Annotated in this window: 56 protein-coding genes and 1 tRNA gene (1 of these 57 running past the window's edge); 38 read left to right on the plus strand and 19 right to left on the minus strand. The window is 62.5% G+C overall.

Features of this window, described 5'->3' with window-relative positions; translation table 11 throughout:
- Positions 1–358 carry the 3' portion of a transaldolase gene (gene tal, locus NE850_RS11425; RefSeq protein WP_007175714.1) on the plus strand. Its footprint begins 596 nt before the window's first position, so only the last 358 of its 954 coding nucleotides appear in the window; the start codon falls outside the window, past its left edge; its stop codon occupies positions 356–358.
- A gap of 257 nt (positions 359–615) precedes the next feature.
- On the plus strand, positions 616–1,032 hold the full coding sequence (locus NE850_RS11430; protein ID WP_007175715.1) for a VOC family protein: 417 nt from the start codon (positions 616–618) through the stop codon (positions 1,030–1,032).
- 176 nt (positions 1,033–1,208) lie between these two features.
- Here NE850_RS11430 and NE850_RS11435 read toward each other — a convergent pair whose 3' ends face one another.
- The 8 genes from NE850_RS11435 to NE850_RS11470 all read right to left on the minus strand — a co-directional run bounded on the left by NE850_RS11435 (position 1,209) and on the right by NE850_RS11470 (position 10,621).
- Positions 1,209–2,333, minus strand: coding sequence for an FUSC family protein (locus NE850_RS11435; RefSeq protein ID WP_197740214.1), 1,125 nt, complete (start codon positions 2,331–2,333; stop codon positions 1,209–1,211).
- Positions 2,334–2,482: 149 nt separating this feature from the next.
- Positions 2,483–4,033, minus strand: a complete 1,551-nt coding sequence (gene mctP / locus NE850_RS11440; RefSeq protein ID WP_007175717.1) for a monocarboxylate uptake permease MctP — start codon at positions 4,031–4,033, stop codon at positions 2,483–2,485.
- Positions 4,033–4,272: a DUF3311 domain-containing protein gene (locus tag NE850_RS11445; protein WP_007175718.1), complete on the minus strand. Its 240-nt coding sequence runs from the start codon at positions 4,270–4,272 to the stop codon at positions 4,033–4,035. The genes mctP and NE850_RS11445 overlap by 1 nt, the downstream gene beginning before the upstream one ends.
- A 410-nt stretch (positions 4,273–4,682) precedes the next feature.
- Positions 4,683–5,615, minus strand: coding sequence for a hypothetical protein (locus tag NE850_RS11450; protein ID WP_007175719.1), 933 nt, complete (start codon positions 5,613–5,615; stop codon positions 4,683–4,685).
- Complete coding sequence (locus NE850_RS11455; protein WP_007175720.1) at positions 5,612–6,085, minus strand: DNA-deoxyinosine glycosylase; 474 nt, start codon at positions 6,083–6,085, stop codon at positions 5,612–5,614. The genes NE850_RS11450 and NE850_RS11455 overlap by 4 nt, the downstream gene beginning before the upstream one ends.
- Entirely contained in the window at positions 6,085–6,768 is a 684-nt protein-coding gene (locus NE850_RS11460) for a chorismate lyase (RefSeq protein ID WP_007175721.1), read from the minus strand. The genes NE850_RS11455 and NE850_RS11460 overlap by 1 nt, the downstream gene beginning before the upstream one ends.
- A gap of 172 nt (positions 6,769–6,940) precedes the next feature.
- Positions 6,941–8,764: a tetratricopeptide repeat protein gene (locus tag NE850_RS11465; protein ID WP_007175722.1), complete on the minus strand. Its 1,824-nt coding sequence runs from the start codon at positions 8,762–8,764 to the stop codon at positions 6,941–6,943.
- Positions 8,765–8,812: 48 nt separating this feature from the next.
- A complete protein-coding gene (locus NE850_RS11470; protein ID WP_165185348.1) occupies positions 8,813–10,621 on the minus strand; it encodes a hypothetical protein in 1,809 nt (602 codons plus the stop codon).
- A 259-nt stretch (positions 10,622–10,880) separates the two neighbouring features.
- On the opposite strand from NE850_RS11470, the gene NE850_RS11475 reads away from it, so the two are divergent.
- Positions 10,881–11,162 carry a hypothetical protein gene (locus NE850_RS11475; protein WP_007175724.1) on the plus strand — a complete coding sequence of 94 codons (282 nt, stop codon included), beginning with the start codon at positions 10,881–10,883 and terminating at the stop codon, positions 11,160–11,162.
- Between the two features lie 123 nt (positions 11,163–11,285).
- Here the strand turns inward: NE850_RS11475 and htpG are convergent, their stop codons facing one another.
- Together htpG and NE850_RS11485 are read right to left on the minus strand one after the other, a co-directional pair.
- Positions 11,286–13,190 carry a molecular chaperone HtpG gene (gene htpG, locus NE850_RS11480; RefSeq protein ID WP_007175725.1) on the minus strand — a complete coding sequence of 635 codons (1,905 nt, stop codon included), beginning with the start codon at positions 13,188–13,190 and terminating at the stop codon, positions 11,286–11,288.
- A gap of 191 nt (positions 13,191–13,381) precedes the next feature.
- Complete coding sequence (locus NE850_RS11485) at positions 13,382–14,833, minus strand: PLP-dependent aminotransferase family protein (RefSeq protein WP_007175726.1); 1,452 nt, start codon at positions 14,831–14,833, stop codon at positions 13,382–13,384.
- A 278-nt stretch (positions 14,834–15,111) separates the two neighbouring features.
- Here NE850_RS11485 and NE850_RS11490 point away from each other — a divergent pair, with 278 nt between their 5' ends.
- The 6 genes from NE850_RS11490 to NE850_RS11515 all read left to right on the plus strand — a co-directional run bounded on the left by NE850_RS11490 (position 15,112) and on the right by NE850_RS11515 (position 22,930).
- Positions 15,112–15,795, plus strand: coding sequence for a VOC family protein (locus NE850_RS11490; RefSeq protein ID WP_007175727.1), 684 nt, complete (start codon positions 15,112–15,114; stop codon positions 15,793–15,795).
- Positions 15,796–15,867: 72 nt separating this feature from the next.
- Positions 15,868–17,064, plus strand: a complete 1,197-nt coding sequence (locus NE850_RS11495) for a PLP-dependent aminotransferase family protein (protein WP_007175728.1) — start codon at positions 15,868–15,870, stop codon at positions 17,062–17,064.
- A gap of 66 nt (positions 17,065–17,130) precedes the next feature.
- Positions 17,131–17,595: a RidA family protein gene (locus NE850_RS11500; protein ID WP_007175729.1), complete on the plus strand. Its 465-nt coding sequence runs from the start codon at positions 17,131–17,133 to the stop codon at positions 17,593–17,595.
- A gap of 200 nt (positions 17,596–17,795) precedes the next feature.
- Positions 17,796–18,713, plus strand: a complete 918-nt coding sequence (locus NE850_RS11505) for a PhzF family phenazine biosynthesis protein (RefSeq protein WP_007175730.1) — start codon at positions 17,796–17,798, stop codon at positions 18,711–18,713.
- Between the two features lie 487 nt (positions 18,714–19,200).
- Positions 19,201–21,558, plus strand: a complete 2,358-nt coding sequence (locus NE850_RS11510) for an EAL domain-containing protein (RefSeq protein WP_310698757.1) — start codon at positions 19,201–19,203, stop codon at positions 21,556–21,558.
- Between the two features lie 163 nt (positions 21,559–21,721).
- Entirely contained in the window at positions 21,722–22,930 is a 1,209-nt protein-coding gene (locus NE850_RS11515; protein WP_035516944.1) for a chromate transporter, read from the plus strand.
- A 97-nt stretch (positions 22,931–23,027) separates the two neighbouring features.
- On the opposite strand, the gene NE850_RS11520 is transcribed toward NE850_RS11515, so the two are convergent.
- The 5 genes from NE850_RS11520 to NE850_RS11540 form a co-directional block, all read right to left on the minus strand.
- Positions 23,028–23,486, minus strand: a complete 459-nt coding sequence (locus NE850_RS11520; protein WP_007175733.1) for a CopD family protein — start codon at positions 23,484–23,486, stop codon at positions 23,028–23,030.
- A gap of 283 nt (positions 23,487–23,769) precedes the next feature.
- Entirely contained in the window at positions 23,770–26,094 is a 2,325-nt protein-coding gene (parC, locus tag NE850_RS11525) for a DNA topoisomerase IV subunit A (protein WP_165185341.1), read from the minus strand.
- An 80-nt stretch (positions 26,095–26,174) separates the two neighbouring features.
- Positions 26,175–28,160, minus strand: a complete 1,986-nt coding sequence (locus NE850_RS11530; protein ID WP_007175735.1) for a DNA topoisomerase IV subunit B — start codon at positions 28,158–28,160, stop codon at positions 26,175–26,177.
- A gap of 354 nt (positions 28,161–28,514) precedes the next feature.
- Positions 28,515–30,452 carry an ATP-binding cassette domain-containing protein gene (locus NE850_RS11535; RefSeq protein WP_007175736.1) on the minus strand — a complete coding sequence of 646 codons (1,938 nt, stop codon included), beginning with the start codon at positions 30,450–30,452 and terminating at the stop codon, positions 28,515–28,517.
- Between the two features lie 193 nt (positions 30,453–30,645).
- Positions 30,646–31,047, minus strand: coding sequence for a DUF4399 domain-containing protein (locus tag NE850_RS11540; protein ID WP_310698758.1), 402 nt, complete (start codon positions 31,045–31,047; stop codon positions 30,646–30,648).
- 337 nt (positions 31,048–31,384) lie between these two features.
- Here NE850_RS11540 and NE850_RS11545 point away from each other — a divergent pair, with 337 nt between their 5' ends.
- The 26 genes from NE850_RS11545 to NE850_RS11670 all read left to right on the plus strand — a co-directional run bounded on the left by NE850_RS11545 (position 31,385) and on the right by NE850_RS11670 (position 49,669).
- The gene (locus tag NE850_RS11545; RefSeq protein ID WP_007175738.1) at positions 31,385–31,576 is read left to right on the plus strand and encodes a rubredoxin; all 192 of its coding nucleotides are present in this window, start codon (positions 31,385–31,387) and stop codon (positions 31,574–31,576) included.
- A gap of 254 nt (positions 31,577–31,830) precedes the next feature.
- Positions 31,831–31,905, plus strand: a tRNA-Arg gene (locus NE850_RS11550).
- A gap of 167 nt (positions 31,906–32,072) precedes the next feature.
- A complete protein-coding gene (locus NE850_RS11555) occupies positions 32,073–33,284 on the plus strand; it encodes a phage integrase central domain-containing protein (protein WP_310698759.1) in 1,212 nt (403 codons plus the stop codon).
- Between the two features lie 107 nt (positions 33,285–33,391).
- Complete coding sequence (locus tag NE850_RS11560; protein WP_310698760.1) at positions 33,392–33,964, plus strand: hypothetical protein; 573 nt, start codon at positions 33,392–33,394, stop codon at positions 33,962–33,964.
- 413 nt (positions 33,965–34,377) lie between these two features.
- Positions 34,378–34,605: an AlpA family phage regulatory protein gene (locus NE850_RS11565; protein WP_310698761.1), complete on the plus strand. Its 228-nt coding sequence runs from the start codon at positions 34,378–34,380 to the stop codon at positions 34,603–34,605.
- A 1-nt stretch (position 34,606) separates the two neighbouring features.
- Entirely contained in the window at positions 34,607–34,972 is a 366-nt protein-coding gene (locus NE850_RS11570) for a hypothetical protein (RefSeq protein WP_310698762.1), read from the plus strand.
- On the plus strand, positions 34,972–35,472 hold the full coding sequence (locus tag NE850_RS11575) for a hypothetical protein (protein ID WP_310698763.1): 501 nt from the start codon (positions 34,972–34,974) through the stop codon (positions 35,470–35,472). The genes NE850_RS11570 and NE850_RS11575 overlap by 1 nt, the downstream gene beginning before the upstream one ends.
- A complete protein-coding gene (locus tag NE850_RS11580) occupies positions 35,465–35,728 on the plus strand; it encodes a transcriptional coactivator p15/PC4 family protein (RefSeq protein ID WP_310698764.1) in 264 nt (87 codons plus the stop codon). The genes NE850_RS11575 and NE850_RS11580 overlap by 8 nt, the downstream gene beginning before the upstream one ends.
- Positions 35,721–35,984 (plus strand): hypothetical protein, encoded by a 264-nt coding sequence (locus NE850_RS11585; protein ID WP_310698765.1) that lies wholly within the window; start codon positions 35,721–35,723, stop codon positions 35,982–35,984. The genes NE850_RS11580 and NE850_RS11585 overlap by 8 nt, the downstream gene beginning before the upstream one ends.
- On the plus strand, positions 35,977–36,213 hold the full coding sequence (locus NE850_RS11590; RefSeq protein ID WP_310698766.1) for a hypothetical protein: 237 nt from the start codon (positions 35,977–35,979) through the stop codon (positions 36,211–36,213). The genes NE850_RS11585 and NE850_RS11590 overlap by 8 nt, the downstream gene beginning before the upstream one ends.
- Positions 36,203–36,814, plus strand: coding sequence for a hypothetical protein (locus NE850_RS11595; protein WP_310698767.1), 612 nt, complete (start codon positions 36,203–36,205; stop codon positions 36,812–36,814). Before NE850_RS11590 ends, NE850_RS11595 begins: the two co-directional genes overlap by 11 nt.
- Before the next feature lie 116 nt (positions 36,815–36,930).
- On the plus strand, positions 36,931–37,152 hold the full coding sequence (locus NE850_RS11600) for a hypothetical protein (RefSeq protein ID WP_310698768.1): 222 nt from the start codon (positions 36,931–36,933) through the stop codon (positions 37,150–37,152).
- A gap of 304 nt (positions 37,153–37,456) precedes the next feature.
- On the plus strand, positions 37,457–38,017 hold the full coding sequence (locus tag NE850_RS11605) for a hypothetical protein (RefSeq protein WP_310698769.1): 561 nt from the start codon (positions 37,457–37,459) through the stop codon (positions 38,015–38,017).
- Between the two features lie 627 nt (positions 38,018–38,644).
- Positions 38,645–38,995 carry a hypothetical protein gene (locus NE850_RS11610; protein ID WP_310698770.1) on the plus strand — a complete coding sequence of 117 codons (351 nt, stop codon included), beginning with the start codon at positions 38,645–38,647 and terminating at the stop codon, positions 38,993–38,995.
- 114 nt (positions 38,996–39,109) lie between these two features.
- On the plus strand, positions 39,110–39,397 hold the full coding sequence (locus NE850_RS11615) for an HNH endonuclease (protein ID WP_310698771.1): 288 nt from the start codon (positions 39,110–39,112) through the stop codon (positions 39,395–39,397).
- A gap of 167 nt (positions 39,398–39,564) precedes the next feature.
- On the plus strand, positions 39,565–40,014 hold the full coding sequence (locus NE850_RS11620) for a hypothetical protein (protein ID WP_310698772.1): 450 nt from the start codon (positions 39,565–39,567) through the stop codon (positions 40,012–40,014).
- Positions 39,987–41,507, plus strand: a complete 1,521-nt coding sequence (locus tag NE850_RS11625) for a terminase TerL endonuclease subunit (protein WP_310698773.1) — start codon at positions 39,987–39,989, stop codon at positions 41,505–41,507. Before NE850_RS11620 ends, NE850_RS11625 begins: the two co-directional genes overlap by 28 nt.
- A 56-nt stretch (positions 41,508–41,563) precedes the next feature.
- Positions 41,564–43,453, plus strand: coding sequence for a phage major capsid protein (locus tag NE850_RS11630; protein ID WP_310698774.1), 1,890 nt, complete (start codon positions 41,564–41,566; stop codon positions 43,451–43,453).
- Positions 43,454–43,457: 4 nt separating this feature from the next.
- Positions 43,458–43,643, plus strand: a complete 186-nt coding sequence (locus NE850_RS11635) for a hypothetical protein (protein WP_310698775.1) — start codon at positions 43,458–43,460, stop codon at positions 43,641–43,643.
- Positions 43,643–44,944: a phage portal protein gene (locus NE850_RS11640; protein WP_310698776.1), complete on the plus strand. Its 1,302-nt coding sequence runs from the start codon at positions 43,643–43,645 to the stop codon at positions 44,942–44,944. The genes NE850_RS11635 and NE850_RS11640 overlap by 1 nt, the downstream gene beginning before the upstream one ends.
- Complete coding sequence (locus NE850_RS11645; protein ID WP_310698777.1) at positions 44,934–45,251, plus strand: head-tail connector protein; 318 nt, start codon at positions 44,934–44,936, stop codon at positions 45,249–45,251. The genes NE850_RS11640 and NE850_RS11645 overlap by 11 nt, the downstream gene beginning before the upstream one ends.
- On the plus strand, positions 45,251–45,568 hold the full coding sequence (locus NE850_RS11650; protein ID WP_310698817.1) for a phage head closure protein: 318 nt from the start codon (positions 45,251–45,253) through the stop codon (positions 45,566–45,568). The genes NE850_RS11645 and NE850_RS11650 overlap by 1 nt, the downstream gene beginning before the upstream one ends.
- Positions 45,569–45,789: 221 nt before the next feature.
- A complete protein-coding gene (locus tag NE850_RS11655) occupies positions 45,790–46,110 on the plus strand; it encodes a hypothetical protein (RefSeq protein WP_310698778.1) in 321 nt (106 codons plus the stop codon).
- Between the two features lie 7 nt (positions 46,111–46,117).
- A complete protein-coding gene (locus NE850_RS11660; protein ID WP_310698779.1) occupies positions 46,118–46,555 on the plus strand; it encodes an HK97-gp10 family putative phage morphogenesis protein in 438 nt (145 codons plus the stop codon).
- A complete protein-coding gene (locus NE850_RS11665; RefSeq protein WP_310698780.1) occupies positions 46,545–49,343 on the plus strand; it encodes a phage tail length tape measure family protein in 2,799 nt (932 codons plus the stop codon). The genes NE850_RS11660 and NE850_RS11665 overlap by 11 nt, the downstream gene beginning before the upstream one ends.
- A gap of 65 nt (positions 49,344–49,408) precedes the next feature.
- Positions 49,409–49,669 carry a hypothetical protein gene (locus NE850_RS11670; RefSeq protein WP_310698781.1) on the plus strand — a complete coding sequence of 87 codons (261 nt, stop codon included), beginning with the start codon at positions 49,409–49,411 and terminating at the stop codon, positions 49,667–49,669.
- A 714-nt stretch (positions 49,670–50,383) separates the two neighbouring features.
- Here the strand turns inward: NE850_RS11670 and NE850_RS11675 are convergent.
- On the minus strand, positions 50,384–51,475 hold the full coding sequence (locus NE850_RS11675) for an acyltransferase (RefSeq protein WP_007175788.1): 1,092 nt from the start codon (positions 51,473–51,475) through the stop codon (positions 50,384–50,386).
- A gap of 258 nt (positions 51,476–51,733) precedes the next feature.
- On the opposite strand from NE850_RS11675, the gene NE850_RS39450 reads away from it, so the two are divergent.
- The 3 genes from NE850_RS39450 (at position 51,734) to NE850_RS11690 (ending at position 53,586) form a co-directional block, all read left to right on the plus strand.
- A complete protein-coding gene (locus NE850_RS39450; RefSeq protein WP_157187664.1) occupies positions 51,734–51,904 on the plus strand; it encodes a hypothetical protein in 171 nt (56 codons plus the stop codon).
- A gap of 364 nt (positions 51,905–52,268) precedes the next feature.
- Positions 52,269–53,108 carry a phytanoyl-CoA dioxygenase family protein gene (locus tag NE850_RS11685; RefSeq protein ID WP_310698782.1) on the plus strand — a complete coding sequence of 280 codons (840 nt, stop codon included), beginning with the start codon at positions 52,269–52,271 and terminating at the stop codon, positions 53,106–53,108.
- A 268-nt stretch (positions 53,109–53,376) separates the two neighbouring features.
- The gene (locus NE850_RS11690) at positions 53,377–53,586 is read left to right on the plus strand and encodes a hypothetical protein (RefSeq protein WP_011487374.1); all 210 of its coding nucleotides are present in this window, start codon (positions 53,377–53,379) and stop codon (positions 53,584–53,586) included.
- Positions 53,587–53,678: 92 nt separating this feature from the next.
- Here the strand turns inward: NE850_RS11690 and NE850_RS11695 are convergent, their stop codons facing one another.
- The 3 genes from NE850_RS11695 to NE850_RS11705 all read right to left on the minus strand — a co-directional run bounded on the left by NE850_RS11695 (position 53,679) and on the right by NE850_RS11705 (position 56,065).
- Entirely contained in the window at positions 53,679–54,671 is a 993-nt protein-coding gene (locus NE850_RS11695) for a methyltransferase domain-containing protein (protein WP_007175792.1), read from the minus strand.
- 237 nt (positions 54,672–54,908) lie between these two features.
- Entirely contained in the window at positions 54,909–55,616 is a 708-nt protein-coding gene (locus NE850_RS11700) for a glutathione S-transferase N-terminal domain-containing protein (protein WP_007175793.1), read from the minus strand.
- Between the two features lie 227 nt (positions 55,617–55,843).
- Positions 55,844–56,065 carry a hypothetical protein gene (locus NE850_RS11705; protein WP_007175794.1) on the minus strand — a complete coding sequence of 74 codons (222 nt, stop codon included), beginning with the start codon at positions 56,063–56,065 and terminating at the stop codon, positions 55,844–55,846.
- Positions 56,066–56,203: the final 138 nt, after the last annotated feature.

Here is a 56,203-nt window from a genome sequence, read left to right on the forward strand (position 1 = left end):
GGGCGTCAAATCCGTGCGCCGCATCTACGCGTACTACAAGAAGTTCGGCTACAAAACCGAGGTGATGGGCGCGAGCTTCCGCACGCCGGGCCAGATTCTGGAACTGGCCGGCTGCGATCTGCTGACCATCAGCCCGGATCTGCTGCAAAAGCTGCATGACAGCACCGAGAAGGTGGAGCGCAAGCTGTCGCCGGATATCGCCAAAGAATCGGATATCGAGCGTGTGCCGGTCGACGAGTCGTCGTTCCGTTTCCTCGTCAACGACGAAGCGATGGCAACCGAAAAGCTCGCCGAAGGTATCCGCGCCTTCGCAGCGGACGCAATCAAGCTGGAAAAGCTGATCGACGCGCTGCGCTAAGCCCGCCTCGCGGCGCTCAACGCCCGCGCTCGAAACTCGCGGCCCTGGATCGCACGGTTCAGGGCCGCGCGCCGTTTACTCGCGGTGTTCTGGAGGGTTTGGAGAGCCGCGTCCGGCGGTGAGAACCGTCGCCCGCCTCCATGACACATAGTCACAATTGCCTCCCGACGGGCGCCTACAATCGTTTGCACGAGCGCTCTCCCGCCGCCCTGTTCCGGGGATAGCGCCGCCGCTGACCTTTATTCCGGGAGACGATCATGCAGGTCCAACCTTACGTATTTTTCAACGGGCGTTGCGAAGAAGCGCTCGATTACTACTGCGCGAAGCTCGGCGCCCAGGTAACGTTCAAGATGCGCTACAAGGAGGCGCCGCCCGATCCGCAGAACCAGCCGCGCCCCGGCCTCGAAGAAAAAATCATGCACGCCAACGTGCGGATGGGCTCGACCGACTGGATGGCCTCCGACGGCCATTGCGATCCCGCCGTCGGCCCGATGAGCGGTTTCAGCCTGTCGCTGACAGCCGACGACACGGCCTGCGCCGAAAAGTACTTCAATGCCCTCGCCGACGGCGGCCAGGTGATGATGCCGTTTCAGCCGACCTTCTGGAGCAAGGGCTTCGGGATGGTGGTGGACCGCTTCAATCTCATGTGGATGGTGACGCTGCCGGAAGGTTGAGCGCGCGGCGGCGGGCGCTCTCGCGCCGCGAGGGCCGAGGCTTGTCGTGGTTGATCAGTTGGTGCGACTGGTGCAGTTCATCGCAATCGGTGCGGTCTGGGCGAGGTTGGCCAATCGCGCCCGGTCCGGCTCCCACTATCGCGCCTGGTCCAGCCACCTCGCCAGCGCCGGTCAGCCTAAACCTTCGCCAAAACCCGCGAATGCCGTTCGATGTTCCAGTTCGGCTCCGTTTCCAGCAACAACTCGCGCAACCGGTCAACCTGTTCGGCAAGCCGCTGCCCGAGCCAATACGGTCCCTGAAACTCGGCCGGCAGCTTGAGCGCCGCGTCGGCGTGCCTCTGCGCGAGCGGCAACGCGGCCGGAATGCTGAAGTGCGTCGCCCGGCCAAAACGCAGGGCGCGCGCCATCGCCAGCAAAATCGCGCGCACGGTGCTCACCTCCGCGCCGCATTGCCCGGCATACGCCGCCCGCGCCACCGCGTCGGCGTGCATCAGCGGACCGGTGGCCAGCAACTCCAGCGAACTGAGCACCGAGCGGTGCAGCCGCTGAATCTCTTCGAGCTTCGCTTGCGGCACATCGATTTCCTTCGCCACCGATGGCATCAGCGAACGCAATTGCACGAGCCCCTTGTTGATTGCGAGAAAACGCTTGACCTGCTCTTCCTCGCTGATCGTCTCGCCCTCCAGCAGGCGCGTGTAGATGCGTGCGCATTCGCGCAGATTGGCCGCGATGCCATAGCGCCACGAATAGGTGGCATGCAGCGGCAGCGCGAACGAAAACGCCAACGCGATCACAATGCCGATCAGCACGTTCAGCGTGCGCCACAGGCCGACGTCGATCAGGTTGTCGCCGTGGCCCGCGACGATACACATGGTAATGGCCGTCAACAGCCCGATATAACCCGACGAGCCGATCGCAAACCACGCGCAGATGGCGGCGACGATCGACATTAGCAGATAGGTGAGCGGCAGCGAACCGGTCAGGTTTTGCAGGAGAATCAGCGCAAGCCCGATCGATGCCCCAAGCAGCGTGCCCGCCGCCCGTTCGGCCGCCTTCTTGCGGATGTTGCCGTGATGCTGCAAGCCGCCGATCACCACCAGCAAGGTGACCGAAGACCAGATGCCATGCGGAATATCGATACCCGTGGTCGCCAGAATCGAAACCAGCATGGCCAGGCCGACACGCAGACTGTGCAGCACCTTGGCGTGGCGATAGCGGTAGTAAGGCGAGGTAATCGCGCGAACCATCCGGCTGAGCGCCGAGCGGCGTGGAATCAAGGTGTGGGAATCGGCAGAAGCCATACGGACGCGCTCGAAGCTGTAAAGGACGGTTTCGCTATCCTGCCCTGGAGTACGCTATCAAGACAAACGCCCGCAGACCTTCGTCTGCGGGCGCTGTAGTTTTCAGGCTCCCGAACCCGTTGAGGCGGGACGACGCAAGTCGCGCGCACCTAGCTTTCCACCACGTCCAGATAGTCTTCCGGGCGGGTGCGGTCTTCGGCGCGCTGCATGCCGGCCGCGCGCACCAGCAGGCTCACCACCACCGCCACCACCAGATTCACGATCAGCGACCATACCGCCGCATAGCCCGGAATCGCCATGCCGAACAGGTGGATCGTAAAGATCGAGCCGGCCAGCTTCAGCGAAATCGCCATCCACGTGCCGGTTGCGATGCCGACCGCCCAGCCGATCAGCAGGCCGCGATAGTCGAGCACGCGCGTGTACAGACCCAGCACGATGGCCGGCAGCGTCTGGATGATCCAGATACCGCCGAGCAGTTGCAACTGAATCGCGTACGTGAGCGGCAGGCCGAGAATGAACGCCACCGCGCCGACCTTGACGATCAGCGAGACCAGCTTCGCGACATTGGTCTCCTGCTCATGCGTCATGTTGCGGTTGACGAACTCCTTGTGGATGTTGCGCGTGTACAGGTTCGCGGCCGCGATCGACATGATCGCCGCCGGCACCAGCGCGCCGATGCCGATTGCCGCGAACGCCACGCCGACGAACCACGACGGGAAGTAATGCAGGAACAGCGCCGGCACCGCGAAGTTCGGGCCGAACGCCTTGAAGTACGGTGCGAACTCCGGCATGTCCTTCACGCCCGAGGCAAGCGCCATGAAGCCGAGCAGCGCAAGCAGGCCGAGCACCAGCGAGTAAGCCGGCAGCATCGCCATATTGCGGCGAATCGTGTTACCCGACTTCGACGAGAGCACCGCCGTGATCGAGTGCGGATACAGGAACAGCGCGAGCGCCGAGCCCACCGCGAGCGTTGCGTACGCGCTGTAGCCGTTCAGGCTCGACACGTCCGGCGCCTTCAGCAACAGCTTGGCCGGCGGCACCACGCTGAAGATATGCCCGAAGCCGCCCAACTGCGGCGGAATCACAATGATCGCGGCGAAGATCGTGATGTAGATCAGGATGTCTTTGACCACCGCGATCATGGCCGGCGCGCGCAAACCCGAGGTGTACGTGTACGCCGCGAGAATCGCGAACGCGATGATCAGCGGCAGGTCGCCGACAAAGCCCTTGGTGTCGAAACCAAGCGCGCCGATCACCACTTCGATACCGACCAGTTGCAACGCGATGTACGGCATGGTCGCGACGATGCCGGTCACGGCGATCGCCAGAGCGAGCATGCGGCTGCCATAGCGCGCCGACACGAAGTCCGCCGATGTCACGTAGCCCTGACGTTTGGCGATGCTCCACAGTTTCGGGAACACGACGAACGCAAACGGATAGATCAGGATCGTGTACGGCAGCGCGAAGAAACCGGTTGCGCCCGCACCGAATACCAACGCCGGCACGGCGATGAAGGTGTACGCGGTGTACAGGTCGCCGCCCAGCAGGAACCAGGTGACGATGGTGCCGAAGCGCCGGCCGCCGAGACCCCACTCTTCCAGATGCGCGAGATCGCCGCGCCGCCAGTGGGCCGCGATAAAGCCGAGAATCGTGACGCCGACGAAAAACAGCACGAAGACGAAGGTAGCTGTGGCGTTCATTATCGTGCGCCCCCCTGCGGACGGCCATTGGAGCGCGTCTTGGTCTTGAAGTACACGAGCGCCGTGATGACCGCGCTGATCAGCACCCACAGGAGCTGATACCAGTAGAAGAACGGAAAGTCGAACAGCACCGGTTCGACCTTGTTATATGACGGCACCCAGATCATCGCGATCCAGGGCAACAGCAGCAACCAGAGCCAGTGCTTGCTGGCTTTGTTCGCGTCGGCGTCGTGAGCCATGACGTCTCCTCTTCCCTATTATTGAAATGTTGGCCCGTGTTTGACGGGTGGTGGACCCACGGCGGATGGCCACGGGCGCCCCGAAAGCTCCGAAAGAGTATAGGAGCCGCGAACGCGCGGTCAAGCAGGGACGACCCGAGCACGAGCGTGCTTTCGGGGTCGGCGGGATGGTGTCCGAACGGGCGTGTTCGAAGCAATGGGACGGCGCACGTGAGAGGCCGCGCGGCCTGGTTGAGAGGCCGGCCTGTGTCGCATGGACGCGGACCGGCTGCTCGATGCGCGATGAATGGCGGCGCGCGCAAGCGTCGCGCGGGCGCAACGACGCCCGGCGCCGAGGCGGGGCTATCGAGCCTGCGCGCTGCCTTGGGCCGCACCGGCGTACGCGAGCCCAACCACCTTCGGCGCCGGAATCAGATCGAGAACGAGGCGCCGGTCTGTCCGGTCGATTCCTGCAAACCCTTGATCCACTTGCGCGCGGGCAGACCGAGTTCGGTTTCGATCAGCTTCGCGCGCGTTTGCAGCGCCGTGAACGGCACCTCGAGCGGCGGCCCCGAAAACGCGATCGCGATGCGGTTGCCGTCATGCACTTCCGGCAGCGCGACCACGCGGCCGTTGAAGGCTTCGTTCAAGCGCTTCATGTTGCGCACGAAGCTCGGATGATCGCCGAACAGGTTCACCGTCACCACGCCCGCGTCGGTCAGACACGCGCGCACCGCGCGATAAAAGCCCACGCTGTCGAGCACCGGGCCGCGCGCGGTCGCGTCATAGACGTCGATCTGCAGCGCGCCGATCGTGCCGTGGTTGGCGCGGTCGTTGACGAAGTCCCATGCATCGGCTTCATGCACGGTCAGCCGCGCGTCGTCGTGCGGCAGTTCGAACATCGTGCGCGCGGCCACTACGACCGCCGGGTTCACTTCCACCGCCTCGACCTTCGCGCGCTTGAGGAAGCGGTACGCGAACTTGGTCAGCGCCGCGGCGCCCAGACCGAGCTGGACGATACGCTTCGGTGTTTCGATGAACAGCAGCCAGGCCATCATCTGCTCCGCGTATTCCAGTTCGATGTGATCCGGCTTGCGCAGACGCATGGCGCCTTGCACCCACTCCGTGCCGAAATGCAGAAAGCGCACGCCGCCCTCTTCCGAGAATGTCACCGGCGCGAAACGAGGCTTGCGCGGCGCTTCGATTTGCGGCGCGTCGTGCAGATCGTCGCCGAGCGAGGCGCGCTTTTTATTGCGCATGGCGTGGTGCTCTTTCTGTGTTTTCTGTTTTCCGCCGGCGGCATCAGCGTCACGGTTGCGGAAGGCGCGCGCTTCAGCCGAAGCGCGCTTGATCAATTTCGTCATGTAAGGATGTCGCGCCAAAGACGCAATTTTTGGTCGAAGGAGAGCATAGCATTCGCCGGACTCGACGAAGGCAATACCAGGGTGACGTAGCCCGCCGCACCGATCACCGGCGCGAAGCGGCCCGCCGTCTTGCCGTTGAAGCAGACTTTCGCGAGCTTCGGCGCGTGCTCGCGCAATGAAGCGAAATCGTTGGGGCTGGCATTGCGGATCGCCGCGTCGAGACTGCCTTCGCGCGTGCAGGCGGCGAGCACGTCCCACACACCGATGCCGTGAGCCAGCACGCGCCGCAGACGCTCTGTGTAGCCGAGTTCGGCGAGCGGCTCGTCGAGCACGGTGCCGAGAAGCCGCCAGAACTGGTTGCGCGGATGCGCGTAATACTGCGTCGCGGCCAGCGACGCCTCGCCGGGAAAGCTGCCGAGAATCAGCGTATGCGTATCCGCGGCGACGACGGGAGGAAAGCCGCGCAGCATCAGCGGCGCTGCTCGTCGGACGCGCGCGTGGCGGGATGCGCGCGCGAGGCGGTGTGTTCGAGCGGACGGCCGTGTTCGCGCACGCGCGGATGCGCAGACCAGTCGCCTGATATGCCAGCCCCGGACACAGTGGCCAGATGCGCCCACAGCGCCGGCAGCATGCATTCGGTCACCATCAAGGGCGCGCCGTGGCGCTCGAACACCGAGCGGCGCGCGACCAGCGCGTGCGGCGGCAGGCTCTCGATCGCGCACGCCGCGAGGCGATAGAGCGGATGCCGCGCGGTCAGCCTGCGGCTCACCAGCGACGAACGCGCCACGCTGCTGTCGCTATACAGCAGTTCAGCCAGCGGCCGCGTGCGCAAGCGCCGCATGGCCTGCCACACGCCGGCACTCGCGGCGAGCGGCGCGACGCTATGCGCCGCCACGAACGGCACGCCGTCGACCGCGAGCACGACTTCGCGCACCCAGACCGGCACACGCGGCGCGAGGCCGAGCGCGGCGTGCTCGTCGGCCCACGGCAGCGCGACGCCTTCGCGCGTCACGCGAACCGCGACCGCGCCGAGCGCGCGCAGATGCGCGGTCAGTGAACCACCACGGGTCAGCCAGTCTTTCTGCGCGGCGCTCAGGCCGGGCAAGGGAGCGACGCGCCAGTGGGCGTCGGCGGCAACGAAACGGATAGACATGGTGTCGGATTATAACGGCGCGGACGTCGGACCATTCCGCACCGGGCACGCTCTATCCTTCAGCAAAATCCGTCCACTACGCCGCGGGTCGCGAAGCACCTCGACTGGACTGCCGCTCCCGGTTAGTTCCGCTTCTCCGCCGCTCAGCTCGCGCCTGAGCGCGCCTTCATTTTCAGCCGGCGACAAACTCGCGCAACGCTTGTGCGACTTCTTCGAGCACCGGATCCCACCGCCCCAGCTCGCGCTGCCTGAACAGACGCGCCGACGGATACCACGGACTATCGTCACGCTCCGTCATCCAGCGCCAGTCCGTAAACGTGGGTACCAGCACCCAGACCGGCGTGCCGCACGCGCCAGCCAGATGGGCAATCGCGGTATCCACCGTAATGACCAGATCGAGCGACTGCACGATCGCCAGCGTATCGGCGAACGTGCCGATCTCCGGCCCAAACCTGTGCATGTCGATATCCGCGCGCCACGCCGCCGCCTCGTTCTGCGCGTCGCCCTTTTGCAGCGAAAACCATCTCACGCCGGTCTGCTCCAGAACCGGCAGCCATTGGGGCAACGGAATGGACCGGTAGCGATCGAGCCCGTAAGCCGGATTGCCGGCCCAGACAATGCCGACGCGCTTTCTGAACGGACCGCGCGCATCTACCGGACCGATTGCGGCGAGACGGCGGCGCCAACGCTGCATCTGGGCCGGGGCCGCACGCAGATAGGACGTGGCGAGCGGCAACATCGGCAGATCCAGCTTCATGGGCTCCGGCATTCTGAGCATCCGGCACCAGTAGTCGTACGGTCCGGGCGGCGCGGTGGTCCACGCGGCATGCACACCGGCCGCGAGACGCGCCACGTCGCCCAGCGGCACCTCGACCCAGACGTCGACCCGCGCGCCATGCCGATGCAGCCAGTCGGCCATGCCCAGAAACTGCAATTGATCGCCAAGCCCCTGCTCGCCGACGAGCAGAAAGCGGCGCCCCGCCACCGGCTCGCCCCGCCACTCCGGATAAGCGGGGCGAGCCAGATCGCGATTTTCCGGCAATGCCTCATGCCACCGGTATTGCTTCCAGCCGCTTCGGAAATCGCCCGCGCGCAGTTGGGCGGCAGCCAGATTGAATTGCATCAGCGGATGATCGGGCATCAGCCGCGCGGCTTCCACGGCATGGGCATGCATGGCGCGGAACTCGCCCAGCATGTTGAACGCAAACGACGCGTTGTGATGCAGCCAGCCGTTGTGCGGATCGACGCCGAGGCCCTCAAGAGCGACACTCACCGCGTCCTTGAAACGCTCCACGCCGTTCAGGGCATAAGCCACCTGTTGCAACGCGGACGCGTCGGCGGCGAAACGGCTGCGCAGCCCGGCGAGCAGGTCGTCGATCTCCGCATCACGCTGCGCCGCGGACAGCGCCGCGATCAGTTCGAGCGCGTCCGGCAGATGCGTCGAGTCGAGTGTCCACGCGCGTAGCCAGCAGTCCGCTGCGTCCTCGCGGCGATCGAGTTCCGTACTGATTCGCGCAAGCGCGCGCACGGCATGATGCAATGCCGGCTCGAGTTCGAGCGCATCGAGATAGTGCCGGCATGCCTCGGCAAGGCGCATCGACAGCTTCAGACAGTCGCCCAGATTGCGATGCAGGCTCGCAGTGCCGCCACCCAGGCTCATGGCGCGATGGTAGAACGCTTCGGCGGCGATCAGCTCGCCGCCCAGCGCGGCAATCAGGCCGCGATGCTCCCAGATATCCGCGCGCTCGGGCGCAATGTTCAAGGCCCGATCCAGATACTCGCGCGACCGTTCGGGCCGATCGACGCGAAATGACGCGAGGCCGAGACGGTGGAGCGCGTGTACGTTTTGCGATTGTTCCGCGAGGACTCGCTCGTAAGCGGCAATCGCTTCATGATGGCGCCCTGCGGCGAAGCAGACGTCGGCGTGCGCGGTGATCGTGACGACGTCGTTGGACAAGGAAGTGCGCAATGGTGAATCTGTTTCGTGCATCAACATCAATCAATCGGTTACGTGGGTTGCTCAATCTGCAATCGCCTGCGCCGCTCAGGCGGTTCGGTCCGACACCAGCATCGCCGTGAGACGGGCGGCCACCCGCTCGACGACCGGCGTCCACTGCGCGGGCTGCGGCTGCCGGAACAGATCGACGGAGTCATACCAGGGCTGCGTCTCTTCGGTGCCCCAGGACCAGTGCGAGACGTGATCGAGCACCGCCAGCACGCGATGCCCCAGCGCGCCGCCGAGATGCAACGGTGCGCTGTCGATCGTCACCAGCGCATCCAGTGCGGCAAGATGGGCCGCTACGTCGTCGAAACCGTGCTCGTATTCGCCGCTCAGATCGCACACGCGATAACCCTGCGCGGCGAGCGCGGTCACATCGGCGCGGCGGCCGGGCGTGAGCGGATGGAATACGACATCCGGGAGCGCCAGCAGCGGCGCCAGTGCGGCAAGCGGTATCGACCGTTTGGCGTCGCGCCGGTGCGTGGCGCTGCCGGACCACACGAGGCCGATTCGCCACTTCGCTTCGGGCACGCTTGCGTCGACCCGTTCGCGCCACGCCGCCGCCTTCGTTGCATCGGCCCGCAGGTAAGGCGTGCCGCGAACCTGCTGCGGCTGGAGGCCGAGCACGAGCGGCAGGCTCATGATCGGCAAAGCATAGTCGGGCAAGCCGAGCGGGCCGTCTTCGATCGACACGCAATCCGCGTAGAACCGCGCAAACAGCGGTTGCAACGCGCGACGCACGGCGAGCACCAGACGGCCGCCCTCGTCGCGCACGCGCGCTGCCAGTTGCGGAACGAAGCGGACCATCTGGATGTCGTCGCCGCTGCCCTGCTCACTGTGCACCACCAGCGTCCTGCCGCCGAGCGCTTCGCCATGCCAGCGCGGGCACAAGCGCGCCATCAGGCTGACGACGTTGTTCTGTTCGCGGTCTTCGCGCGCAAGACGCGCCTCGAAACGCGGCCATGCGCTCGACCAGGCGCCGCACCTAAGCCCGAGGTCGGCGAGATCGACCGCGGCCTGTATGCCTGACGGATCGATCGCGAGCGACGCCACCAGCGCCGCTTCGCTGTCCTCATAGCGCGCCTGCTCGCCGAGATACATGCCGATTGCCGCCAGCACGTCGGCATTGCCGGGCGCGGCGGCATCCACGGCGCGCATGGTGACTTCCGCGGCGGCCGCGTCGCCGCACTGCCACTGCGCGTGACTGAGTTGCCACGCCATTTCCGCGTCGGCGGGATTGCGGGCAAGGCTCTCGCGACAGATGCGCTCCACCGTCGGCCAGTCGCGAATCTCGCGGAACGCCAACGCGAGTTGCAACGGCAAAGCCGGGTCGATCGCGGGGTCGAGCGCATACGCCCGCAGCAGCGCCGCGCGACGCTCCGCACGCGCGTTCATCCCGGTGAGCGCCGCCAGCGCGATCGACAAGCACCACGGCGCGCGCGCGTCCCACGGCGCCCGACGCTCATAGGCGCGCAGCATATGCGCGGCCGCCGACTGCGCACCGCAGCCGTCGATCAGCCAGATCACCCAGTCGATCGTCGACTCCAGCGGCTGAGCGGCCACCGCCAGTTCGCTGTTGCGCTGCGCGGCGTCGGCGCGGCCGAGCGCGTCGGCGAAGAGCGCCACCCGCGCATGGCGCGCTCCGTTCGAGCACGCTAGTGCCTGGGACGCGCTGTGATAGGCCTCCTCGAAACGCTCCGCGCTCGCGCACAGGTCGGCGTGCAACTGCGACGTCACACCTGTCGCGGCGAACTCGACGGCGCGGCGCGCGGCGGCATCGAAACCCTGCTCGCGCAGAATCGACCACAGGAGATGAACGGAATCGGGAGTTACAGCGAGAGCGGAATCGGACATGGGAGTCGGGAGCGTGGTGGTTACGCGCGAACGCGTAATCGTAAAAATAAGATCCTGTGCTTACGATGCTTAAAGATTGCAAACAATCCTTCAAGCCTCCGAATAAAAAACGCGCGATCATAAGATAAAGCCGCGCGTTTGCATCTCACAAACCAATCTCAATTTAATGCCGTTGATTCTATTTAGTTAGTTAACCATAATTAATTTCAGTCGACGAAGGGCACGGCCCTGCCGGTCGACCAGATCAACCCGTCACCGTATGGAGCAACGCTTGAATACTGAAAAATTGAAGGAAACGTCCGACCGCATCGCTCATCTGGCCGCTGTGGTGTTGCGGCGCACGGGCATCGCGCAACTGGAGAAGGAACTGGCAGGATCGGCACTGGCGCAACATCACACGTCGAAACAGACCAGCAAGGCGATCGGCAGTCTCGCGGCGAAAGTGCTGGCCGATCATGTTTCGTGTCACGAGGCAAAGGAACTGGCCGGTTGTGTGCTCTCGCAAGTGCGTCATGTGGAGGGATCGGCGCCCGCGCGTTGAGCGCGCCACCTGAGACCACCCAAGTGGCCTCGGCTCCGCCGCGTCGGACAAAAAAATGCGCTGCCGGAGCAGCGCATTTCCCAACCACAAGCGTCAGCGCGACGCAGCAGAATCAGGTGCGATTCATGCCTCGTTTGCGCGCGCCAGCAGCAGCGCATTGGTGCGCTTCACGAAGCTCGCCGGGTCTTCCAGCGCGCCACCTTCGGCGAGCAAGGCCTGGTCGAACAGCAAATGGCACCAGTCGTCGAAGTTCGCGCTGTCCGCATGCAGCCCCTTCACCAGCGCGTGCTCCGGATTCACCTCGAGAATCGGATGAAACGACGGCGCCTGCTGACCCGCAGCCTTCAGCATGCGTTGCAGATAGCCGCTCATTTCGCCGTCGTCGGCAACGAGACAGGACGGCGAATCGGTCAGGCGGAACGTGAGGCGCACGTCCTTGGCCTTGTCCTTCAGCGCTTCCTTCATCTTCTCGACGAGCGGCTTGAACTCTTCGCCGACCTTTTCCTGCGCTTCTTTTTCTTCGTCGTTCAGCGCGCCCAGATCGAGATCGCCGCGCGCCACGCTTTGCAGCGGCTTGCCTTCGAACTCGTTCAGGAACGACAGGATCCACTCGTCCACGCGGTCGGTCAGCAGCAGCACTTCCACGCCCTTCTTGCGGAACACTTCGAGGTGCGGGCTGTGGGTCGCGGCCTGCCAGGTGTCGGCGGTGACGTAGTAGATCTTGGTCTGCTCGGGCTTCATACGCGCCACGTAATCGGCGAGCGATACGGTCTGCTCAGGCGTGTCCGTATGCGTCGACGCAAAGCGCACGAGTTTGGCGATCCGCTCGCGGTTGGCGAAGTCTTCGCCGATGCCTTCCTTCAGCACCTGGCCGAATTCCTTCCAGAAACCGGCGTACTTTTCCTTGTCCGCCTCGTTATCCGAATTGGCCAGATCTTCGAGCATCGACAACACGCGCTTGGTCACGCCTTCGCGGATCGCCTTCACGTCGCGGCTTTCCTGGAGGATTTCGCGCGACACGTTCAGCGGCAGATCGGCCGAATCGACCACGCCCTTCACGAAACGCAGATACGCGGGCAGCAGCTGCTCGGCGTCGTCCATGATGAACACGCGTTTCACGTACAGCTTCAGGCCGCCGCGATGATCGCGGTTGAACATGTCGAACGGCGCGTGGGTCGGCACGTACAGCAATTGCGTGTACTCGCTGCGGCCTTCGACGCGGTTATGCGTCCATGTGAGCGGATCCTGATGATCGTGCGAAAGGTGCTGATAGAACTGCTTGTACTGCTCGTCGGTGATGTCGTTCTTCGAACGCGTCCACAGCGCGCTGGCCTGGTTGACGGTCTCGTCTTCGTCTTTCGTGACCATCGCGCTCTTTTCCGCGTCCCACTCTTCCTTCTGCATCAGGATGGGCAGCGCGACGTGGTCCGAGTACTTCTGAATGATCGATTTCAGACGATGCGACGACAGCAGTTCGTCCTCATCGGCACGCAGATGCAGTGTGATGGTCGTGCCGCGTGCGGCGCGCTCGATCTGCTCGACCGCGAAATCGCCCTCGCCCGCGCTTTCCCAGCGCACGCCTTCAGAGGCCGGCAGACCGGCACGGCGCGTTTCCACGGTGATCCTGTCCGCGACGATGAAGCCCGAATAAAAGCCCACGCCGAACTGGCCGATCAGCGCCGCGTCTTTCTGCTGGTCGCCGGAGAGCTTGCCGAAGAATTCCTTGGTGCCCGAACGCGCGATCGTGCCGAGGTTGGCGATCGCTTCGTCGCGGCTCATGCCGATGCCGTTGTCGTCGATCGTGATGGTGCGCGCGTCCTTGTCGTACGACACGCGAATCCGCAGGTTCGGATCGTTCTCGTACAACGCGCTGTTTTCGATCGCTTCGAAGCGCAGCTTGTCGGCCGCGTCGGACGCATTCGAAATCAGCTCGCGCAGGAAAATTTCCTTGTTGCTGTACAGCGAATGGATCATCAGATGCAGAAGCTGTTTCACTTCTGCCTGAAAGCTCATGGTTTCTTGTGCCATGGTCGGACTTCCTCTCTGTTGCGAATGGGGTTCAAGTCAAGGCGCGGCGCCGTTCGTTGCGGCCTGAGCGCTGGCGTGTCGGCTGGCGGTGGGCCGGCCGCCGCCAGCCGTAGCCGTAGCCGTAGCCGTAGCCGTAGCCGTAGCCGTAGCCGCCGGATCGTCCGCCTAATTGGGGGCAAGCCGGCGCGGTTTCAAGAGGCGCGCCGCGCCACGCCGTCGAGATAACGGCACAGAAACGTTGCCAGCTCCGGATCACCGCAATTGGCGATATTGAAGCGCATCCAGGTGGTCGGCGACTGCTGCGGCGAGAACAGGCTGCCGGGCGTGAGCAGAAAACCGGCTTCGTGGCCGGCGGCCGCCAGCGCGTCGGCATCGACGCCAGTGTCGGCCCACAGGAACATGCCGGCCATCGGTGTCAGGAACAGCTTCAGGCCGGTCTTCTCCAGCATCCGCACGGATTTCTCGCGCACGCCGTCGAGCCTCACGCGCAGCCGTTCGACGTGCCGCCGGTAGTGGCCCTCGGTCAGGATCTTGTACAGCACGCGCTCGTTCAATTCCGGGCTCGTCATGCCGACCAGCATCTTCTGGTCGCTGACCGCCGTCGCCACGTCAGGCGCGCAGGCAATGAAACCGACCCGCAGATTCGGCGCGAGCGTCTTCGAAAAACTGCCCAGGTAAATCACGCGCTTCAACTGGTCGAGGCTCGCGAGCCGCGTGCCCGGATAGCTCGGCGGGCACAGATCGCCGTAAATATCGTCCTCGACGACGATGAAATCGTACGCTTCGGCCAGACGCAGAATGCGGAACGCCTGGGCCGCCGTGAGCGACGTGCCCGTGGGGTTCTGCAGCACCGAGTTGATCACCAGCATTTTCGGCCGCCACGTTTGCACGAGCGACTCCAGTGCGTCGAGATCCGGGCCGTCCGGCGTGTACGGCATGCCCACCAGCCGCGCGCCCTGCGAGGCGAACCGCCCGAACATCTGAAACCACGCCGGATCGCCGACGATCACGGCATCGCCCGGTTTCACGTAGATGCGCGAGATCAGGTCGATCGCCTGCGTGATGCCGGACACCATTACGATCTGATCCGGCGAAGCGCCGATCTCCAGTTCTTCGAGCCGCGTCTGCAACTGCTGGCGCAACGGCAAAAAGCCCTGCGGCGTGCCGATGCCGAGCATCTGCGCGCCGCTTTGCCGGCCGAGGGTGCGCAGCGCGTTGGTGATCAGGTCGCCGTCGAGCCAGCGTGCCGGCAGATAACCGAGGCCGGGACTGCGCTCCGGACGCGCGCCGGTGTGCAGCATGTTGCGCAGCAGCCAGACCACGTCGATGGTGGCGGGCGCCGCCGCCTGGGTAGGCGGATGAATCTCGGCGGTGGCCGCGGCGGCCAGCCGTTCGCGCACATAGAATCCGGAACCGCGCCGCGACTCCAGAAAACCCTGCGCCACCAGCCGTTCGTACGCCTCGACCACCGTAAAGCGCGACACGCCCTTGTCGAGCGCGAGCTTGCGGATCGACGGCATGCGCATGCCGGGGCGGAACACGCGCTCCTCGATACGGCGGCGCGCCCACTGGACGAGCTGCTCCACCAGCGTCAGCGACGCCGTGTCGTGCGGGGCGGGAATCTGGGCAAGCGGGACGGACATAACGGAGGCTCCAACTGTACCGAATAGTATCGAACCGATTGTATCGTTACTGTGCAGGTCGGCGCCGCTACATTTGAGATAAGCAAAGGATGGGACGCAGTGCGGCAGGTCTTCTGACATCTATGCCGATACTTTCGCGTCATCCGGCAAAACCCTGCCGAAACGCCATCCGCATGGCCCGCCGATCCGGCAAACGGTTATGCTTACGGCCCCGGCAACGTTGCCGCCACACCCGGCACGTACCGGTTTACCGCAGAGAACCGTTTCCCCGATCCGTCATGACTGCTCACCCGCTTCGCCTTGATCACCTCGTGATTTCCGCCCGCACCCTCGACGAGGGCACGCAGTACGTCGCCGACACGCTCGGCGTCGCGCCGGCCGGCGGCGGCGCGCATCCGCTGATGCGCACGCACAACCGCCTCCTGAACCTGTGGGGCGGCGTGTATCTGGAAGTGATCGCGGTCGATCCGCTGGCGGCGTCGACAGACAACGCGCCGCGCGCCCGCCTGTTCGCGCTCGACGACCCGGCCACGCAAGCGCGGCTCGAAAACGGCCCGTATCTGTCGCACTGGGTCGCGCGGGTCGAGCGGCCGAAACATCTCCCCACGTGGCAGGCGCAGTATCCGCAGCGCATTCCCCCGGCGGTTCCAATGACGCGCGGCGATTTCACCTGGAGCCTGACCGTGCCCGACGACGGCGCGTTCCCCGCCTGGCAGGGCGGCGGCGACGGTGTGCTGCCGTCGCTGATTCAATGGGACACGGTGCGGCATCCGTCGACGGTGTTGCCGGAAACGGGCATTTCGCTGACGGCCCTGAAGGGCGTGCACCCGCAGGCAGACACGTTGGCGGCGCAACTGCGCTGGCTCGGCGCGGCGCATCTGATCGAGTTGCAGGCCACGGATGGCGCGCCGGCCCTCGTCGCCGAGTTTGAAACGCCCGACGGTCTACGGACCCTTAAATAAGCAGCGCGCGCGGGTCGCCGACTCGCGCGATAATTGAAGTTTTGACCGGTTCCAGTACCAGCAGAGGAGACCATGGACCAAAGCGACTTGAAAGCCCCCATGTGGCAATTGTCCGAACGCGCACGCAAGCTCACGAGCTCGGCGATCCGCGAGATTCTGAAGGTCACGGAGCGGCCCGAAGTCATTTCGTTCGCGGGCGGCCTGCCCTCGCCGGCCACCTTCCCGGCCGAACGCATGCGCGCGGCGGCCGACCGCATTCTGCGCGACGAACCGGCCGCCGCCCTGCAATACAGTGCGACCGAAGGCTTTGCGCCGCTGCGGGAATGGATCGCGAAGCGCTACTCGGTCAACGGCGCGCAGATTCGCGCAAGCCAGGTGCTGATCACCACCGGCTCGCAACAGGCGCTCGACCTCCTCGGTAAAGTGCTGGTGTGCCCGGACAGCCCGGTGCTAGTCGAAACGCCGACCTACCTCGGCGCGCTGCAATCGTTTTCGATGTACGAGCCGCGCTACGTGCAAGTGCCGACCGACGAACACGGCCTCATTCCCGAAGCGCTCACGCCCGAACTGACGGCCGGCGCGCGCCTGCTGTACGCACAGCCCAATTTCCAGAATCCGACCGGCCGCCGCCTGCCGATCGAACGCCGCCGCGCGCTCGCCCAGTTCGCGAAAACCGCGCCGTTCCCGGTGATCGAAGACGATCCGTACGGCGCGCTGGACTACGCGGGCGAACCGCTGCCCACCATGCTATCGATGGCGCCGGACCATATCGTCCATCTCGGTTCGTTCTCGAAGGTGCTGGCGCCGGGTCTGCGGGTCGGCTACATCATCGCGCCCGAAGAGCTGATCTTCAAACTCGTGCAAGCCAAACAGGCCACCGATCTGCACACGCCGAGCTTCACCCAGCGCATCGTGTACGAAGTGATCAAGGACGGCTTTCTCGACACGCACGTGCCGACCATTCGCGAGCTGTATCGCAACCAGTGCGCGGCGATGCTCGCCGCGCTCGAACGCTACATGCCGGAAGGCGTAAGCTGGAACCGTCCGGAAGGCGGCATGTTCGTGTGGGTGAATCTGCCCGCGCAGATCGACAGCATGAAACTGCTCGAAGAAGCGGTCGCGCAGAACGTCGCGTTCGTGCCGGGCGGCCCCTTCTTCGCGAATGAAGCGCAACACAACACGCTGCGTCTGTCGTTCGTCACAGTGCCGCCGGCCAGGATCGACGAAGGCGTGTCGCGTCTCGCCGCGCTGATCCGCGCGAAAATCTGAGCGTTTTCTGCATGATCTTCGCCCGCCCCGCGTCTACCGAACTCCACTACTGACCAAGGAATCAACATGGCTCAATCGAACGTGTACGACAAGCTGAAGGAACTGGGCATCGAATTGCCGAGCGCAGGCGCGCCGGCCGCCGCTTATGTCATGAGCGCGCAAAGCGGCAACACGGTGTACCTGTCCGGGCACATCGCGAAGAAGGACGGCAAGGTATGGGCCGGCAAGCTCGGCGCCACCCTCACCACCGAGGAAGGCAAAGCTGCCGCGCGCTCCATCGCCATCGACCTGCTTGCCACGCTGCATGCGCATGTGGGCGATCTGAACCGCGTCACGCGCATCGTCAAGCTGATGAGTCTCGTCAACTCGACGCTCGAATTCACCGAACAGCATCTGGTCACCAACGGCGCGTCGGAATTGATTGCCGATGTGTTCGGTGAACGCGGCAAGCATGCGCGCTCGGCATTCGGCGTCGCGCAGATTCCGCTCGGCGCGTGTGTCGAGATCGAGCTGATCGCTGAAGTCGGCTAATGTACCGAAGTCTGCACGCCGTATCACCGGGGCAGCCTGCAACGGCTGCCAGTTAGTCAGGCGTGGTGCGCTCAGAACGCGTCGCGAGGTGTCGACCACCCGCGGCGCGTTTTGCATTTGTGGCGAGGTAGCTCGTTCCGTCGTCAACGGATAGAATCCGCCAACACTATCCATCCGTTTGATTCGCTGGACCGCGCCCCATGCCCGCCCATACTGTCCGTTTCAAACAGGTCGACGTATTCACGTCGGTGCCGTTCAAGGGCAATCCGCTTGCCGTCGTGTTCGATGCCGATGCCCTCGATACCGATCAGATGCGGGCCATCGCCCATTGGACCAATCTGTCGGAAACCACCTTCCTGTTGAAGCCCAGCGATCCGGCCGCCGACTACCGCGTGCGCATCTTCACCACGCGTGGCGAATTGCCGTTCGCCGGTCATCCGACGCTCGGCACCGCGCATGCGCTGCTCGAAAGCGGCTATCAGCCGAAGCAGGCCGGCAAGCTCGTGCAGCAGTGCGGCGTGGGGCTCGTCAAGCTCGAGGCACTGCCTGAAGCGGACGGCGCGTGGGCCTTCGCCGCGCCGCCCGCGCGCGTCACGCCGCTTGCCGAGGATCGCTACGCGGCGCTGTCTACGGCTTTGCGTAGCGAATCGATCGATTTCAGCGCGACGCCCTGCGCGGTCGACAATGGTGCGCCGTGGCTCGTGGTGCGCGTCGATTCGGCGCGTGAGTGCCTCGCGCTCGAACCCGATGCTGCCGCCCTCGCCGACATGGTGAGTTCGGTGAATACCCACGGACTTGCCGTCTATGGCCCGCATGATGCGGGTGGCCCAGCCACCTTCGAGGTGCGCTGCCTGATGGCCGGGGGCAGCTTCGGCATTGGTGAAGATCCTGTGACCGGCAGCGCCAATGCGGCGCTCGCGGGCCTGTTGAGCGCACAGCAGTTGCGCCCTGGCGCGCGCTATTCAGTGCGTCAAGGCACCGCGCTGGGCCGCGCCGGCCAGGTTCGCGTGCACTACGACGATGCACGTCCCGAAGGAGATCCGCTTCGGGCACGCGGCAAGACGTGGATTGGCGGTCCGTCGGTGACGATCATCGACGGCACGTTCCGCCTGCCCTGACCGGCGCGCGCCCGGCCTCGCCCGAGCATGAGCCCAGGCCCGCCACCGTAGGCAGAACAGGGTTAGCCCCGCCTCGCCACGCTCGACCACAAAACGCCGCATCGCTTGCTTCATTCAATGCGCGGCGCATTGGGAAAGGCCTGGCACACCTGAATGCCAGCACGCCGGAGCGCCAATTGCCGATGAAATGCCCGAATACGACCGCGAGGCAACCCCCTGAAGACCGGCCACGCCGGCTGCCAGACCCGCCGTACGGGACAGCTTGTCGCGCCCGCGTATACCCGATGCCCGGACCCTTCCTTAATCCAGTGGCATTCAGTAATATCGAAACGTACGCGATGACCTGCGGATGGTCAGGCACGGCGCCACGCTCCCTTCTTCTGCGCAGCAGTTCCGGCACCTCGGTCACCATGCAGCCACCCATGAAATCAGCGCAGTCAATTCTCGCGCGCCTGTTACCGGCCGGCACCCAGGCACGGGCCGCCCGATGAGCCAGTCCCGCTTCTCAGACCAGCGCGAAGCCAAACCCCGCCGCGATCCCGCAGTGTCGCGCCGTCGCGCGTTTCTCGCTATTCCCGCGCTCGGCGTTCTGGTCCTGATCCTGCTTTGGACGGTGATCTTCGCGCGTCTCTCGGTCGAGAAAGAAGCCACGTATCGTGAAGCCATGGCCTCTGCCGCGATTCTTTCCGCAGCGCTGGAGCAGCACACGGTCAAGGCGATTCACCAGGTCGACCAGATCACCCGCTTCGTCAAATTCGAGTTCGAGAAGACGCCGAATCATTTCGATCTCGCGAGCACGGTGGAAAAAGGCGTCGTGCAAAGCGAGACGCTGGTGCAGGTGTCGCTGATCGACGAACACGGCACCTTGATCGCCAACACGGCCGAACTCAATCCCCGGCACATCGATCTGTCCGACCGCGAACACTTCAAGGTTCACGAACACGAAAACGACGACCAGTTGTATATCAGCAAACCCGTGCTCGGCCGCGTGTCCGGTCACTGGACCTTGCAGATGACGCGGCGTCTGAATCATCCGGACGGCTCGTTCGCGGGCGTGGTGGTGGTGTCCGAAGACCCCAGCTATTTCACCTCCGACTTCTACAACAACGCGGCCATCGGCCGTGAAGGCGTGATCGCGGTGATTTCGGACAGCGGCGCGGTACTGGCGAGGCGCACCGGCACCGCCGACACCGCGAGCGGCGCCTTCTCGGCGAGCGGTTCGTATCCGACTTCGGAGCACGTGTCGGGCACCTATGTCGATTCGATCGACAACGTCACGCGCATCGTGTCGTACCGGCACATCGACGGTTATCCGCTCGGCGTGCTGGTGGGTCTGTCGCAAGCAGAAGAATTCGCCGACTACAACCACACGCGCAATGTCTATCTGCTAATGGCGGGGTTCATCTCGCTCGCCATGCTGAGCTTCTTCGCCGTGGCCACCGGCCTGATCGGCAAGCTGCTCGGCCGCGAGCGCGAAATGACACATCTGGTCGAATACGATCTGCTCACCGGCCTGCGTAATCGCTATGCCACGCTGCAAAGCCTGCGGCACGACGTCGCGCAACCGGCCAACCTCGGCCGCCTCGCGATCCTCTTTATCGACCTCGACAACTTCAAGACCGTCAACGACACGCTCGGCCACAACGCCGGCGACATCGTGCTGCAAATGACGGCCTCGCGGCTCGCCATCGCGGTGGCCGACGGCGGCGCGCTGAGCCGCATCGGCGGCGACGAGTTCGTGGTCGTGATCAAGGGCGACGACGTCGAGAAGCGTGCCGTCACGCTGGCCGAAGCCGCGGCCGAAGCGTTCGCCAAACCGTTCGAAGTACGCGGCAGTTCGTTCGTGCTGCACGCGAGCATCGGCATTGCGCTGTACTCGGTCGCCAACGAAAGCGAAATCGACCTGCTGAAAAAAGCCGACCTCGCCATGTACAGCGCGAAAGACGCGGGCAAGAACTGCTACCAGTTCTATTCACCGCAACTGTCGCATCGCGCCGATCATTTGATGAAGTGGGAACAGCAATTGCGCGTGGCGCTCGCCGAAGGGCAACTGTTTCTCGCCTATCCGCCGAAGATCGATCTGACACGCCGCTGCATTACCGGCTTCGAAGCGCTGGTGCGCTGGAATCATCCACAGCACGGTTTGATTCCGGCGAACGAATTCATTCCGGTCGCCGAATCCACCGGCCTGATCGTGCCGATCGGCGACTTCGTGATCGAGACCGCCTGCCGTCAGCTCGCGCTGTGGCAGCAGCAAGGCTACGACACGCTGTCGCTCGCGGTGAACATTTCGGCGGTGCAGTTCTGGCGCGGCGACTTGTACGAAACCATCTCGCACGCCATCGAGGAAAGCGGCATTTCCGCACGCCGCCTCGAACTGGAAATCACCGAAACGGCGATGATGGAATATCCCGAACTCGTCTCGGAGAAAATTTTCGCGTTGAAGCGCCTCGGCGTGCGCATCGCGCTCGACGATTTCGGCACCGGTTATTCGTCGCTGTCCTACCTGAACCGTTTCTCGGTGGACACGCTGAAAGTGGACCGTTCGTTCATCCAGGCAATTCCGGGCGACCGCAGCGTCTGCGTGATGGTCACCGCGATCGTCAATCTGGCGCGTTCGCTCGGGCTCACGGTGGTGGTCGAAGGCACCGAGACCGAAGAGCAGATTGCCTGGCTTGCCGCGCTCGGACATATCGAGGCGCAGGGCTTCCTGTTCTCGCGTCCGGTGCCGGTGGACGCGATTCCCGCGCTGCTGGAACGCTTCGGCGTCTGCGGCATGACGGGCACGAGCCGGCAGGCCGCGCGCGACGCGGATAGCACCACCAGCGTCAACACCAACACGTGAACACAGCGGCCCTTGCAGGTCGTCACGGATGATCTACCCGCGGCGCCGCAAACCGGCTACATTCTCGCTGTACCGGTCACAGCGCGATGCCGCCCGGTGGTCGCGCCAAATCACAACGATGATCTCAAAGGACGGCGCCCGCCTGCCGGGCGCTCGTGGCGCCATGCAGACGATCACGAGCCAGGATGCTTCCAGACGAGGTGAACGCGAACCGCTATGGACGCTGTTCCGGGTCGTGTTCGGCCTGTCCGCGTTGTCATGGGGCGGACTCGCTCTCATGGCGCAACTTGAAAACCATTATGTCGAACGCAAAGGCCGTCTCTCGCGCGTCGCGTTCTCCGATCTGATCGCGCTGGCGTGGATGGTGCCCGGTCCGGTGGGCTGCAACGTCGCCGTGCAACTCGGGCACTCGTTGCGCGGACGCGCCGGCGCCTGGATCGCGGGCATTGCGAGCGTACTGCCCTTTTTCATGCTGATGACGCTGTTCGCGATCTTCTACCGCACGCCGCTCGTGCGCGCCGCCGCTTCGCAAACCTTGCTCAATCACTTCAGCGTCGTGCTGGCCACGCTCATCGCCATCACCTGGTACAAACAGACGCGCGCGCTGGTGCGCGGCAAGCTCGAATGGATTGCGACGGTGCTCGGTTGTGTCGCGCTCTTCTATGCGCGCAGTCCGGCCGCTTATGTGGTCATGCTCGGGGCGGCCTTCGGCACCGGCTGGCTGGTGAGCCCGGTGCGCAGCACGCCCGTTGTCGTGTCGTTCGCGCGCGGCGACTGGCAGATGCTGAGCGCCTTGTGCGCATTGCTGGTGTTGTTCGCGCTGCCGCTGCCGCATCGCTACGACCTGGCGCTGTTGTGGCCACGGCTCGCCGGTGCCGGCATGACGTTGTTCGGCGGCGGCTTCTCGGCGTTGCCGGTGCTCAAGACGCTGTTCGTCACGCCGGCGATCGGCGTCTCCGATAACGACTTCACCCTGGCGTTTTCGCTCTCGCCGTTGTCGCCCGGACCGCTGTTGAACGTGGTGCCGTTCTTCGGCTATCTGGTGGACGGCTGGGCGGGCGCGCTGATTGCCACGCTCGCGCTATTCGTGCCGTCGGGCTGCCTCGTCGTGCTCGCGCAACGGCATCTGCATCAGTTGAAGGCCAATCCGCGATTCGAGCATGGCATGCGGATCCTGCGCGCCGTCACTACCGCGTTTCTCGCGGTGGCCGTGCTTCGGATTGCCGCGCATGTGCCGTTCAGCCCGGTCTATCTGATGACCGCGCTGTTCTCCGCCATGTGCTTCGCCAAGCTGAAGGTGCCCGTGTACGTGGTGTACGGGACGGTGGCGGTGGTGTGCGGGTTGTGGTTCGCGTACGGCGCGCTGATCTAGACGGCGGCGGCACCGCACACGATAACGACAACGCTTGATGGGATGCCGCGCGGCGATGTCGCCACGCGGCTGGCGGACTTGAAACGACGCAGCGGTCTCAGAAGCCGCGCGACAGCACCGCGACGCCGATCGTCACCACGCCGAGCACGATATTGATCAACACCAGACGACGGATCGTGCCGACGGCGCGCGCGCCATCCGGCCATTTTTGCGCCTGCACCGCACGACGGATGCGCGGAAAAACCGCAAAGCGGATGTGCCCGAAGATCAGCATCATCACAATGCCGAGGCCCGCCATTGCATGCAGCGGCCAGGTGGCGTGGCCGCCGCCGAATTGCATCAGCAGGAATCCGCCGGTGAGGAGAATCACCAGCACGGCGGCGGCGACCCAATTGAAGAAGCGGCTGAACACCGATTCCCACAGCGGCAGGCGTAATTGAGGCGATAGATCGGCAATTGCCGGACGCAGACAGAAATGGGCGAACACCATTCCACCTACCCACACCGCAACCGCGAGCAGATGCAGAAAGAGTGCGAGTTCGATAGCCTTGTTCATGTTGTTTTCCTCTCCCGACGACGCCACACCGCTTATGACGAGTGATACTGGCAGCGGCTATTGAATGGAATGCCCCCAAACCTGGCGGCCCGGCGCTTTCCTGAGCGCACGTTCGACCGCGTGGTCCGCAGGCAGTTCCATTGCACTCGTGGCTCTCACGTCGTTGTAATTGTTATCGCAGCACCTCCACCGTAATGGCGACGCGGCTCCCCGATTTCGTACTGCGCACGGCAAGCGTCCCGCATGCTAGCAGACGCTTGCCGTGTTCCCACGTCAATCTTTGTTAAACGGCCAGCACCGGACGCATGCTTTCGAGCTTCATCTTGCTCTCAGGCGCGCGCCCCTTGCGCGCCCGCTTGCCGATATGCGGCGCGAGCGCGGCGCCGCTGACCTTTTCTTCGTCCACACGGCCGCCGCGGCGCGTGCCGATCAACACCACACCCGCGTTGTTGATCGAGAGCGCCTGCACCAGCGTTTCCTTGTCGTCGAGCGCCATCAGCGTGACGCCGCGGCCGCCGCCCGAGAGTGTCTTCATCTCGTCGAGGCCGAACACCAGCAGACGCCCGTTCGAGGAGAGACACGCAATGTGCGTCGCATCCGGCAGCATCGGCATCGGCGCGAGCGGTTGAGCGCCGGCGTCGATCGTCATGAACGACTTGCCGGCCTTCACGCGGCTCACCATATCGCCGACCTTGGCGATGAAGCCAAAGCCGTTGCTCGAAGCGAGCAGCAACGCCTGATCCGCGGACGCAGCGTAGTAATGCATCAGATGGCTGCCCGACTCCAGTTCGATCAGCGACGTGACCGGCACACCGTCGCCGCGGCCGCCTGGCAGCATGGCGACCGCCACCGAATAGACGCGGCCATTGCTGCCCCACGCGACCAGCGTGTCCGGCGTGCGGCACGGGAACGCCGCGTAGAGCCCGTCGCCGGCCTTGAACGTGAAGCCCGCCGCGTCGAGCCCGTGGCCCTTCAGCGCGCGCACCCAACCCTTCTGCGACACCACGACCGTGACCGGTTCGTCGACCACGCGCGCTTCGAACGTTGCGCGCTTTTCCTGCTGGATAAGCGTGCGGCGCTCGTCGCCATACTGTTTGGCGTCGCCTTCGATTTCCTTGATGAGCAGCCGCTTCATGGCCGACTCGCTGCCGAGCAGTTCTTCCAGCCTGGCCTTCTCGTCTTTAAGTTCGGCCAGTTCCTTCTCGATCTTGATCTTCTCGAGCCGCGCCAGTTGACGCAGCCGGATTTCAAGAATGTCTTCGGCCTGACGATCCGACAAGCCGAACGCGGCCATCAACGCGACCTTCGGTTCGTCCGATTCGCGAATGATGCGGATGACTTCGTCGATATTCAAAAAGACGATCATCCGGCCTTCGAGAATATGAATCCGGTCGTCGACCTTGCTCAAGCGATGCCGCGTGCGACGCGTCACCGTGGCGAAGCGGAACGCGATCCACTCGTGCAGGATTTCGCTCAAGCCCTTCTGACGCGGCCGGCCGTCGCCGCCCACCATCACCAGATTCAGCGAGGCGTTCGATTCGAGGCTCGTGTGCGCGAGCAACGTGTTGACGAAATCGGTCTGATCGATACGGCTCGACTTCGGCTCGAACACGAGGCGCACCGGCGCGTCCTTGCCGGACTCGTCGCGCACCGCGTCGAGCAGCGCCAGCATGGTCTGCTTGGTCTGCAGCTGTTCGGGCGTGAGCGTCTTCTTGCCGAGCTTGATCTTCGGATTGGTCTGCTCTTCGATTTCCTCAAGCACCTTCTGTGCGGCCGTGCTCGGCGGCAGTTCGGTGATGACCAGTTGCCACTGGCCGCGCGCGAGTTCTTCGATCTTCCAGCGCGCGCGCACCTTCAGGCTGCCGCGGCCGGATTCGTAGGCGGCGGAGATTTCCGCTTCGCTAGAGATGATCTGGCCGCCGCCCGGAAAGTCGGGGCCGGGAATGTACTGCATCAATTCCGCGTGCTGGAGCTTCGGATTGCGGATCATCGCAACCGCGGCCGCCGCGACTTCGCGCAGATTGTGCGACGGAATTTCCGTGGCCAGACCCACCGCAATGCCGGACGCGCCGTTCAGCAGCACGAACGGCAAGCGCGCGGGCAGCAGCCTCGGCTCGTCGAACTCGCCGTCGTAGTTCTTCATGAAATCGACCGTGCCCTGGTTGATTTCATCGAGCAGCAGTTTCGCGATCGGCGTGAGGCGCGCTTCCGTGTACCGCATGGCCGCCGCACCGTCGCCGTCGCGCGAGCCGAAGTTGCCCTGCCCGTCGATCAGCGGATAGCGCATCGAGAAGTCTTGCGCGAGACGCACCAGCGCGTCGTACGCGGACTGGTCGCCGTGCGGGTGATACTTACCGAGCACGTCGCCGACCACGCGCGCGGACTTGACCGGCTTCGCGTTGTCGGAGAGGCCCATGTCGTTCATCGCGAACAGGATGCGGCGCTGAACCGGCTTCTGGCCGTCGCACACATCCGGCAGCGCGCGGCCCTTGACCACGCTCACCGCATAGTCGAGATACGCGCGTTCCGCGTAATTGCCGAGCGTGAGAAAGTCGCCTTCCGGAGGTGGCGGCGCGGTGAAAAGGTCGAGAGTGTTATCGTCGTCCATCTAGATTCCGTATCCGTGTTTGGCGTGAAGTTGCCGTGCGTTTTCAATATCCATGCGCGCGTGATTCTCTATGCGCGCGCTCAGATATCCGCTTCCACTTCGTTGCCCTTTTCTTCCAGCCAGCTGCGCCGCGACGCCGCTTCCCCCTTGCCCATCAGCATCGTCATACGCGCCACCGTGGCGTCGTAGTCGAGCTCGCCGAGCGCCACTGGGGTCAGGCGCCGCGTGTCGGGGTTCATCGTGGTATCCCACAACTGCTCCGCGCTCATTTCGCCCAAGCCCTTGAAGCGGCTGATCGACCACTGCGTGTCGCGCACCCCGTCTTTGCGCAGCTTGTCGAGAATCGCTTCGAGTTCGCCTTCGTCGAGCGCATACAGCTTCTGCGCCGGCTTCTTGCCGCGCGCGGGTGCGTCGACCCGGAACAGCGGCGGTCGCGCCACGCACACGTGGCCGCGTTCGATCAGCTGCGGGAAATGCTTGAAGAACAGCGTAAGCAGCAGCACCTGAATGTGCGAGCCGTCGACGTCCGCGTCCGACAGAATGCAGATCTTGCCGTAGCGCAGATTCGACAGATCGACCTTGTCGTCCGGGCTATGCGGATCGACGCCGATCGCCACCGAAATGTCGTGCACTTCGTTATTGGCGAACAGCCGGTCACGCTCGGTTTCCCACGTGTTCAGCACCTTGCCGCGCAGCGGCAGGATGGCCTGATATTCCTTGTCGCGGCCCATCTTCGCGGAGCCGCCCGCCGAGTCACCCTCCACGAGGAACAGTTCATTGCGGCCGATTTCCGTCGATTCGCAATCGGTCAGCTTGCCCGGCAACACGGCCACGCCGGAGCTCTTGCGCTTCTCGACCTTCTGCCCCGCACGCGTGCGCGCCTGCGCCTGCTTGATGACGAGGTCAGCGAGTTTCTTGCCGAGCTCGACGTGCTGATTCAGCCACAACTCCAGCGCAGGACGCGCGAACGACGACACCAGTTTGACCGCGTCGCGGCTATTCAGGCGTTCCTTGATCTGCCCTTGGAATTGCGGATCGAGCACCTTGGCCGACAGCACGAAAGACACGCGCGCGAACACGTCTTCAGCGAGCAACTTGACGCCCTTCGGCTGCAGGTTATGCAATTCGACAAAACTCTTCACCGCCTGGAACAGCCCGTCGCGCAAACCGGATTCGTGCGTGCCGCCCGCGGGCGTCGGAATCAGGTTCACGTACGACTCGCGCATGAGCGTGCCTTCCTCGCTCCACGCAACCACCCACGAGGCGCCCTCGCCTTCCGCGAAGGTCTCTTCGCTCGCGCGCGAGTTTTCGACGTAGCGCTCGCCCTCGAACAGCGGAATCAGCAGATCGCTGCCGTTCATGCCTTCGAGCAGATAGCCACGCAGGCCGTCTTCATATTTCCAGCTTTGCCGTTCGCCGGTTTTCTCGTTGATCAGCGTGACTTCCACGCCCGGCAACAGCACCGCTTTCGAGCGCAGCAGACGCTGCAATTCGCCGAGCGGCAGGTTCGGCGAATCGAAGTACTTCGGATTGGCCCACGCGGTGACGCGCGTACCGGACTTCTTGTCGCCTTTCGTGGCGGGGCGCACTTCGAGTTCCCTGGCGACGTCGCCATTGGCGAAACTCAGCTCGGCGACCTTGCCCTCGCGCCACACAGTGACGTCGAGGCGCGTGGACAGCGCGTTGGTGACCGACACGCCGACGCCGTGCAGGCCGCCCGAGAACGTGTACGCGCCGCCGGCGGCTTTATCGAACTTGCCGCCCGCGTGCAGGCGCGTGAAAACGATTTCGACGACCGGCACGCCTTCTTCCGGATGCAGGCCGAACGGGATGCCGCGGCCGTCGTCTTCCACCGAGACCGAATGGTCCGCGTGCAGCGTGACCGTGATTTGCCGGCCGTGACCGCCGAGGGCCTCGTCCGACGCGTTGTCGATGACTTCCTGAATGATGTGCAGCGGATTCTCGGTGCGGGTGTACATGCCGGGCCGTTGCTTGACCGGCTCCAGACCCTTCAACACCTTGATCGACGCTTCGCTATACGCGGCGTTTGGCTTTTTCGTAGACATGGTTGACTCGGGTGCGTCGGTTCATCGTTGTCCACAGGAGCTGTGGACAGGTCCGTGGACAATGCGTTGAGTTTTCAAAAAAAGCGAAGCGAAACAATGGGGTTAGGTGGGGTGCCCGTGGTGCGGGCAAGCTGTTTGTCGCATGGCTTCCCGGTGGCGCGCTCGACGGCGGCCCGAAGCCGGCCCTGCGTGAAGCCAGTGCGGGCAACGTCGACGCCGGTGCGAACGCCGGGGAAGCCTGTTCGCGGGGTATTTTACTGATTTCGATCCGCGCGGCAATTCACGACACGTGGGATTGGCCGTCCGGATAAGGCGCGGCCGCGGCGCCGCTCGATCCCGCGCCGCGCCGGCGCCTCACTTGCGGCGGTTTTCCAGCTCGTCCCAGCGCTCGAGCGCGATCAGCAGTTCCTCGTCGATCGCGGCGTAGCGTTCGGTCAGGCGCGTGCCTTCCTGCGCGTCTTTGGCGAACACGGAGCCGTCTGCGAGTTGCGCGCCGATCGTTTTCTGCTCCGCTTCGAGCGCGGCGATCTTCCCCGGCAGCGCCTCCAGTTCGCGCTGCTCCTTGAACGACAGCTTCGCGGCGCGTTGCGTATTGCGGCCCGCGGAACTGTCTTTGCCCGGCGCCGCGTCTTTGCCCGCTTCCTTGCCGGCTTCTTTCTGCGCGTCCAGCGCCATCTGCTGCGAGCGGTCGCGCTGGATCTGCCAGTCGGTAAAGCCGCCGACGTACTCGCGCCACTTGCCGCCCCCCTCCGACGCGATCACCGACGTCGCGACGTTGTCCAGGAACGCGCGATCGTGGCTGACCAGCAGCACCGTGCCGTCGTATTCCGTGAGCAGTTCTTCGAGCAGTTCGAGCGTGGGAATATCGAGGTCGTTGGTCGGCTCGTCCAGCACCAGCACGTTGGCCGGGCGCGCGAACAGGCGCGCGAGCAGCAGACGGTTACGCTCGCCGCCCGACAGCGACTTGACCGGCGAACGCGCGCGTTCCGGCGCGAACAGGAAGTCGCCGAGGTAACTCATGACATGCTTCTTCTGGCCGTTGACTTCGACCCACTCGCTGCCCGGGCTGATGGTGTCGGCGAGGCTGTTTTCCAGATCGAGCTGCGCGCGCATCTGGTCGAAATACGCGACCTGCAGGTTCGTGCCAATACGCACCGTGCCTTCGTCCGGCGCCAATTCACCGAGAATCAGCTTGAGCAGTGTGGTTTTGCCCGCGCCGTTCGGGCCGACAAAGCCGATCTTGTCGCCGCGCATGACGGTGGCCGTGAAGTTGTCGACCACCGTGCGCGAACCGTAGCGTTTGGTGACGTCGGTCAATTCGGCGACGATCTTGCCTGACTTCTCGCCCTGGCCGACGTCGAGCTTGACGTTGCCCTGCACGTTGCGGCGTTCCGCGCGCTGGTTGCGCATTTCCACGAGCCGCGCGATCCGGCCGACGCTGCGCGTGCGGCGCGCCTCGACGCCCTTGCGAATCCACACTTCTTCCTGCGCGAGCAGCTTGTCGAACTTGGCCGCTTCCACCTGCTCGACTTCGAGCTGCTGCGCCTTGCGCGTCTGGTAAGCCGAGAAATTGCCCGGATACGACAGCAAACGCCCGCGATCCAGTTCGACGATGCGCGTGGCGACGCGATCGAGAAACGCCCGGTCGTGGGTAATGAAGAGCAGGCCCGCGCGCAGTGAAACCAGCAGGTCTTCGAGCCAGCGGATGCCGTCGAAGTCGAGGTGGTTGGTCGGCTCGTCGAGCAGCAGCACGTCGGGCTGCACGACCAGCGCGCGCGCCAGCGCGACGCGCTTTTGCATGCCGCCCGACAGCGAGCCCACCCGCGCCTCGCCGTTCAGACCGATCTGCTGCAACGTGGTTGCGACGCGCGTGCTCCAGTTCCAGGCGTCCGAATGGTCCAGCGCCGATTGCAGCGTGTTCATGCGCGCCATCAGCGCGTCGTGCTCCGCGCCTTCCGGCTCGTCGGCAAGCTGGTTGGCGACCGCGTCGTATTCGTCCAGCAACGCGCGAGCGTGCGTGAGGCCGGCGGCGACCGCGTCGAACACCGTGTCGTCCGTATCGAACTCCGGCTCCTGCGGCACGTAAACCGTGGTCAGGTTCTGCTGGCGCGTGACGAGACCGTCGTCAGGCCGGGTCAGATCGGCGACGATCTTCAGCAGCGACGACTTGCCCGCGCCGTTGCGGCCGATCAGCCCGACGCGCTCGCCCGCTTCGAGAGAAAAATCCGCGTGATCGAGCAACGCGACGTGACCGAAGGCCAGTTGGGCTCCGGTAATGGTGTAAAGCGACATGGAGAATTGGAGAAGACAGCGATGAGTCGGAACTGCCCATTGTACCGGGCGCAGGGGCGGCTGCCTGTCTGCCGGAAGAGATAGGCCGAATGGCTGGCTTGCCGGACACGGATAAACCCGGTGCGGATGGCGCAGAAGCCTGCTGGCCCGGCCGGAGCGCCTTCGCGCGCGCCCGGCCGTCTCGTGCGGCGGATTACTTCACGTGCACCGTGATGGTCTTGCTCATTTCCGGGCCATACGAACGATGTGCGCCGTCGCCGAATTGCAGCGTCAGCGTGTGGTCGCCCGGCGGCAGCGTCAGATCGGTCTCGGTCTGGCCCTTGCCGAAGTGCAGCGACTTGTCGTTCGCGGGGATCACCTCGCCCTTCGGCAGCGGCTTGCCGTCCACCAGCAGATGATGGTGGCCCGTGCCTTCCGTCATCGTGCCTGCCGGCGCGATCTTCATGCCGTCGACACCGAACACGACGTGGACGGGATTGCTGACGGTCGCGCCGTCCGCCGGCTGGACGAACGACACGCTTGCCGCCTGCGCCACGCCGGATACGGCGAGCAATCCGGCCAGTACCGTACTGGCCAACCATGTGTTTTTGAACATCGTTTTTCTCCTTGTTGGGAAACGAGAGTCATGCGCGAGCCATGCTGGCGACGACGGCGCCCTCAGTAGGCTGAGGCCGATCGTCGCAATTCATGCGGGGCGCCCGGGGCGCCGGTCCAAGGGATCAGCAGCGGATCAGAGCATACACGCAGTGTGTGACGCGGTTCATCTACTGGATTCCGAGTTTATCCCCGGACGTGCCGGGCGGTTTGCGGCGCTGCCGCGTGGGTAGTTTTCTGCCGGATTGACAAATTCCGGTAATATTGCGGGTCGCCGCCGCGCCCAAAAAAGGGGCAGACTGGGCGGATCATTGCATTGAACTGGAAAAGAGTACGTCGTGAGCGAAGTAATTGAAGTGACTGAATATAAGAGCTGGGTCTGCCTGATTTGCGGCTGGATCTACAACGAGGAAGAAGGCCTGCCAGAGGAAGGCATCGCGCCAGGCACGCGCTTTGCCGCGATTCCCGAAGACTGGCGCTGCCCGCTGTGCGACGTGGGCAAAGCCGAATTTGCGGTGGTGGAGTTCTGAGGCGCACTGATCGGGTTGCCGGAGCGCGGCGTTGATGGTTTGCGCAGCCGGCGGTTCGCGCGGCCCAGCAGGCTATATGCTTGCTGGGCCGTTTGGTTTGTGGGATTCGGGTGGCGCATGCAGTCCGAATGCAGCCCTCCTCGCGTTCGGGCGTGTTTGATATACTCTGCGCTCGCTGGTGAATCCGGACTGCTCCCGATCCTCGCGGAGCTTGTCCGGCAGCGCGATTGCGGCGATTATTGCGGTTTGGTCCTCTCCCTGTAGTTCAATGGATAGAACAAGTGCCTCCTAAGCGCTAGATACAGGTTCGATTCCTGTCAGGGGGACCAAGAAGCTTCCCAGCGTCACCCAGGTTTGCCCAGAAAAGCCCCGTATGCCTTGCGCTGCGGGGCTTTTTGCTGCCATCATTGCCCATGTTTGCCTTGCATAAGCCAGTTTTTTTGGGGGCACTGGTGGGGACACCGCGCTTGTGCCCCAAACCTGATGCCCCCACACCATGCCAAAGCCCATAGAACCTCTGACTGACATGCGAGTCCGCAAGGCCAAGCCAGCGGAAAAACCATATCGGCTTGCCGACGGGAAAGGCCTTTATCTTGAAGTCATGCCGAACGGATCTCGCTATTGGCGAATGAAATACCGGTTCGGTGACAAGGAAAAGCGGGCGGCCTTCGGTGTGTACCCGGAGGTGTCCCTCGCCCAAGCTCGTGAGCGGTGCCTTGCGGCGCGGAAACTGTTAGCCGATGGCATCGACCCGTCAGAGCAGAAAAGGGAAGTGAAACGGGCGCGAGCGCTTGAGGCGTCGTCATCGTTCGAAGTGGTTGCGCGGGAATGGTTTGAATCGCAGAAGGAGGCCTGGACCGAGGTCTATGCCGGCAAGGTGATCAATTCGTTGGAGGTCGACGTTTTCCCGCGGATCGGGGCCAAGCCGATTGGCGACATTGAGGCGCCGCACATGCTGGAAATCGTCCGGACAATCGAAGCGCGCGGCGTTCGCGAGACGGCTAAGCGTGTTCTGCAACGCTCGCGGGCTGTTTTCCAGTACGGCATCATGACCGGCCGTTGCTCGCGCAATCCTGCCGCGGACATCGACGCTGAAACCGTGCTGAAGAAAGGCGTTGGCGTCAAGCACATGGCCCGCGTCAAACCGGTCGAGATTCCGCAACTCATGTGCGACATCGCCGACTATCAGGGCGACGTGGTAACGCGCTTGGCACTGCGCTTCATGGCGCTGACGTTCGTTCGCACGGCGGAAATGATCAACGCGGAGTGGACCGAGTTCGACGAGAAGGTAGCCGAGTGGCGAATCCCGGCTGAGCGCATGAAGATGCGCGACCCGCACATTGTCCCTCTGTCCCGCCAGGCGCTCGACGTGTTGAAGAATCTGCGGGAGCTAAACGGTAATGAGCGGTACGTGTTCCATAGCGTGCAAGGCCGTAGTCGCGGACCCATCTCGAATAACACGATGCTTTTCGCGCTCTACCGCATGGGCTACAAGTCTCGGATGACAGGGCACGGGTTTCGGGGGCTTGCTGCCACTGTATTGCGCGAGCTCGGATACAGTCGCGATGTTGTCGATCGGCAGCTCGCACACGCCGAGCGCAATCAGGTAACGGCGGCATACGTTCATGCGGAGTATCTGCCGGAGCGCAGGAAAATGATGCAACACTGGGCCGATTATCTAGCCCAAGTGCAGGAAAGCGCCGAGTGACAGGCGGCTTTTATACAGGTTTGCTGCGCCTAGCCCGACGGGGCGAAAACAGGGCTCCCTTACCCTGCTGGCGCGGCATCAATTTGTAAGGGTGCGAGAGGGCGCAAGTGTCAGAAATCGATTATCACTATTGGGCGTCGCTCGACAAATGGACGACCACCGAAGCGGCCCTGCTCATTGACGGTAAAGACCCAGCCCAGAATCGCGGTGTATCGCTCCGTGCCAAGGACACGCTAGCCGGATTTGAGAACGCCGCAAAGATCGCGAAAATACTCGAGCGGACTAACTGGACCGCAAGATACGGCCGGTCGCCGTGGGAGATTAACAAGCACCCTCTTTATATCGCTGATGCCATTCGGTCTGTGGGGCTAGAAATCCCGGCGCGGCTTTGGGAAAAGCTGCGAGACCGGCATGAGCGAGAAACTGGTGCTGGTGAGATTCAAAAAGAAGTGAATACGAGCGCGGCGACAAAAGAACGCCAAACGATGCTTAAGCTGATCATCGGCCTCGCTTGCGGCGGCTACCGACTTGATCCCGACGCAACCCGGAACATGTACGCCAAAGAAATGCGTATCGATCTTGAACGCGCAGGCGTCCCTTTGGACGACGAGACGATTAAAAAATACCTGGATGAAGCTAAGCGGCTGCGGCGCGATCTGCTTGTCCGGCGAGGCACCTAGTGTCGTTTAATGCCAAACCAAAACCGCCTTCGTGGCGGTTTTTTTATCCGCCGCCTGTCGTCATAGTCGCCATCGTCTTCATTAGGATCTATTTGTATCAATCTGTGCATGACGGCGAGTGATCGGACCTTTGGAACCACGGATAGCAAAGAAACGATAAACGCCGGTATTTCTAATAAAAAACAACTAATTACGTTCCCGTATCGGTTAGACACAGAACGCTGCAAAGGCCGCACAACGGGGTTGCGAGGCTTGTCGGAGAACAGGATCGGTAATCGGCCGTTTCGCCCAGCAAAGCCACGCCCAATATAGAAACACGCCCGAATTCGCCTAACCAAGTTTTCGGCCGGACAACGCAAAGGCCGATTAATCAAAACTTCAGCCATGTTCAACAACCTTCTACGAGGTTAAACATGGCATCGAAAGAAGAGTCGGTTATTGGTTTGCCGAAGGATGGCTTCAGCCGCTGGAATGATCTCGCCCCGCTCGCTGGCATGAGTCGCGAGACGATCCGGCAGCGCGAATTGCAAGGGAAGTTCCCACGCCGAATTCACCTCACGAAGCGCTGCGCCGTCTGGAAAAACCAAGAGCTTCACCGGTTCTTTGCGGACCCTCTCAATTACCGGGCAGAGGCCGCATAACATGACGACGAAAAAAAAGGCCGACCCAAAGGCCAGCCATAAAGTCGAGGTCGCTAACTACAACGCAAATAATACCATCCTCGGCGCCAAAAAACCCCTGACGAAAATCAACCGTGTGCTGCTTCATCTGCGCACGAACACGCGCGGCCTGAACCGCTTCGAAGCCGAACACTTGGGCGAACACTGCCTCAATACCACCATCGCCACGCTGCGCCGCGAAGGCTGGTTGATCGCAGGCGAATGGGAACACCTGCCGACCCGGTTCGGCTCGCCGGCGCGTGTGCTGCGCTACCGCCACATCGGCTACCGCAACCCCGCCGAAGTCGCCGAAGAAATCGCTGCAATCATCGGTAACGGAGGTGTGTGATGGCCCAAACACACTCGATTATCGGAGCCGGTACAATCTGGCCCTGTAAATTAACCTTGACGGCGCAGCGCTCGCTCTCCTATTCTTCGCACATCGGTGAAACAACACCGATCCAGCGTCGAAAACTGGAAATATGTGAGGCGGACAACCGCGCCAAGCGGTTTTTTTACGTCCGTACGCCTTTGCGCGCCGATTTCAATGGCGGGCCGGGCGGGGCAGCCTTCGGGCTGGCCGGTTGCCTCCATTTCCGGTTTTCGACCCCCGCTGTCTGGCCCGCCACCCCTCACGTCGAAATGAGCGGCGGGTCTTCATTGAAAATGGAGGCCGCTATGGCTGTTATCCCCGCTCGTCCCGAGCAAACCGAATCCCCAATCCAGATCATCAATCGTGCCCTGCGCGACGCCGCGCTCGCGCCGACCGTGTTCGACGCGCTCGACTGCTGCGCCGACGCCCTGCTGCAACTCGCTGAGATCTCCCGCGCGGAGGTGAGCAATGGCTAACCACCCCGTCAACAGCCGCGACGAGGACATCACCGTCCTGTCGATCCAGAAAACGGCCCGCCAGCGCATCGTCATTGGTCACAAAATGTTCCGCGGCGTCGCCTACGTCGATGTGCGCCTGTGGGTGGTCGACGCAAGCGGCGAGTACGTGCGCACGCAGCGCGGCATCTCCATCCGTCACGAGCAGCTCGCGCAGGTGAGCCAGGGCATTTTGCTGGCGATGCGCCAGATTGGGCAAGGTGGCCACCATGACTAATCCGGTCGATACGAAAGAGGCAGTTAGCCTGCTCAGCAACGCCGGAGGCATGTTCGCCTATGCGGGCGAATCGTTTCAGCAGGTCGGTGCTCTGTTCGCCGCGCTGCTCAAGTTCCTGCCCGAACACGGCGACGCCCGTCAGCTCGCGTTGCTTGGCGAGGATCTCTGCGACGACCGCGCGCAGACGTTTGTCGATCTGAACGCCGAATACAACGCGCACGCCGAGCGCTTCGTGAGCGGAGGCGATCGTGGATAAAACCCTCGACGAAATCCTCGGCGCTCGCGAAACGCTGTACATCCCGGTCGTATGTGGCGCTAGCGAGATGGTGAACGGTATTGAGCAAAGCCGCACCTCGTTCGGCATTCCCTGTCGGACTAAACAAGCTGCCTGGGCGGCGGCGCGCGAGATGTGCGACCAGATGGGCGGTATCTGCTTCACGGTGCGGCGCGCTGACCCGATGGCGGAGGTCGATCATGGCAACTAGAAAGAAGGAAATCGACCCGCGCGGAAGCTGGACCAAGCTCTACGCCGAAATGATCACGTGCCATGCGTACCGCGCGCTCAGCATGCCGGCGCGGTGCCTGATGTGGGATATGAAGTCGATGCTCAATGGCACTAACAACGGCTCCATCGGCGCGCCGTTCTCGGTGATGAAAAAGCAGTTCGGATGGAATTCGTCGGCCACGGTCAGTAAGGCGCTCTACGAGCTTCGCGCGATGGGGTTTATCGCGATCACGAAACAAGGTGGCTTCAAAGAGGGTGCGCGCGTGTGCTCGCTATATCGCTTCACCGACCAGCCGGTGTACGAACACAAGCAATCCGGCCGGCAGGCCGAGGGGCGTACTTACGACTACGACAACACACACTTCAAATCGCTGGCGGAGGCCAAGGCCTTGTTGGCGGTTCGTGTTGCTGAGTACCAGTCTGAAGGGCGCCGGCGCCAAAAGAAAAAACTCCCTGTTCAGGAGGTGAACCGATCGAGTTCATCTAGTGAACCCGAAGCAAGATTTTCGGGTTCGTTAAATGAACAGGGAGGCTCTATTTCGGGTTCACGTAGAGAACACTGCCTGCGCGTCGTCGGATAGACCCAAAAGCCTTATCTGACAGGGATTCGGGGACTTTTTAGTAGACCTAAGGGCGCCTTTAATCCCTGTTCACCTCCTGAACTCTTCTATAGATCTACCACCCCATAGGAAAGAAAATGGCGATTTACCGGTCTGTCAAGTGCCGCCTCTGCCCGGCAGTATTCCTCGCAGTCAGCTGGATTCCGTGTCGCATTGCTGGCTACTGTAGCCCGCTATGCCAGATCGAAAGTGGCAAGCCTCCCATCTCTTATGTGCGCGAACTGAAGGGCGGCGGCAACTATCAAGACCGCCACGGCCGCAAGATTGGTCAAAAACTCTTCGATGGGGAAAACGACTGAAACGCAGTGTTGAAGGATTGACGATGCTCATCGCTACCTTGAACGCATATGGCGACGGGCTCAGTGAACCAATTACCGGATTTTCCGTAGTTAGCCTCTTGAGCACATTCCCCTGGCTTTGGGGAAAAGTTATCCACAGGTTGTAAATCGACCCCAAAATTTTGCGCGAAAGGGTGCAACGGGCGACAGCCGGCAACGCCGCGCGGAGGGAATTCCCCCCTTCTGCGGTTCTGGAATTCAGAACGGGTGTTGTCAAATCGACAACGGGTTATCGAATCAATAATAGTTATCCACAGGACTACTCATGACAGACGAAAAGAAAATGGCATTTCTGCTGATCGCGCGGGTACGACGCGGTTGCAGGATTGCCGCACAGCAATGCGCCCGTCTTACCGGCTCCCAGCGCTCGGCCAGACGACGGGCAAACCGCCTGCGCGCCGCAAACGAAGGAAACGAACAACTGGCCGACCTGCTCCTGCTTCGCAGCCTCGAAGATGGCATTCGCGTCCTGGACCAGTACATCAACTCGGCCCGCTCGTTTCTCGCGACGTCCGGCCAGATGCTTCGAGTCGCTGCGCCGTTTATCGACCGCACGCTGACGCTCGACGAAAAATGCGACGCGCTCGACGTGAATCCGGTTGATCGCGTGGGCCTGCCACCTGATGTCGGCATCGTGAACCTCGCCTTTGCCTATGCGCTTGAGAACTCTGCAATGCGCCGCCGGCAGGATCGCAAACAGACGCCGCTATTCGACGCAGTGTTTGAGGCGCTCGCCGAGTTCTGCGACTCGCCCGCTGGTGCGCCGCTGGCTGCCGAGATTGCGGAGTTCGCGCGGCCAGCAACGGCAGCTGACACGATCCACTGACGAAAAAAAGCCGCGGACATGCCGCGGCCATAAAGGAGGTAACACAAGTCCGAGGAGATCTTGTGCGGGAAGAATTATCCAATATTGTTTAAGCGTTTCAATATAAATAAAAATGACTATCCCGCTCGGGAATCAGCAAGGTTTGAGGATGCAAGGTGGGCGATTCACCCACCTTGCTTTTCCTCTTCACCTGCGCGTGCCGCATGGGAGTGTCGACTATGTTGCCATGAAGCAAAATTTCAACATTCGCTTAGCTACATCCTCGCGTACGCGATGCGCCGGCGCACCGGATGCGTCGGTTGCAACGTTCCAGCGATGTTGTGCGCATCAGATCACGGATTTCTCCGGTTTCAAACCGGAGTATTCGACAGCGTCGACCGGCTCAGATTCAAGCCGGTCTCCCTGGATTCAAGGCGACCTCCCAGAACGGGTATGCCTGAAACAGGAACGGTGTCGCACGGTTCGACACCAGTCCGCAGATCGGCTCAACTTTGAGCCGATCTCCTCCAATATTAGGCGATCTCTCGCAACAAATGGCGGGATGAACGCAATCGTCTGCCACAAACTTGCGCACCTCGTCAAATGAAAGGCATATAATTGCTAGGTATTCAACTCAGGAGCAATGAAATGCTGACCAAAGACCAGATCCTCGCAGCGCTGGACCGCAAAACCGAATATGTCGCAATCACCGGCCTGAATGACATGGTTGGGCTGCGCGCAATGTCGGGCCTCGAACGCGACCGCTACCTCGATCTCGTGCGCGGCAAGGAAACCGGCGTGAGCTATTTCAATGCCGCGCTCATCACCTTCACCGCTGTCGACGGCGACGGCAATACGCTGTTCACCCCCGACGACATCGACGGCCTGATGCGCCTTCCCGCAACGCTGCTGGGTGATCTCGCTGACGCCGCAGCGCGCGCGAATGGTATGGGACCGAAAGAACCGGCCGCGCCCGCTGCTGTACAGGCCACCGCGTAACGACGTCGGTCATGCGACGCACGCGCAACCTGCAACGGCAGCTCGACGCAATGATCCGCGGTGCGCTCGCCGCACGCACGCCGCTCGATCTGCTGTTCTTCGATTGGGTGTGTCATGGGTGAGCGTATTCAGGAGCGCACGCGTGGTCGCAAGTGGATGAAGATCCGCGCGCGCATCCTCGATCGCGATCCGGTGTGTGTGCGCTGCCTTGAGCAGGACAGAACCAGCCTCAGTGTCATCGTCGACCACGTCGTGCCGCTCGATCACGGTGGCACGGACGCCGACGACAATCTGAGAGGCCTGTGTCTCGACTGTCACGATGCGGTCACGCGTGACCAGTTCGGCTATCGCGAGCGTCGTGCGTTCGGCCCTGATGGTCTGCCCGTCGATGGGTGGTCGTGATGGAAAAGTTTACGCGAACCGGCTGCGAATCGGTGGTTCGACGCGGCCAACCGTGTAAACCGTTCAATTCCGGCCGCGACCCGGGGGTATGCGAAATTTTCTTTGCACCAAAGCGGGGAAACCGCCGATCCCCACTCAAACCATAAACGTGGACAAAAAAGGTAAAAATGGCCCAACGCGGTAGGAAATCGACGGCATCGCTCGGAACGACGGTAATTGCGCCGATCGCTGCCGAACAGCGCCTCGCGCCTCCGCTTCACATGAGTGACGGCGAGCGGGCGGTCTGGCTCGAAGTCGTCAACGATCAGCCGGCCAGCGCATTCACCGCGACGCATGCGCCGCTGCTCGAAATGTATTGCCGGCACGTAACGAACGCGCGCGTGATCGCCGACGAGGTGCTGAACTTCGATCGCGCGTGGCTCGCGGACGATGAAGGGTTGAAACGGTACGAACGCTTGCTCGCGATGGCCGAGCGCGAGAGTCGCGCCGCATCGTCACTCGCCACGCGACTGCGTATCACGCGTCAGGCCGTGGAGCATCCGGCGACGGTCGGCCGCGCAATGGCAAACCAGAAGAAGGCAAGGAAGCCGTGGGAACTGCCCGAACCAGGCGCCTGACCCGCGGCGATCGCAATATTGCGTGGATCGAGACCAACTGCCGAATCCCGGAGGGCAAGCTCGTCGGCAAGCCGGTGACGCTGACGCGGGAGCAGCGGCGCTGGATCAAGCAGATTTACGACAAGCCGACGCGCACATTCATCCTCTCGATGGCGCGAAAGAACGCCAAGACGGCGCTCTCGGCGTTCCTTGTGCTGCTCCATCTCGTCGGACCCGAAGCACGCGCCAACAGCCAGCTCTACAGCGCCGCGCAGTCGCGTGACCAGGCCGCCATCCTGTTCGAACTGGCCGCCAAGGTCGTGCGCATGTCGCAGGATCTCTCCGAGTACGTCACGATCCGCGACACGGCCAAAGAGCTGCTGTGTCACGAACTCGGCACGATCTACAAGGCCCTGTCCGCAGACGCCGCGACGAAATTCGGCCTGAGCCCTGCGCTTGTCATCCACGATGAGCTTGGCCAGGTGAAGGGCCCGCGCTCCGAGCTGTATGAGGCACTTGAGACCGCGAGCGCGGCGCAGGACGACCCGCTGTCGATCATCATCAGCACGCAGGCGCCGACTGATGCAGACCTGCTGAGCCTGCTCATCGACGACGCACTCAGCGGCGCGGACCCTCGCCTCAAGGTCGCGCTGTACACGGCGCCGCTCGACATGGACCCGTTCAGCGATGAGGCGATCCGGCTCGCCAACCCGCACTTCGACGTGTTCATGAATCAGGAGGAAGTGCGCCGGCAGGCCTCCGATGCGAAGCGCCTGCCGAGCCGCGAGGCCGCGTACCGAAACCTGATCCTCAACCAGCGCGTCGAGGCGCGCAGTCCATTCGTTGCGCGTGCCGTATGGCTGGACAACGGCGGCGCGCCGGCCGATCTCACTGGCCGCGACGTGTACGGCGGCCTCGACCTGTCCAGTGTGAGCGACCTGACCGCGCTGGTGCTGGCATCCGATGATGGCGACGTTGAATCGACTTTCTGGCTGCCCGAGGAGGGGCTTGTGGAGAAATCCCGCGCCGACCGCGTGCCCTACGACGTGTGGGCGCGCGATGGCCTGCTTCAGACCACGCCGGGCCGCGCGATCGAGTACGAGTTCGTCGCCGAACATCTGCGCAGCGTGTTCGACCGCTGCAACGTCAAGGCGCTGGCATTTGACCGGTACAACATGCGGTTCCTCAAGCCGTGGCTCGTGCGCGTCGGTTTCAGCGAAGAGGAAATGGCCCGCTTCGTCGAGTTCGGCCAGGGCTTCGTGTCGATGTCGCCGGCTATCCGTGAACTCGAGGCGCGGCTGCTCGCGAAGAAGCTGCGCCACGGCTGCCACCCCGTCCTGACGATGTGCGCGGTCAATGCCACGACCGTTTCTGACCCGGCGGGCAATCGCAAATTCACCAAGCAGAAAGTGACCGGCCGCATCGACGGCATGGTCGCGCTCGCGATGGCCGTGGGCGCCACGCAACTTAATTCGGAAAATCCCGAAAAAGAATACCGGATGTTCTTTGTTTGACGTTGACATTGATACTTTGTGTGTGATAATGGCGAAAATCACGCAATCAAAAGTCAATGAAACGACCCATCGCGCAATTTGTCACCAAGGATCTGGCCGCCGCGTCGAATAAAGCGTTCTCACGCTTCGAAATCAAGAGCCTCGACGACGGCACGCGGATTCTGACGGGCGTCGCCTCGACGCCGACACCGGATCGTGTCGGCGATACCGTCGTGCCCGAGGGTATCCAGTTCAAGACGCCGTACCCGCTGCTCTGGCAGCACGACCCCGGCAAGCCCATTGGTACTGTCAACAGGATGACGATCACCGCGGCGGGCGCCGAGGTTGAGGCGACGATTGCGCCGGCGGGCACTGCAACGTACATCGACGAGGCCTACAACCTCATCAAGGCCGGGCTCATTCCCGGTCTCTCCATCGGGTTCCGTCCGATCGACTATGAGTTCGACAAGTCGACGGGCGGCTACCTCATCAAGACCTGTGAACTGTTCGAACTCAGCGCCGTGACGATCCCGGCCAACGCTGATGCGACAGTTCAAACGATCAAGTCGCACGACAAGTCCCGCGTGGGAGTGCCCGTTGTGCGTTTGAGTACTCCCACTGAAAAGGAACCTGAAATGACCCTCGCAGAACAACTGAAAGCCCTGGCGAAAAAGCGCGCTGACCATCTCGCCCGCCAGAAAGCGCTCATCGATGGCGCGGCTGCTGACGGTGGCCGCACGCTCAACGATGCCGAATCGACGGAATACGATCAGCTCGGCACCGAACTGAAGGCGCTCGACACGCACGAGACGCGACTGAAGGAAAGGCAGGCACTGGAAGCCAAAACGGCCGTGCCGGTGTCGGGCGGCCCGGCATCGCATTCGCCGGTCGTCGTGCAATCGAATGTCGCGAAGGGCACGGCTTTCACGCGGTACGCGATCGCGCTGATGCGCGCAAAGGGCAACACCATGCAAGCCCTGGAAATCGCGAAGGAATGGAAGGACAGCACGCCGGAAGTCGAACTGGTGCTCAAGGCGGCCGTTGCGGCGGGCACCACGACGGACCCGGCATGGGCCGGCCCGCTCGTGACGTACCAGAACATGGCCGGCGAGTTCATCGAACTGCTGCGCCCCGCGACGATCATCGGCCGCATCCAGAATTTCCGGCGCGTTCCGTTCAACGTCAGCATTCCGGGGCAGGTAACCGGCTCATCGGTCGGCTGGGTCGGTGAGGGTAAGCCGTCTCCCGTGTCGGCGCTGAGTTTCGATACGACGTCGCTGGGCTCGTCGAAGGTCTCAGGCATCGTGGTGATGACCGAGGAACTGGTCCGGTTTTCGAGCCCCAGCGCCGAAGCCCTCGTTCAGCAGGACATGATTGCGACGATCAGTCAGTTCCTCGACGGCCAGTTCATCGACCCGGCAAAGGCGGCCGGCGCAAACGGCCTGTCGCCAGCCTCGATCACGAACGGTGTAGCGGCAATTCCGGCCTCTGGCACCGATGCTGCCGCCGTGCGCACCGACGTTAAGGCGGTGTTCGACGCGTTCATCACCGCCAACCTCTCGGTTGCTGGCGCGGTGTGGGTTATGTCGGAAAGTACGGCACTCGCCCTCTCGATGATGCAAAACGCCCTGGCGCAGCCGGAGTTTCCGGGCCTCTCGATGGCGGGCGGAACGTTCTTCGGCCTGCCTGCAATCCTGTCGAAGACGGCCGGCAACATGATGATTCTCGCGAACGCCTCGGAGATCCTGCTCGCGGACGACGGCGGCGTGACGCTCGATGTGAGTCGCGAGGCATCGATCGAGATGGACAGCGCGCCTGCCGGCGGTGCTACGCAGCTCGTTTCGCTGTGGCAGAACGGCTTTATCGCGATGAAGGCAGAACGGTTCATCAACTGGAAGCGCCGTCGCGCCGCGGGTGTCCAGTACATCTCCGGCGTGAACTACGGCGCACCGGCGGACGCGGGTTAATCGGGTGGACGTCACGCAAACCTACGAGGTTGCCGTGGCGTTCCCGTACGCGGGACGCCAACGGCATGCCGGTGAATCGCTCGAAGTCGAGCAGCGTCACGTCACGGTGCTGCTCGCGCTCGGCAAGATCCGCCGATCGACCGCGAAGCGACCGACTTACAAGCGCCGCGACATGCGGCCGGAGGGCTGATGCGGCTGTTTCCCTGGCTTCGGAAGTCCGGGCCACCTTTGCCGGTCGGCAGCACGAGCAGCGTAACGGGCGTTGTCCGGGAGCCGTTCGCGGGTGCGTGGCAGTCTGGCATGAGCGCATTCGATGCCGGCGTGGATAGCCGCCACGATCTGCTTGCCTTCTCGGCAGTGTATGCGTGCGTCGACCGGATCTCATCCGACATCGCGAAGCTCGGCATCCGGTACGTGAAGCAGACCGGCATCATCTGGCAGGAGTACGGTGCGCCGCGCTTCACCGTGCCGCTGCGCCGGCCGAACGCATACCAGAATCGAATCCAGTTCATCACATCGTGGCAAGTATCGAAACTGCTGTTCGGCAATACGTATGTGCTGCTGGTGCGCGACGCACTGCGCAATGTGATCTCGATGTACGTGCTCGATCCGGCGCGAGTCGTGCCGCTCGTATCGACGAGTGGCGCTGTGTTCTATCGGGTCGCCGCCGATCCGCTGCGCGGGTTGCAGGAGCAGGTGACGATCCCCGCGTCGGAGATCATCCACGACCGCGGCGCCTGCCCCTGGCATCCGCTCATCGGTGTGTCGCCGATCGTCGCGGCGGCAGCGGCCGGCACGATGGGCAATCGCATCCAGTTCAACAGCCGGAAATTCTTCGGCAACATGTCCCGGCCCGGCGGCATCCTGTCGGCCGATGGACCGATCAGCGACGAGACCGCGAACCGCCTCAAGACGCAGTGGGAAGCGAACTACGGTGGCGAGAATGCCGGTCGCACTGCCGTGGTGGGCGACGGTCTGAAATACACCGCCGTCATGATGAGCGCGACCGATGCGCAACTTATCGAACAGCTCAAGTGGGCGGTCGAGGACGTGGCGCGCTGCTACCACGTGCCGCTGTACAAGATCGGTGCGGACCCGACCGGCTCGAAGACGGCGGCCAATATCGGCGCGCTTGAGCAGTCGTATTACACCGACTGTTTGCAGGCACCGATCGAGGCGCTTGAGCTTTGTCTCGATGATGGTTTCGAAGTGCCGGACGGCCAGGGCTTCGAGGTCGACGTGCGCGGGCTGCTGCGAATGGATGCCGGCGCGCGGTATGACGCCTATGCGAAGGCCGTCGGCGGCGGGTGGATGGCGCCGAACGAGGCGCGCGCGGCCGAGAACATGCCTCCCGTACCGGGTGGCGACACGCCGTATCTGCAACAGCAGAACTATTCGCTCAAGGCGCTCAGCGAGCGCGATAGGAATCCCGCACCGAACAGCACGACGGCGCCAAAGGAACCCGCGAAGGAGCCGACCAATGCCGATTAGCCAACTGGTTTCGATGGAACGCACGCTCGCGCATCTGCGCGTCGGAGCGGGCGAAGATGATGCGGCGATTGCCGATCTCATCGACGCGGCGAGCGGGATCGTCATCGACTACCTGAAGCTCAAGACGGTCCCTGATACCTGGGCGCTCGAAGCCGGCGATACGCCGAGCACGGTGCCGGGGCCTGTGCGTTCGGCCGTGCTGCTCGTGATCGGCAGCCTGTACGCCGACCGCGAGGGCGCGACGGACCCGCTCACGCCCGCCGTTCAATCCCTGCTCATGCGCATGCGCGATCCGGCGGTGGCGTGATGCTGAAGGCCGGCACGCTCAATCGCACCGTCGATCTGCTCGGGCAGATCGGAACCGGCACGCTCGACGATCCGATTCATTGGGGCGTCGTGGCGAGCGTGGCCGCCAATATCAGGATGCTCAACGGCAAAGAGGTTTTGCTCGCCGATACGGATGTCGGTATTGCCTCCGCGAGTATCCGCATCCGTTATCGCACCGACGTCACCACGGGCTGGAAAGTCCAGATTGGCAATGCCGTTTTCGACGTGAAGGCGGCACTGCCGAACATCGCCGGCCGCGATTACACCGACCTCGTTTGTACGATCAGTACGGCATGAAGAGCCCGAGCCGGCCGGGTCCGAAAGGATAAAGCCGGAGCGGGACAAGCGCAGAGTGTCCCGTATTCATGAAACAACCTGCGCAGTCTGCGATTGGGGTGCGTCGACCACCGTCCTGCTGTCCAGCGGCAGGACCGGCGCGTGCGCCGTATCCCCCCAAGGCGCAGACACAGGCCCGCCGGAGCGATCCGCGCGGGCCTTTCCTCAATTGGAGAATTGATATGCCTTGCGGACTTCAGTGCTGGGATGAGAACGGCAACCTTATTCTTGATGCGACCTATCGCGTTGCCCGCGTTATCGGTGAGACTTGGGTCGATGCCGACCACCCCTCTGGCACCGTGGTTGATGACCGGTTCCTGCAGGGCGGCTGGGTGTCGTTCCAGCCCGACAACACCGCCGGCGATGGCTACCTCGATCATGGCGTGCGGACGCCGCGATTCTCGATCGACGGCAATGTGCTCACGTGGTCCTATCCGCCCGTTAATGGCGGAACGCAATACGACACGATCCAGGTGGGCACGCTGTTCTACGGCGCGTACTGAGAAAGACATGCCGGCGAAGGTAACCATCAAAAACCCTGAAGCGCTAACCGGCCTTCTCGATCGTCTTACCGACATCGCGAGCGAGTCTGTTCTGCGGCAGGCCGTAGTCGCCGCGCTGCAGCCGTTGCTCGCCGAGGTCCGCCTGCGCGCGCCCGTGCGCGCGGCCGGATATGAAATCGAAGGCACGCAGCATCCGCCGGGCTTCCTGAAAGCGAACATTCTTGCCTATCACGACAGCGAGAGGTCGGTTGGTGGCCTCCGGCAGATCTACGGCGTGACGTGGGACAAGGACGCGTTCTATGGCTCGTTCATCGAGAGCGGTAGCTCGAAGCAATCCGCAACGCCGTTCCTTCGTCCCGCGTTCGACGCGACGAAACGGCAAGTCGTCCAGGCAATTGACGCCTTCATCAAGGCGAAGGCAAAGGAGTTAGCAAATGGCGGGTAATCAGTCAGTCGTCGAAGTCGCAGCCGATACAACCGGCTATGTTGCCGCGATGGTCCGCGCGCAGAAATCGGCCGCGGATTTCGTAACGAGCCAGGACCGGGTGCGGCAGTACACCATCAATGCGGTGACGGCCCTTGATGCGTCGCGCAAATCGCTGGCCGCCCAGGGCGATGCGGCGGTCGACGCGTTCAACAAGTCCGCCAGGCAGGCCGAGAAGTTCCTCACGTCCATCCAGAAGCAGGCCGACCAGGCCGGCAAGACGCAGGCCGAGTTGCTGCGCCTGCGCGCCGCTGAACTCGGTGTCGGTGGCGCGGCGCAGCAGTACATCGACGCAATCGAGAAAGCGAATGCCGCGAGCGGCCACATGGCATCGGGCGCCGGTGGCGCACGCCGCGAGCTGGTGGTGCTCGGCCACGAAATGCTGAGCGGTAACTGGTCGCGCTTTGGTGGTTCGCTGATGGTGCTGGGCGAGCAGTTCGACATCCTCGGCAAACTGATGAGCCCGGTCGGCATTGGCATCGCCGCAGTGGCCGCCGCTGGCTACGTCGCATACGAGGCCATCCACAAGCTGAGCGAGGAACACAAGGCGCTCAACGCGGCACTCGTACTCACGAACAACTACGCGGACCTCTCGCAGGGCGCATTGCTGGCTTACTCGCAGACCATTTCGAAAGACCTGGGCGTGTCGACGGGCACGGCCAGCGACGCGCTGCTCGCGATGGCAAAGTCGGGCATGGTCGCCGGCGCGGACCTGCAGGACGTGAGCGAGGGTATCGTCGCCTATTCGAAGATTTCGGGGGAATCCGTCAAGGATGTCTCGAAGATGTTCGAAGAGTCCTATGGCAATGCCGCGACGGCCGCAAAAAAATGGGCCGACACGCACCACGACCTGACGCAGGCGCAGCTCGACAACATCAAGGTCATGGAGCAGTCCGGCGACAAGGCCGGCGCGTGGCGGGAGTTCGTGACGGACGCCAGCGCGAGCGCGCGCAAGGCGCTGCTCGCCGACAACGATGCGATGAAGACCAGCTACGAATCGCTCGGCGACGCGTGGTCGCGCTTCTGGCGCACGGCCGCCGGCAACAACGACGAACTCACCAAAATCACCGATCGCATCTCGCAGCTTCGTTCGATGGAGATGGATCCGGACACGAACCCGGGCGGCACACAAACCGCCGGCTGGGATGCGGAAATCAGGCAGCTCGAAGCGCGGCGCGACGAACTGCTGAAGAACAAGCAGGGCACCGACGACAACACCAAGGCGCTCGATACGTTCAACTCGATGAACCAGAAGCACATCGAGGACATGAAAACCTCGTGGACGTGGCAGCAGAAGCTGAACGACGCGAACGAGACCGCGCGCAGGAAGACCGAGGCTCTGACCGAAGCGGCGAAGGCGGCGGGCAAACTCACGCCGGCGTATCAGGCGCAATTGCAGTCGGACCTTGGGGCTACCCTCGCGCACAATGCAACCGAGTTCCACCCGCCGAAGACCGGCAGCGGCTATCACGAGCCGCGCGGCGTGTCGCTGCTCGACGAGGCGAAAGCGCAGCAGGCAGTGCTTGAGCAATCGCTCGGCGTGAATGGGCAGCTCACCGGCTGGGCGGCGAAACGCGCGGCGCTCGAGGAACAGATCGCGCGATATGCCACGACGACGCTCACGAAACAGCAGGCGAGCGTGCTGGCGAACAGTCAGGCGCTGCTCGCTCAATACAAGACCAATGAATCGCTTCAGGCCGATGCTGCCTTTATCGAGAACGTCAACAAGCTGACGGCCGAGCGCGACCAGCTGAACGCCAGGCTTCAGGACCAGAATGACGCAATGGCGCAGGCGCAGCAGATCGAATTGCAGACCGCGACGCTGACGACCGAAGAGCGCAAGCGCCAGCTTTCCATGCTGCAGATCGAGATTGACCGGCGCAAGGCGCTGGCGGATTGGGACAAGGATGCGCTGTCGAAGAATCTCGTCGGCTCCGATACGGACGTTGCCGAACGGCGGACGATCAACCAGACATTCGACGCGCGGGCCACCAACCAGCAAAACACCTTCGCAGCGCAGGACGCGCTCAAGGGCAACTGGGCGGCAGGCGCCACGACCGGCCTGAAGCAGATCATCGAGCAGACCAGCAACCTGAACCAGATGGCGCAGAGCTTCGCGACCGACGGTATCAGGAGCATCGGAGATGCGTTTGCGGATCTCGCCACCACGGGTAAGCTGAACATGGGCGATATGGCGAAGAGTCTTGTTGCCGACTTTGTTCGCATCGAGACCGAGGCGCTGGCCGCGAAAGCAGCAATGAGCTTTCTCAACTGGAGCGGCCTCGGCGGCGACGCCGCGGCCACTGGCGCATCGTCATTCGCTGGTGCGTTCCATCTTGCGGGCGGCGGCGCGGTGAGCGGGCCGGGCAGCTCGACGAGCGACAGCATTCCGGCGATGCTGTCCGATGGCGAGTATGTGCTCAATGCCGCCGCCGTGAGCCGGATCGGCGTGAACCACCTCGACGACCTCAACAGCGGCGCCGCGCGCGCCGTCAACAGCGTCGCGCACTATGCGACGGGTGGCGCGGTCGGCTCAGCGCTCGCAGCGATCGAACCGGGCAGCGGCTCCGGAGGCGCGCAGTTCAACATCACCATTCAGGGCGGCAGCTCCGATTACTCGCCCCAAGACCTTGCCCAGCTTCAACGCGTACTGCAAGGCTGGGTCGACAGCCGGGCAGATGCGCGAGTGACCAAGCGGATGAGCGGCCAGGGAGGCTACGCCTGGAAGATTAAAAACGGTAGCGTGTGACGGCACAACGGACGCCCTGCATTGCTGTGTCAGAATCGGGGCTTACCAAACTCGACATCGCAAACATGGACAGCTTCGAAACCGGCGCCGCCATCCTCGCTCACAATCACCTCCTTGGAGCGCTCATCTCTTTTTTGGAGCACTACCACCCGGAAATCCGGGAGAAGATCGGCGAGACCTTCCAAGAGGCATTGGCGGAAATCACGCAGATCGAGGGCGATAAGCCGCACGAGCGGCAAACGAAGCGAGCAATCGAGGTCATTCTTGAGATAGTGCGCAAGCAATCAGAAGGCCCAAAATTGACCTTGGTGCCGCGCGACGAGTAACTTCCTGGAATTCGGGAGTTTGTTTGCATAAAAGAACACCTCATAAATGGAATCACACCGGTATTTCCTTATGAGAAGATTTTTCGGGGCATTTTTTGGGGCATAAATTATGAAAATATCCTGTCGAGCACCGAAGCTACTGAGAATGTGAGTTCTGTCAGGGGACCAAGAAGCTTCCCAGCGTCACCCAGATTTGCCCAGAAAAGCCCCGTATGCCTTGCGCTGCGGGGCTTTTTGCTGTCGTCGTTGCCCCCGTTCGCCCAACACAAGCCCGACTAGTTGGGGATATCGGTACGGATATCCCCAGAAGTGCCGCTTAGCTACCGCACGCCAGGCCTGCCTTGCCGCTCGGCCTCGATTTGCATCGCAGCAAACTGATTCTCGCGATCACGCTCGCGTCTATCATTGCTATCGATTTCATCACGCTGCCTGCGCCCAAAAGTATTCTGATCAAAGCAGTTCCAAACATTTACGTCAGCCCACCGAAAAAACCTCTTTCCGTTCTTAAACCACATCGGGACATGAGCGCTGCGGATGCATAAGGATCGCGTGTTGAAAATGGCCGAACCTTCGGACACGAAAGAGGAATATGAAGCCAGGATCATCCATCGCTTCGGCGGTCAATGGGAACTTGAACCAATCGTCGAAAAGTAATCGCCGCGGCATCGTCAATCCATACCCCGCGCACGCCGAACACAATCAGACGATAGCCGCCTACACCACCACGCCGCGCCGGATTGCGAGCCGCGACAAGACCAGTCTCTGGACGGGAATCTCTATCAGATGATGAGCCGCTGCCGCGACCGCGATAGCCGCCAACCAGTACAAGGCAGCCTTGGCCGCAACCGGGTAGCTCTGCGCCATATACCCGTGGTCCTCCGCAAACCGCAAGACGAGTTGATGCACCACGTACAAAGCAAAGCTGATCTCACCAAGATAAATGAGAAGCCGCGCTTGAAGAAGGCGAGACAGGCCGCCGTCTTCCAGCGCGAACACGGCTATCAGCAGAGCAAACAGAACACCCGCACCACAATTGGAAAGCCAGATTGCAACGGGCTTGCTCAGAGGGAAGGGTAGATCCGAGACAACCCTGAGATCGGCTGCCCAGATCGCTGACACGGCAATCAGCACAGCGCCGATCTCGAACGCGCTCGCGCGCCAACCACCTTCAATGGCATTCCGAAGTGTGCCCCGTAGTTGATAGGCAGCGATGCCCATCATGAATTCGCTCAGTCTGGTTATCGGCGAAATGTACGCGGACCACAGCATAAGCGGGCGGCCCATGTTCTCGAAGGCGACCAGCATTGCAGCCGTGACGAGTATCGTTCCCGCGAGCTTGACCGCCCACGTGGCATTCACCCGCCAGATCAGCAATGGGAAAACCGCATAGAAAAAGGCCTCATCGGACAAGCTCCATGAGACTCCATTCAAAGAGAAGTACGTGGCGATGTCGGGTGACCATGCATGCAGCAGCAGCACGTTGAGGATTGCCGCAGAGCTGCCAACCGACCCACCCTCGTAATGGATCAGCCACGCTGCCGCCGCGGCGCCGACGAGGTGAAGAGGCCAAATCCTAGCCAACCGCTTGATATAAAAGATGTAGAGATCCGACCTTGAGGTGATCGTTCTGTGGGTGTGGGCGAGGATATAGCCAGACAGAACGAAAAAGAGGGACACGGCTTGCGTGAGCGCCAGGTGTTCAGCGAGGCCGAAATAGCCGAATTCGCGGCGGGTGTGGAAAACAACCACCATGCCCGCAGCAAAAAACCGCAACGACGTAAGCGAATCGATTTTTTGAGCCGGCACTGTAATGTCCCGAAAAATTTTGACATATCAGCAGTGTCCGTGCCTGCGCCTTCACAGGCGGTAATCCGCGGACACAATTGCCCTCGAACTTCGACGCATGTCCCCACTCTGATCTTTTAAGGGGGTACACCATGCTCAAGCTCATTGCAGTCATTGGTCTGGCGGCCGTTTTATCGGGTTGCGTCGCCTATCCCGCCGGCTACGGGTACGCCGATCCCGGATACGCCTACGGGCCGGACTATGGTCCGGCGTACGGCTATGGCACTATCAATGTCTGGGCCGGTGGTGGCGGCGGCGGTTACCACCACGGCGACTACCACCATGGAGGATGGGACCATGGGCGCGGACGCTGGGAAGGCGGCCGCGGCGGTGGGCATGGAGGTGGACACGGCGGCGGAGGCGGTGGTCACGGGCGCTAACGCGCCGTAGCCTGCATTCGTCGCAGCGTATCAACGTCACCGGCAATATCAGCCTCGCGAAGTGACAAATCTTTTTGAGGCCGCTTCATGCGGCCTCTTTTTGCGAGCGTCGCGGATTCGTTGGCGCCATACGGTCCGTCGCTATACCCGCGATCTGGTCAATTGCCAATTGCCACACGCCCGTCACAATTCAAAATTAGCAACTCACGTACAGACGAAAATATCCGCCGAATCGCCGGAATATGACGTAGCCACGAGCGGCTTATCTGGCGCCAGGCGCGATTAACCAATAGCGTTCACGACACGCCTGCACACCCGGACAGACGCGGCCCGGATCGGGTAAACTGCGCGCGACCACAAAATAATATCCACATATGACCAACTACAAAGCCACCTTCGAACGGGACGGATTTCTGGTTCTTCCGAAATTCTTTGCCGAACAACGTATCGACGCGGTGCAAGCGGCAGTTAAAGCAAAAATCGCGGCGCGCCCACGCGATGTCGTCGTAGACGTTCTCGACACAAACGAACGTAAGCTGCTCTCCAGCCTCACGCCTGAGCAGATCCGCACGACGCGCATGAAAGTCAACGACCTTTATCTAAACACACCGGCAGTGCGGGATATCGCGATCGACACCGATCTCGCGAAAATCCTTTCCGATTGCATGGGCACGCCGATAGCGCTTTGCAACAGCCTGTATTTCGAAAAAGGAAGCGCCCAGCCGCCCCACGTCGACGCGATCTATATGACGCCCCAGACGCACGGACATCTACTCGCGTCGTGGGTCGCGCTGGAAGACGTGCATGAAGACGCCGGCCCGCTCGAATACTACCCGGGCAGCCAGTTGATCCCGCAGTGGAAATTCAGCAACGGAACCTATCACTCGGTCCCTGAAGAGATGGGCGCGTGGCACGCGTACATGGACGCGCAGTTGAAAGAGCGCGGGCTTACGAAACAAAGCTTCGCCGCGAAGAAAGGCGACGTGTTCATCTGGCACGCACATTTGCTTCACGGCGGCGGTCCGATCAATGATGTCCGTCGCACTCGCAAATCGCTGGTATTCCACTATTACACCGCTGCGGACAGTCGAACCAGGTTCAGACTCGAACCGCAGAATGAGGTTTTCTGGATCAGGCGCAGCCCTCAATCCGTACCCACTGCACTGACGGGATGGAAGAAGGCAATCAGAAAAATCAAGCGGTTGATTGCCTGATCGGCTTCCCGCAATTCGTCTGCGCGGCGCAATCTCGCCGAAAGACTCTCCGTCTTCGCAGAATCAAACCGTGGCACGCGTCGGCATTCGAACTTCCTTCCGAGAAACCGGTGGGAGCCTCTTCGTGCCGACAAAGCCATGTTTGCACGAAGGTCGGCCTCAAGCATTCGGCCGGTGGAGCCTGAGTCGGACACGCTTTACGCAGCTTGTGAAGGCGAGCTGCAAGGTCTGCATCTAAAGTTTGTTCGGCGGCTGCCGAAAATCAGGCATGGACAACGACGACCGCCTCCGCCCCGGCCACCCTCTCTATGAAGAGGCGATGGCCCTCGAAATGACCGTACGTACCCTGCGCCGCGCACAAGGCAAGAAGAACCCCGAAGACGTTCTCTATGCCTCGCCGGAATGGGACGTCGTCAGCGAAGAGTTTGTTCGCGATCTTTATCGGGCAATGGGCGGCAATCCCGGGGATTTGCATTGACAATCCGACTGTGTGACTGCCGCACGCCGAATCAGCGCCCCCTATTCCGAAGTCTGCTGTCGAAGGTCGAGTAACAGCTTCGACACGGGCCTTCAATACGAAATGTTTCGCCCGCCCGAGCCAAGCTCGCGTAATTTTGTCACCGCGGCACGCAGCGGCGCGGTGATTCGCCAGGAAGTGGACGACTCGAGCGCCTTGATTGTCGAAGTCCTCGATGCAATCTCATCTTGCATCACCGCAAGCCTCGCTCGCAATTCCGCGAGGGCTTTCTCGGCTTCGGCAAGCCGCCCCGTAGCATCCGCGGTGCCCACTGAAGCGCCGTAAAACTCCTCGGTCGCGAGTTCCACGCGAGGGGGTTCTTTGCGAAGGACGATAATCATCTCTCCGCCGGTTTCTCCGCGCGCAGGCACAAAATCGGCGAGATTGAATTCCACGAAACCCATCATGAGAATAGGTTTCAAAACCCTGGATACGATCGTACCGCTTTCGAAAACATGGTTGTGAATACCGACATGCGGAGGCGCCTTCAGTTTCTCCTTGATACGGTTCATGTCCAGTTTGTCCGACACATGCATCGGCATATTGACGAATGCTTCGTCGTAATAGATCTCGCATTCGATTTGATGCTCGCGTGGAATTTCCTCGACGCCGGCCAGATACTCGGCCACAAAATGGCTCAGCGCCGTATCCTGACGATATTTGTCGAAACTGAACTTCTTGTCCGGCAGCGCAAGAAAGAGGATTGCGCCAGGCTGCATCATGTCGCACAGATCGGATAACCATTGAATCATGTTCGGCGCATGTTCCATCACATGATTCGCGATAATGTAGTCGAACTTATCGCCGATATAATCGCCGTACCGGTTCGAATGAACCACATAATCGATTTCGGGTATGTCGACGACCATATCCGGGTGCGTGCACTCCTGAACCAGCTGCTCTTTGTTTTTCCAGTCCAGATACCGCACGTCTGCTTCCGATTTGAAGACGGTCGGCTGATCATACGGCCCGATTTCCAGGCCGACGCCGGAGAGATCGATGTGTTTCAGAAGGTGCCCGCGGCGAAGCGTCGTAACCAGATTCATGAACCACCTCTCGGCAAAGGGGTTTCCAATTGCGCAACTTACCATGCCTTGCCGAGCCGGCGGATAAAAACAATCAATGACTATTGGTATAACGAATATGACCGTCATTACGGCGATTGTGGGATTTTGGCCTCGTAACGAATGTGCGGCCCGCGCCGCACGAGATGCCGTACCCACTGGTGTGACCTTGTCGCGGCACGGCCGGAGATAAATTTTTCGGCCGCCCGCGTGAACCCGTTACGACGGACGCTTCGGAATCTCCAATCCTTTTGCCACGGCCGGGCGCGCGACAAACGCAGCCAGCGCGCGCGTGACATTCGGAAAATCCTGAATGCCGACGAGGTCGCCCGCCTCATAAAACCCGATCAGATTACGCACCCACGGGAAGGTAGCGATATCGGCGATCGAGTAGGTATCGCCGAGAATCCACTCGCGTCCTTCGAGTTGGCGATCCAGCACGCCGAGCAGTCTTATCGATTCGGCGATGTAACGATCGCGCGGACGCTTGTCTTCGTATTCCTTGCCGGCGAACTTGTGGAAGAAACCCACCTGGCCGAACATCGGCCCGATACCGCCCATCTGGAACATCACCCATTGGATCGCTTCATAGCGTCCGGCGGCATTCTGCGGAATGAACCGGCCGCTCTTCTCCGCGAGATAAATCAGGATCGCGCCGGACTCGAATAACGACAGCGGTTTGCCATCGGGCCCATTCGGATCGATGATCGCCGGAATCTTGTTGTTCGGATTGAGCGACAGAAACTCCGGCGTCATCTGATCGTTCGTATCGAAGCGCACGAGATGCGGCTCGTACGGCAAACCCGTCTCTTCGAGCATGATCGACACCTTCACGCCATTGGGCGTGGGCAGCGAGTAGAGCTGAATCCGGTCAGGATGCCCGGCAGGCCATTTCTTCGTGATCGGAAAAGCGGATAGATCGGTCATGTGACGGTGTAACCCTTGTGCGAGTGTTGTGGGTTGAAATGAAAATCGGGCCTCGTAATCGGCTGGGGCAGCCGGACGGTAGCGGAAATGCCGACGCGGGAGCGCCAAATATAAACCGGCTCGGCACAACGCGCAGGGACGAGTCCCGATGAGCGGCAACGGCGCGCCTGACCGTCCGCGTAATCGAGCTCCGGGACTGCGAACACAAACCGCCCGCTAGCCGTGACTCACCACAAATCCTTGGTCGCCGCGCCGGCGCGCAAGTTATAACCTTCCCGCCACAACGACGCGCCAACCGTCAGAAGCAGCGTCTTCTGTTCGCCGTCGAGCAACTCCCACGCCGCGGCCAGCCAACTGGCGAAGCTCCCGCAGGTCTGTTCCAGGTCGACGGGCGTTTTGCCCTCTAGATACTGCCTTTCGAACATCGAAAGAATTTTTTCGGGTGTCATGGGCGCCGTCTCCGTGTTGGATGCGGCAAGTCTAAAGGCGCCGAGCCGCGCGCGAAATGCTCTGGACGCCGACTCCGGGTTACTCCCAGGCGAAGGCCGCCATCTGCCGGAAAACCCACTCCTCAAGAAAAAAAGCAG

It is taken from the genome of Paraburkholderia sp. USG1, from assembly GCF_031570135.1.
GTDB lineage: Bacteria > Pseudomonadota > Gammaproteobacteria > Burkholderiales > Burkholderiaceae > Paraburkholderia > Paraburkholderia dioscoreae.

Excerpts from the sequence above, each read along its gene's own strand:
- NE850_RS11430 (WP_007175715.1), top strand. The coding sequence starts at position 616 with ATGCAGGTCCAACCTTACGTATTTTTCAACGGGCGTTGCGAAGAAGCG.
- NE850_RS11435 (WP_197740214.1), bottom strand. The coding sequence starts at position 2,333 with ATGGCTTCTGCCGATTCCCACACCTTGATTCCACGCCGCTCGGCGCTC.
- mctP (WP_007175717.1), bottom strand. The coding sequence starts at position 4,033 with ATGAACGCCACAGCTACCTTCGTCTTCGTGCTGTTTTTCGTCGGCGTC.
- NE850_RS11445 (WP_007175718.1), bottom strand. The coding sequence starts at position 4,272 with ATGGCTCACGACGCCGACGCGAACAAAGCCAGCAAGCACTGGCTCTGG.
- NE850_RS11450 (WP_007175719.1), bottom strand. The coding sequence starts at position 5,615 with ATGACGAAATTGATCAAGCGCGCTTCGGCTGAAGCGCGCGCCTTCCGC.
- NE850_RS11455 (WP_007175720.1), bottom strand. The coding sequence starts at position 6,085 with ATGCTGCGCGGCTTTCCTCCCGTCGTCGCCGCGGATACGCATACGCTG.
- NE850_RS11460 (WP_007175721.1), bottom strand. The coding sequence starts at position 6,768 with ATGTCTATCCGTTTCGTTGCCGCCGACGCCCACTGGCGCGTCGCTCCC.
- NE850_RS11465 (WP_007175722.1), bottom strand. The coding sequence starts at position 8,764 with ATGTTGATGCACGAAACAGATTCACCATTGCGCACTTCCTTGTCCAAC.
- NE850_RS11470 (WP_165185348.1), bottom strand. The coding sequence starts at position 10,621 with ATGTCCGATTCCGCTCTCGCTGTAACTCCCGATTCCGTTCATCTCCTG.
- NE850_RS11475 (WP_007175724.1), top strand. The coding sequence starts at position 10,881 with ATGGAGCAACGCTTGAATACTGAAAAATTGAAGGAAACGTCCGACCGC.
- htpG (WP_007175725.1), bottom strand. The coding sequence starts at position 13,190 with ATGGCACAAGAAACCATGAGCTTTCAGGCAGAAGTGAAACAGCTTCTG.
- NE850_RS11485 (WP_007175726.1), bottom strand. The coding sequence starts at position 14,833 with ATGTCCGTCCCGCTTGCCCAGATTCCCGCCCCGCACGACACGGCGTCG.
- NE850_RS11490 (WP_007175727.1), top strand. The coding sequence starts at position 15,112 with ATGACTGCTCACCCGCTTCGCCTTGATCACCTCGTGATTTCCGCCCGC.
- NE850_RS11495 (WP_007175728.1), top strand. The coding sequence starts at position 15,868 with ATGGACCAAAGCGACTTGAAAGCCCCCATGTGGCAATTGTCCGAACGC.
- NE850_RS11500 (WP_007175729.1), top strand. The coding sequence starts at position 17,131 with ATGGCTCAATCGAACGTGTACGACAAGCTGAAGGAACTGGGCATCGAA.
- NE850_RS11505 (WP_007175730.1), top strand. The coding sequence starts at position 17,796 with ATGCCCGCCCATACTGTCCGTTTCAAACAGGTCGACGTATTCACGTCG.
- NE850_RS11510 (WP_310698757.1), top strand. The coding sequence starts at position 19,201 with ATGAGCCAGTCCCGCTTCTCAGACCAGCGCGAAGCCAAACCCCGCCGC.
- NE850_RS11515 (WP_035516944.1), top strand. The coding sequence starts at position 21,722 with ATGCAGACGATCACGAGCCAGGATGCTTCCAGACGAGGTGAACGCGAA.
- NE850_RS11520 (WP_007175733.1), bottom strand. The coding sequence starts at position 23,486 with ATGAACAAGGCTATCGAACTCGCACTCTTTCTGCATCTGCTCGCGGTT.
- parC (WP_165185341.1), bottom strand. The coding sequence starts at position 26,094 with ATGGACGACGATAACACTCTCGACCTTTTCACCGCGCCGCCACCTCCG.
- NE850_RS11530 (WP_007175735.1), bottom strand. The coding sequence starts at position 28,160 with ATGTCTACGAAAAAGCCAAACGCCGCGTATAGCGAAGCGTCGATCAAG.
- NE850_RS11535 (WP_007175736.1), bottom strand. The coding sequence starts at position 30,452 with ATGTCGCTTTACACCATTACCGGAGCCCAACTGGCCTTCGGTCACGTC.
- NE850_RS11540 (WP_310698758.1), bottom strand. The coding sequence starts at position 31,047 with ATGTTCAAAAACACATGGTTGGCCAGTACGGTACTGGCCGGATTGCTC.
- NE850_RS11555 (WP_310698759.1), top strand. The coding sequence starts at position 32,073 with ATGCCAAAGCCCATAGAACCTCTGACTGACATGCGAGTCCGCAAGGCC.
- NE850_RS11565 (WP_310698761.1), top strand. The coding sequence starts at position 34,378 with ATGGCATCGAAAGAAGAGTCGGTTATTGGTTTGCCGAAGGATGGCTTC.
- NE850_RS11570 (WP_310698762.1), top strand. The coding sequence starts at position 34,607 with ATGACGACGAAAAAAAAGGCCGACCCAAAGGCCAGCCATAAAGTCGAG.
- NE850_RS11575 (WP_310698763.1), top strand. The coding sequence starts at position 34,972 with ATGGCCCAAACACACTCGATTATCGGAGCCGGTACAATCTGGCCCTGT.
- NE850_RS11580 (WP_310698764.1), top strand. The coding sequence starts at position 35,465 with ATGGCTAACCACCCCGTCAACAGCCGCGACGAGGACATCACCGTCCTG.
- NE850_RS11585 (WP_310698765.1), top strand. The coding sequence starts at position 35,721 with ATGACTAATCCGGTCGATACGAAAGAGGCAGTTAGCCTGCTCAGCAAC.
- NE850_RS11595 (WP_310698767.1), top strand. The coding sequence starts at position 36,203 with ATGGCAACTAGAAAGAAGGAAATCGACCCGCGCGGAAGCTGGACCAAG.
- NE850_RS11600 (WP_310698768.1), top strand. The coding sequence starts at position 36,931 with ATGGCGATTTACCGGTCTGTCAAGTGCCGCCTCTGCCCGGCAGTATTC.
- NE850_RS11605 (WP_310698769.1), top strand. The coding sequence starts at position 37,457 with ATGACAGACGAAAAGAAAATGGCATTTCTGCTGATCGCGCGGGTACGA.
- NE850_RS11610 (WP_310698770.1), top strand. The coding sequence starts at position 38,645 with ATGCTGACCAAAGACCAGATCCTCGCAGCGCTGGACCGCAAAACCGAA.
- NE850_RS11615 (WP_310698771.1), top strand. The coding sequence starts at position 39,110 with ATGGGTGAGCGTATTCAGGAGCGCACGCGTGGTCGCAAGTGGATGAAG.
- NE850_RS11620 (WP_310698772.1), top strand. The coding sequence starts at position 39,565 with ATGGCCCAACGCGGTAGGAAATCGACGGCATCGCTCGGAACGACGGTA.
- NE850_RS11630 (WP_310698774.1), top strand. The coding sequence starts at position 41,564 with ATGAAACGACCCATCGCGCAATTTGTCACCAAGGATCTGGCCGCCGCG.
- NE850_RS11640 (WP_310698776.1), top strand. The coding sequence starts at position 43,643 with ATGCGGCTGTTTCCCTGGCTTCGGAAGTCCGGGCCACCTTTGCCGGTC.
- NE850_RS11645 (WP_310698777.1), top strand. The coding sequence starts at position 44,934 with ATGCCGATTAGCCAACTGGTTTCGATGGAACGCACGCTCGCGCATCTG.
- NE850_RS11650 (WP_310698817.1), top strand. The coding sequence starts at position 45,251 with ATGCTGAAGGCCGGCACGCTCAATCGCACCGTCGATCTGCTCGGGCAG.
- NE850_RS11655 (WP_310698778.1), top strand. The coding sequence starts at position 45,790 with ATGCCTTGCGGACTTCAGTGCTGGGATGAGAACGGCAACCTTATTCTT.
- NE850_RS11660 (WP_310698779.1), top strand. The coding sequence starts at position 46,118 with ATGCCGGCGAAGGTAACCATCAAAAACCCTGAAGCGCTAACCGGCCTT.
- NE850_RS11665 (WP_310698780.1), top strand. The coding sequence starts at position 46,545 with ATGGCGGGTAATCAGTCAGTCGTCGAAGTCGCAGCCGATACAACCGGC.
- NE850_RS11670 (WP_310698781.1), top strand. The coding sequence starts at position 49,409 with ATGGACAGCTTCGAAACCGGCGCCGCCATCCTCGCTCACAATCACCTC.
- NE850_RS39450 (WP_157187664.1), top strand. The coding sequence starts at position 51,734 with ATGGCACTATCAATGTCTGGGCCGGTGGTGGCGGCGGCGGTTACCACC.
- NE850_RS11685 (WP_310698782.1), top strand. The coding sequence starts at position 52,269 with ATGACCAACTACAAAGCCACCTTCGAACGGGACGGATTTCTGGTTCTT.
- NE850_RS11690 (WP_011487374.1), top strand. The coding sequence starts at position 53,377 with ATGGACAACGACGACCGCCTCCGCCCCGGCCACCCTCTCTATGAAGAG.
- NE850_RS11695 (WP_007175792.1), bottom strand. The coding sequence starts at position 54,671 with ATGAATCTGGTTACGACGCTTCGCCGCGGGCACCTTCTGAAACACATC.
- NE850_RS11700 (WP_007175793.1), bottom strand. The coding sequence starts at position 55,616 with ATGACCGATCTATCCGCTTTTCCGATCACGAAGAAATGGCCTGCCGGG.
- NE850_RS11705 (WP_007175794.1), bottom strand. The coding sequence starts at position 56,065 with ATGACACCCGAAAAAATTCTTTCGATGTTCGAAAGGCAGTATCTAGAG.